This window comes from Streptomyces sp. NRRL S-455 (assembly GCF_000717875.1).
In the GTDB taxonomy this organism is placed as follows: Bacteria; Actinomycetota; Actinomycetes; order Streptomycetales; family Streptomycetaceae; genus Streptomyces.
This window is the reverse complement of sequence record NZ_JOCT01000034.1, coordinates 1-56,917: the sequence shown is the minus strand read 5'-3', so window position 1 is coordinate 56,917 and position 56,917 is coordinate 1. Positions and strand designations below refer to the sequence as shown.

General features: G+C 72.1%; 53 protein-coding genes and 1 riboswitch (1 of these 54 cut by a window edge). Of the genes, 33 read left to right on the top strand and 20 right to left on the bottom strand.

From position 1 onward, the window contains the following. From IE97_RS0133910 to IE97_RS0133885, 5 genes are all read left to right on the top strand, one after another. Window positions 1–2,575, top strand: the 3' portion of a protein-coding gene (locus tag IE97_RS0133910) for a polymorphic toxin-type HINT domain-containing protein (protein ID WP_234331886.1). The gene continues 1,325 nt to the left of window position 1, outside the view; the window shows 2,575 of its 3,900 coding nt (coding positions 1,326–3,900); its start codon lies beyond the left edge, outside the window; it ends in the stop codon at window positions 2,573–2,575. Between the two features lie 12 nt (window positions 2,576–2,587). Next, window positions 2,588–3,331 (top strand): barstar family protein, encoded by a 744-nt coding sequence (locus IE97_RS39520; protein ID WP_234331885.1) that lies wholly within the window; start codon window positions 2,588–2,590, stop codon window positions 3,329–3,331. Window positions 3,332–3,410: 79 nt separating this feature from the next. Further along, window positions 3,411–3,884 carry a hypothetical protein gene (locus IE97_RS38880; protein WP_234310730.1) on the top strand — a complete coding sequence of 158 codons (474 nt, stop codon included), beginning with the start codon at window positions 3,411–3,413 and terminating at the stop codon, window positions 3,882–3,884. Between the two features lie 98 nt (window positions 3,885–3,982). After that, complete coding sequence (locus IE97_RS0133895) at window positions 3,983–6,106, top strand: S1 family peptidase (RefSeq protein ID WP_051705226.1); 2,124 nt, start codon at window positions 3,983–3,985, stop codon at window positions 6,104–6,106. A gap of 103 nt (window positions 6,107–6,209) precedes the next feature. Next, entirely contained in the window at window positions 6,210–7,130 is a 921-nt protein-coding gene (locus tag IE97_RS0133885; protein ID WP_037845218.1) for an alpha/beta hydrolase, read from the top strand. A 47-nt stretch (window positions 7,131–7,177) separates the two neighbouring features. Here IE97_RS0133885 and IE97_RS0133880 read toward each other — a convergent pair whose 3' ends face one another. Then, window positions 7,178–8,974, bottom strand: coding sequence for an AMP-dependent synthetase/ligase (locus IE97_RS0133880; RefSeq protein ID WP_030249403.1), 1,797 nt, complete (start codon window positions 8,972–8,974; stop codon window positions 7,178–7,180). Between the two features lie 338 nt (window positions 8,975–9,312). On the opposite strand from IE97_RS0133880, the gene IE97_RS0133875 reads away from it, so the two are divergent. The 6 genes from IE97_RS0133875 to IE97_RS0133850 all read left to right on the top strand — a co-directional run bounded on the left by IE97_RS0133875 (window position 9,313) and on the right by IE97_RS0133850 (window position 14,536). Continuing rightward, window positions 9,313–10,068 carry a metallophosphoesterase family protein gene (locus IE97_RS0133875; RefSeq protein WP_030249399.1) on the top strand — a complete coding sequence of 252 codons (756 nt, stop codon included), beginning with the start codon at window positions 9,313–9,315 and terminating at the stop codon, window positions 10,066–10,068. Window positions 10,069–10,189: 121 nt separating this feature from the next. Next, a complete protein-coding gene (locus IE97_RS0133870; protein ID WP_030249394.1) occupies window positions 10,190–10,630 on the top strand; it encodes an SRPBCC family protein in 441 nt (146 codons plus the stop codon). Window positions 10,631–10,885: 255 nt separating this feature from the next. After that, entirely contained in the window at window positions 10,886–12,061 is a 1,176-nt protein-coding gene (locus IE97_RS0133865) for an ArsA family ATPase (RefSeq protein ID WP_030249391.1), read from the top strand. Window positions 12,062–12,113: 52 nt separating this feature from the next. Further along, window positions 12,114–12,614 carry a DUF5304 domain-containing protein gene (locus tag IE97_RS0133860; RefSeq protein ID WP_030249386.1) on the top strand — a complete coding sequence of 167 codons (501 nt, stop codon included), beginning with the start codon at window positions 12,114–12,116 and terminating at the stop codon, window positions 12,612–12,614. Between the two features lie 116 nt (window positions 12,615–12,730). Next, a complete protein-coding gene (locus IE97_RS0133855; RefSeq protein WP_030249383.1) occupies window positions 12,731–13,684 on the top strand; it encodes an ROK family glucokinase in 954 nt (317 codons plus the stop codon). 105 nt (window positions 13,685–13,789) lie between these two features. After that, window positions 13,790–14,536, top strand: a complete 747-nt coding sequence (locus IE97_RS0133850) for an endonuclease/exonuclease/phosphatase family protein (RefSeq protein ID WP_030249381.1) — start codon at window positions 13,790–13,792, stop codon at window positions 14,534–14,536. Between the two features lie 31 nt (window positions 14,537–14,567). Here the strand turns inward: IE97_RS0133850 and IE97_RS43520 are convergent, their stop codons facing one another. From IE97_RS43520 to IE97_RS0133835, 3 genes are all read right to left on the bottom strand, one after another. Beyond that, complete coding sequence (locus tag IE97_RS43520) at window positions 14,568–14,702, bottom strand: hypothetical protein (RefSeq protein WP_267881818.1); 135 nt, start codon at window positions 14,700–14,702, stop codon at window positions 14,568–14,570. A gap of 86 nt (window positions 14,703–14,788) precedes the next feature. Beyond that, on the bottom strand, window positions 14,789–15,412 hold the full coding sequence (locus tag IE97_RS0133840) for a hypothetical protein (protein ID WP_030249379.1): 624 nt from the start codon (window positions 15,410–15,412) through the stop codon (window positions 14,789–14,791). Next, window positions 15,405–16,202 (bottom strand): alpha/beta hydrolase, encoded by a 798-nt coding sequence (locus IE97_RS0133835; protein ID WP_030249375.1) that lies wholly within the window; start codon window positions 16,200–16,202, stop codon window positions 15,405–15,407. The genes IE97_RS0133840 and IE97_RS0133835 overlap by 8 nt, the downstream gene beginning before the upstream one ends. A 202-nt stretch (window positions 16,203–16,404) precedes the next feature. Here IE97_RS0133835 and IE97_RS0133830 point away from each other — a divergent pair, with 202 nt between their 5' ends. Genes IE97_RS0133830 through IE97_RS0133820 form a run of 3 tightly spaced genes read left to right on the top strand, consistent with a single transcriptional unit; the run spans window position 16,405 to window position 19,148 of the window. After that, window positions 16,405–17,184: a lysophospholipid acyltransferase family protein gene (locus IE97_RS0133830; RefSeq protein WP_030249370.1), complete on the top strand. Its 780-nt coding sequence runs from the start codon at window positions 16,405–16,407 to the stop codon at window positions 17,182–17,184. Window positions 17,185–17,211: 27 nt separating this feature from the next. Further along, window positions 17,212–18,438, top strand: coding sequence for a MacS family sensor histidine kinase (gene macS, locus IE97_RS0133825; RefSeq protein ID WP_030249365.1), 1,227 nt, complete (start codon window positions 17,212–17,214; stop codon window positions 18,436–18,438). Next, on the top strand, window positions 18,435–19,148 hold the full coding sequence (locus tag IE97_RS0133820) for a response regulator (RefSeq protein WP_030249361.1): 714 nt from the start codon (window positions 18,435–18,437) through the stop codon (window positions 19,146–19,148). Before macS ends, IE97_RS0133820 begins: the two co-directional genes overlap by 4 nt. 18 nt (window positions 19,149–19,166) lie before the next feature. Here IE97_RS0133820 and IE97_RS0133815 read toward each other — a convergent pair whose 3' ends face one another. Next, window positions 19,167–21,038 carry an anthranilate synthase family protein gene (locus IE97_RS0133815; RefSeq protein ID WP_030249358.1) on the bottom strand — a complete coding sequence of 624 codons (1,872 nt, stop codon included), beginning with the start codon at window positions 21,036–21,038 and terminating at the stop codon, window positions 19,167–19,169. A gap of 96 nt (window positions 21,039–21,134) precedes the next feature. Beyond that, entirely contained in the window at window positions 21,135–21,191 is a 57-nt protein-coding gene (locus tag IE97_RS43865; protein ID WP_076973970.1) for a trp operon leader peptide, read from the bottom strand. A 96-nt stretch (window positions 21,192–21,287) separates the two neighbouring features. Between IE97_RS43865 and IE97_RS0133810 the strand changes: the two genes are divergently transcribed. Together IE97_RS0133810 and IE97_RS0133805 are read left to right on the top strand one after the other, a co-directional pair. Beyond that, complete coding sequence (locus IE97_RS0133810; protein ID WP_030249354.1) at window positions 21,288–22,640, top strand: class II 3-deoxy-7-phosphoheptulonate synthase; 1,353 nt, start codon at window positions 21,288–21,290, stop codon at window positions 22,638–22,640. A gap of 165 nt (window positions 22,641–22,805) precedes the next feature. Next, complete coding sequence (locus tag IE97_RS0133805; RefSeq protein WP_078603478.1) at window positions 22,806–23,039, top strand: (2Fe-2S)-binding protein; 234 nt, start codon at window positions 22,806–22,808, stop codon at window positions 23,037–23,039. Between the two features lie 20 nt (window positions 23,040–23,059). Here IE97_RS0133805 and bfr read toward each other — a convergent pair whose 3' ends face one another. Continuing rightward, entirely contained in the window at window positions 23,060–23,536 is a 477-nt protein-coding gene (gene bfr, locus IE97_RS0133800) for a bacterioferritin (protein ID WP_030249348.1), read from the bottom strand. A gap of 175 nt (window positions 23,537–23,711) precedes the next feature. Here bfr and IE97_RS0133795 point away from each other — a divergent pair, with 175 nt between their 5' ends. The 6 genes from IE97_RS0133795 to IE97_RS0133770 all read left to right on the top strand — a co-directional run bounded on the left by IE97_RS0133795 (window position 23,712) and on the right by IE97_RS0133770 (window position 30,056). Next, entirely contained in the window at window positions 23,712–24,362 is a 651-nt protein-coding gene (locus IE97_RS0133795; RefSeq protein WP_030249345.1) for a sulfite oxidase-like oxidoreductase, read from the top strand. 224 nt (window positions 24,363–24,586) lie between these two features. Further along, complete coding sequence (locus IE97_RS0133790; protein ID WP_030249341.1) at window positions 24,587–25,285, top strand: Crp/Fnr family transcriptional regulator; 699 nt, start codon at window positions 24,587–24,589, stop codon at window positions 25,283–25,285. Window positions 25,286–25,394: 109 nt separating this feature from the next. Next, complete coding sequence (locus tag IE97_RS38875) at window positions 25,395–26,252, top strand: hypothetical protein (protein ID WP_051705222.1); 858 nt, start codon at window positions 25,395–25,397, stop codon at window positions 26,250–26,252. Then, window positions 26,249–28,459 (top strand): hypothetical protein, encoded by a 2,211-nt coding sequence (locus IE97_RS0133780; protein WP_051705221.1) that lies wholly within the window; start codon window positions 26,249–26,251, stop codon window positions 28,457–28,459. The genes IE97_RS38875 and IE97_RS0133780 overlap by 4 nt, the downstream gene beginning before the upstream one ends. After that, window positions 28,456–29,556, top strand: coding sequence for a hypothetical protein (locus IE97_RS0133775; protein ID WP_030249323.1), 1,101 nt, complete (start codon window positions 28,456–28,458; stop codon window positions 29,554–29,556). Before IE97_RS0133780 ends, IE97_RS0133775 begins: the two co-directional genes overlap by 4 nt. Next, window positions 29,553–30,056 carry a Pycsar system effector family protein gene (locus IE97_RS0133770; RefSeq protein WP_234310729.1) on the top strand — a complete coding sequence of 168 codons (504 nt, stop codon included), beginning with the start codon at window positions 29,553–29,555 and terminating at the stop codon, window positions 30,054–30,056. Before IE97_RS0133775 ends, IE97_RS0133770 begins: the two co-directional genes overlap by 4 nt. Window positions 30,057–30,093: 37 nt before the next feature. On the opposite strand, the gene IE97_RS0133765 is transcribed toward IE97_RS0133770, so the two are convergent. The 5 genes from IE97_RS0133765 to thiO form a co-directional block, all read right to left on the bottom strand. Beyond that, window positions 30,094–30,972, bottom strand: a complete 879-nt coding sequence (locus IE97_RS0133765) for a deoxyribonuclease IV (protein ID WP_030249315.1) — start codon at window positions 30,970–30,972, stop codon at window positions 30,094–30,096. A gap of 58 nt (window positions 30,973–31,030) precedes the next feature. Next, complete coding sequence (gene pknB, locus IE97_RS0133760; RefSeq protein WP_030249312.1) at window positions 31,031–32,974, bottom strand: Stk1 family PASTA domain-containing Ser/Thr kinase; 1,944 nt, start codon at window positions 32,972–32,974, stop codon at window positions 31,031–31,033. Between the two features lie 192 nt (window positions 32,975–33,166). After that, window positions 33,167–33,964: a thiazole synthase gene (locus tag IE97_RS0133755; protein WP_030249308.1), complete on the bottom strand. Its 798-nt coding sequence runs from the start codon at window positions 33,962–33,964 to the stop codon at window positions 33,167–33,169. A 2-nt stretch (window positions 33,965–33,966) separates the two neighbouring features. After that, entirely contained in the window at window positions 33,967–34,167 is a 201-nt protein-coding gene (thiS, locus tag IE97_RS0133750; RefSeq protein ID WP_030249305.1) for a sulfur carrier protein ThiS, read from the bottom strand. Beyond that, window positions 34,164–35,327: a glycine oxidase ThiO gene (thiO, locus tag IE97_RS0133745; protein WP_030249300.1), complete on the bottom strand. Its 1,164-nt coding sequence runs from the start codon at window positions 35,325–35,327 to the stop codon at window positions 34,164–34,166. Before thiO ends, thiS begins: the two co-directional genes overlap by 4 nt. Next, a riboswitch (TPP riboswitch) is annotated at window positions 35,325–35,436 on the bottom strand. Its footprint overlaps the gene before it by 3 nt. A gap of 55 nt (window positions 35,437–35,491) precedes the next feature. Here thiO and IE97_RS0133740 point away from each other — a divergent pair. From IE97_RS0133740 to IE97_RS0133715, 6 genes are all read left to right on the top strand, one after another. Then, window positions 35,492–35,842, top strand: a complete 351-nt coding sequence (locus IE97_RS0133740; RefSeq protein ID WP_030249296.1) for a hypothetical protein — start codon at window positions 35,492–35,494, stop codon at window positions 35,840–35,842. Between the two features lie 32 nt (window positions 35,843–35,874). Then, the gene (locus tag IE97_RS0133735) at window positions 35,875–37,116 is read left to right on the top strand and encodes an NAD(P)/FAD-dependent oxidoreductase (protein ID WP_030249293.1); all 1,242 of its coding nucleotides are present in this window, start codon (window positions 35,875–35,877) and stop codon (window positions 37,114–37,116) included. A gap of 102 nt (window positions 37,117–37,218) precedes the next feature. Further along, window positions 37,219–37,584, top strand: a complete 366-nt coding sequence (locus IE97_RS0133730; RefSeq protein ID WP_020274483.1) for an Rv2175c family DNA-binding protein — start codon at window positions 37,219–37,221, stop codon at window positions 37,582–37,584. 504 nt (window positions 37,585–38,088) lie between these two features. Continuing rightward, window positions 38,089–38,745 carry a thiamine phosphate synthase gene (gene thiE / locus IE97_RS0133725; protein WP_030249284.1) on the top strand — a complete coding sequence of 219 codons (657 nt, stop codon included), beginning with the start codon at window positions 38,089–38,091 and terminating at the stop codon, window positions 38,743–38,745. A 99-nt stretch (window positions 38,746–38,844) separates the two neighbouring features. Further along, a complete protein-coding gene (gene metF, locus IE97_RS0133720; RefSeq protein ID WP_030249279.1) occupies window positions 38,845–39,768 on the top strand; it encodes a methylenetetrahydrofolate reductase [NAD(P)H] in 924 nt (307 codons plus the stop codon). 56 nt (window positions 39,769–39,824) lie between these two features. Beyond that, on the top strand, window positions 39,825–40,754 hold the full coding sequence (locus IE97_RS0133715) for a membrane protein (protein WP_030249275.1): 930 nt from the start codon (window positions 39,825–39,827) through the stop codon (window positions 40,752–40,754). A gap of 27 nt (window positions 40,755–40,781) precedes the next feature. On the opposite strand, the gene IE97_RS0133710 is transcribed toward IE97_RS0133715, so the two are convergent. From IE97_RS0133710 to IE97_RS0133695, 4 genes are all read right to left on the bottom strand, one after another. Next, complete coding sequence (locus IE97_RS0133710) at window positions 40,782–42,275, bottom strand: phytoene desaturase family protein (protein ID WP_030249271.1); 1,494 nt, start codon at window positions 42,273–42,275, stop codon at window positions 40,782–40,784. A gap of 415 nt (window positions 42,276–42,690) precedes the next feature. After that, window positions 42,691–43,320: a TetR/AcrR family transcriptional regulator gene (locus IE97_RS0133705; RefSeq protein WP_030249266.1), complete on the bottom strand. Its 630-nt coding sequence runs from the start codon at window positions 43,318–43,320 to the stop codon at window positions 42,691–42,693. 56 nt (window positions 43,321–43,376) lie between these two features. Then, window positions 43,377–45,461: a YhgE/Pip domain-containing protein gene (locus IE97_RS0133700; RefSeq protein WP_030249263.1), complete on the bottom strand. Its 2,085-nt coding sequence runs from the start codon at window positions 45,459–45,461 to the stop codon at window positions 43,377–43,379. Beyond that, on the bottom strand, window positions 45,433–46,224 hold the full coding sequence (locus IE97_RS0133695) for an ATP-binding cassette domain-containing protein (RefSeq protein ID WP_234331884.1): 792 nt from the start codon (window positions 46,222–46,224) through the stop codon (window positions 45,433–45,435). Before IE97_RS0133695 ends, IE97_RS0133700 begins: the two co-directional genes overlap by 29 nt. Before the next feature lie 176 nt (window positions 46,225–46,400). Between IE97_RS0133695 and IE97_RS0133690 the strand changes: the two genes are divergently transcribed. The 3 genes from IE97_RS0133690 to IE97_RS0133680 all read left to right on the top strand — a co-directional run bounded on the left by IE97_RS0133690 (window position 46,401) and on the right by IE97_RS0133680 (window position 48,707). Further along, complete coding sequence (locus IE97_RS0133690; RefSeq protein ID WP_030249254.1) at window positions 46,401–46,964, top strand: SAV_6107 family HEPN domain-containing protein; 564 nt, start codon at window positions 46,401–46,403, stop codon at window positions 46,962–46,964. A gap of 260 nt (window positions 46,965–47,224) precedes the next feature. After that, entirely contained in the window at window positions 47,225–48,031 is an 807-nt protein-coding gene (locus tag IE97_RS0133685) for a methyltransferase (RefSeq protein ID WP_030249251.1), read from the top strand. 277 nt (window positions 48,032–48,308) lie between these two features. Continuing rightward, the gene (locus IE97_RS0133680; RefSeq protein WP_030249247.1) at window positions 48,309–48,707 is read left to right on the top strand and encodes a DUF3040 domain-containing protein; all 399 of its coding nucleotides are present in this window, start codon (window positions 48,309–48,311) and stop codon (window positions 48,705–48,707) included. Window positions 48,708–49,164: 457 nt separating this feature from the next. On the opposite strand, the gene IE97_RS0133675 is transcribed toward IE97_RS0133680, so the two are convergent. The 4 genes from IE97_RS0133675 to IE97_RS0133660 form a co-directional block, all read right to left on the bottom strand. Next, on the bottom strand, window positions 49,165–51,558 hold the full coding sequence (locus IE97_RS0133675) for a transglutaminase TgpA family protein (RefSeq protein WP_030249243.1): 2,394 nt from the start codon (window positions 51,556–51,558) through the stop codon (window positions 49,165–49,167). Further along, a complete protein-coding gene (locus tag IE97_RS0133670; protein ID WP_030249239.1) occupies window positions 51,555–52,919 on the bottom strand; it encodes a DUF58 domain-containing protein in 1,365 nt (454 codons plus the stop codon). Before IE97_RS0133670 ends, IE97_RS0133675 begins: the two co-directional genes overlap by 4 nt. Then, window positions 52,919–53,959, bottom strand: coding sequence for an AAA family ATPase (locus tag IE97_RS0133665; RefSeq protein ID WP_030249235.1), 1,041 nt, complete (start codon window positions 53,957–53,959; stop codon window positions 52,919–52,921). The genes IE97_RS0133670 and IE97_RS0133665 overlap by 1 nt, the downstream gene beginning before the upstream one ends. 291 nt (window positions 53,960–54,250) lie before the next feature. Further along, entirely contained in the window at window positions 54,251–54,862 is a 612-nt protein-coding gene (locus tag IE97_RS0133660; RefSeq protein ID WP_078603477.1) for a beta-class carbonic anhydrase, read from the bottom strand. A gap of 309 nt (window positions 54,863–55,171) precedes the next feature. On the opposite strand from IE97_RS0133660, the gene rsmH reads away from it, so the two are divergent. Together rsmH and IE97_RS0133650 are read left to right on the top strand one after the other, a co-directional pair. After that, window positions 55,172–56,128 (top strand): 16S rRNA (cytosine(1402)-N(4))-methyltransferase RsmH, encoded by a 957-nt coding sequence (rsmH, locus tag IE97_RS0133655; protein WP_078603476.1) that lies wholly within the window; start codon window positions 55,172–55,174, stop codon window positions 56,126–56,128. Window positions 56,129–56,159: 31 nt separating this feature from the next. Beyond that, entirely contained in the window at window positions 56,160–56,609 is a 450-nt protein-coding gene (locus IE97_RS0133650) for a septum formation initiator family protein (RefSeq protein ID WP_030249223.1), read from the top strand. The last annotated feature ends 308 nt before the right edge of the window (window positions 56,610–56,917 follow it).

The window sequence follows — 56,917 nt, the reverse complement described above, 5'->3', positions numbered from 1 at the left end:
GGCCACTCGAGCCGCCAACGCCGCCCAGGTCAACGCCAATCAGGCCGCCAAGGCCGCCCGGCAGTCGCGGGACGCGGCCAATGACGCCGCCGCGCACGCGACGGCCGCGGCGACGGCGGCCAACCTGGCCGCCGACAATGCGAGCGAGGCGGTGGACGCCGCCAAGGAGGCCACCGCTGCCGCGAACGGGGCCACCGGGGCCGCCGACAACGCGCTGAAGGCGGCCGAGCAGGCTTCGGCCGTGGTGGAGCTGGCCCGCAAGGCCGACGCCGAGAGACTGGCCCAGCAGCGGGACGAGGAGGTCCTGGCGGCCGAGGAGGCCCGACGGGCCCATGAGGCCCGGAAGGCCACCGCCGCCTACGAGATCGGACACCGCCAGCAGCTCACCGCCGCCACTCAGAAGCTGATCACCGAGGCCGCGGCGGCCTCGGACCCGGCGGTCACGGCCGCCAAGGGGCGACAGGCCGCGGTCAACTTGCTGAGCAGTGGCGGAAACTGGGTACGGGACGCCGCCGAGACCGCCCTGTCGGGCACCGACGAGGACGTCGCCGAGTTCGTCCGCGCCAGGCTGACCGTGGCCCTGGAGCAGGACGACCGCGCCAGCGTGGCGCACATCGCCGCGACCACCACGGTCCCCGCCCAGCAGCAGGCCGCTCTGGAAGCGCTCGACCAACCGATCGACCGGGTGAGGGAGTTCCTGCGCACCCGCGCCTACCCGGGCAAGGAGGACGACGACCGGGTCGCCGTCGCCAGGATCGCCGCCCAGGGCGGCCCCGGTGTCAAGGCCGCCGCGAGCAAGGCCCTGGACGGTACCGCGGCGGACGTGGCGCACTTCCTGGAGACCGGGCAGCACCAGGCCCGTGAGGACGACGACCGCGTGGCGGTGACCCAAGCCCTCGCCGCCGGCGGCCCCGAGGTCCAGGCCGCGGCACAAGCCGCGCTGTCCGGACCGCCGTCCGGGCTGCGCAGCTTCCTGGACGTCGGAGTGCACAAGGCACGGCAGCGCGACGCCAACGCCGCCGCCCACATCGCCGAGGTCAGCGTCCTGCTGAAGGCCGCCTACAAGTCGGCGCACCTCGCCCACAAGGACGCCGCCGAGGCCCAGAAGGTGGCCGCGGAAGCCCGCAAGGACGCCGCCAAGGCCGTCGAGTGGGCCGACAGGGCCAAGAAGTCCGCCGCGCAGGCGGACACCTACGCCAAGGAGGCCGACAAGTCCGCCGACCAGGCTCAGAAGTCCGCCGACCAGGCCGCCGAATCCGCCAGGACGGCCAGGAACGCGGCGGCGGCCGCCCGGCAGGACGCCAGGTCGGCGGCCCGTTCGGCGGAACGCGCCCAGCACTCCGCCGCTGTCGCCGGGGACTACGCCTATCAGGCCGGACTCGCCTCCTACCAGGCCGGCCTCGCCGAGGAGGCAGCGGGCAAGGACGCCGCGGCGGCCGCCAAGGCCGAGACGGAGGCCATGAAGACCGCCGCCGACAAACTCGTGGCGGAACTGAAGGCCCAGATCAAGCAGGAGGCCCAGGAGGCCAGCAAGCCCCTGTCAGACGACGAGCTCCGCAGGACTCTGGAAAAGCGGCTGGTGAGCGTCCGGCACAGTCTCATGTCGGAGGGGGACCTGAAGCCGGGTGAAACCCTCCTGGTCTGCGGTGCCGACGGCGGCGGGGGGATGGGCTGCATCACCAGCACGTACCTCGACCGCCTGATCGCCTGGTTCGTGGGCGCCGAGGAGATCGAGAAGTGCCTCACCACCAAGTCGGTCAGGTGTCTGGACGACCTGGCCCTCGGCGCACTCAAGCTCAAGCTGCTCAAGAAGCTGCCCTGCCAGAAGAGCAGCTTCGTCCCGGGCACCCGGGTACTGCTGGGGGACGGCCGGACCAAGGCGATCGAGGACGTCCGCGTCGGCGACCGGGTGCTGGCCACCGACCCCGACTCGGGCCGCACACGGGTCGAGCCGGTCGAGGCGACGATCACCAGCCGGGGCGAGAAGAAGCTCGTGCGGGTCACCGTACCGGCGCACGGCCCCGGACCGTCGGCGACGGTGACCGCCACGGACAAGCACCGTTTCTGGACAGAAGGCGCCACCGGCGCCTGGCGTGAGGCGGCGCGACTCGACGCCGGTACAGCGCTGAGGACGTCGGCAGGTGCGCGGGTACCGGTCACCTCGGTGAATTCCTGGGCCGTGAAGGACCAGCGCGTCCACAATCTGACGATCGCCGACATCCCCACGTACTACGTGGTGGCCGGTTCCACCCCGGTCCTCGTGCACAACGACCGGTGCCCCAACGGGCGCTTGTCGGATGCCTTGCCCGACGGGATGAGCAACAACATCGCTGCGGCCTACGACTTGTACAAGCAGGGCATGCTCGTGTCGCACGACGTCTACAAGGGAATCGAGCATCCGAAATGGAAGGGCGCCCTCGAGTACCGGGTTCCGGGCGGAAAAGAAACTGACAGGATTCTGGTCATGAAGAAGAACGGAATTGAGATCATCGGATGGACGTCGACCCATTATCGGAAGATTCAGCGATTCACTGCCCCGCATTTCCCTGACTGGGGCTGGCGGAAGAAGCGTTAGGGAATGGGTGGCATGATTTCGTACCGACTGGTCGACGAGGAGTCCGGCGATGTCCTGCTGACAGCGGAGGACATTCGAGACTTCTTCGTGGATCAGGACCTGGGGACAGCGCAGAGGTTCACCTTCGTCAGGGTCCACCGAATGGAGATCACCCGGAGGAAGTCCGAGGGAACGGAGCTCCAGGTCGTCGACCGGAACGAGGAGCCAATCGGGAAGTACTACCTGGGGAGGGTGGAGAGAGCCTCCCGTGAAGTGCCGGAGGTGGGCCCCGGAAATTACCCCGATGTGGACTTCTTCGGATACACGTGCGAGTACCCGAAGGCCGGGGAGATCTGGAAGAAGTGGGCGGAGGGCGTCGAGCGCGGTGATTGGGCCCGGCAGCCATCCGAATGGCACGGGAGCTGGCTGCACGTCGCGCAGACCGCCTGGTTCACCTCGGGCAAACGGGCGACTCGCTACGAAACCCGGGAAACGGTCTTCCTGGACGGCACCTGGATCACTACCAGGGACGCCTTCTTCTGCGCATTGGGAGAAGCAGTCAATGGAGTCGGCGGATATTTCGGATCGAGTCACGGTGGGCTTATCGACTGCCTGCGGACCGCACAGCGGGAACACGCTCCCCCATTTCGCCTGGTGTGGCGTGATTTCGCCTCTTCGCGTCATGCCTTGGGAAACGAGTTCACCGATGCCGTGGTGTCCGCGTTCCAGGAGCACGGCGTGGCAGTGACACCAGAGGAAAACCGAGCAAGCGAGTGAGCGGATATCGATGAGGAAGCATGCCGTGATATCGGCGGGATCACACCGTAAGAGACACATCGGCACTGCCCTCGCGGCGGTGGCCGCAGGCACACTGGCGTGGTGCGCGGTGGCGGGCGGGGCACCCGCCGGGCAGGACACCAGGTCCGGGGCGGTCACCCCGGTGGTCGACGAAGCCCCCGGCTACGCCGTGGAGGACTTCAACCACCCGCAGGCCGACAAGATCCTCCAGGAGCAGGGCATCGTCCTCAAGCGCGGCGACGGCCACATCACGCTCGCCGACTGCGCGAGCGGGCCCGGCCTGCTGGAGGTGACGGCACGCGAGAAGGCCAGGATCTGCTTCAAGGTCGTGGGCACCTCCGGCTGGCTGACCATGGAGATCCCCGCCGTCTACGCGATCAGGGGCAACGACTACACGACCGAGGTCGACATGACCGTCGGCAACGAGAAGAAGTCGTTCGACATCGAGAAGAACACCTGGACCCCGGTCGGCGAGGGCAACGACGAGCAGGGCCGCCGGCACGTGCTCGTGGAGATCAGGACGTCCAAGTAGCGATCAGCCGACCGCCCCTGCCGGATCTTTCATCAAGGAACCACGTGACACACCACTCCAGACCCGTGCGCCTGGCCGCACTGGGCGCCTCCCTGCTGATGTGCGGCGCCGTCCCGGCCGCCGCCGTCACCGGACCCTCGACACCTGCCTCCGAGACCACCTACGCCTACGCGGCACAGGTCATCGTCGGTGACCATCACCGCGGCTGCTCCGGAGCCCTGGTCGGCGCCGAGTGGCTGATGACCGCAGCCAGTTGCTTCGTCGACAACCCCGCCGCCGGCCTCGCGGTGCCGGCCGGCAAGCCGCAGCGGAAGACCACCGCCACCATCGGCCGCTCCGATCTCACCAGCTCCACCGGCGCGGTCCGCGAGGTCGTCGAGCTGGTGCCCCGCACGGACCGGGACGTGGTGCTGGCCCGACTCGACCGCCCGGTCACCGGTGTCGCTCCGATCGCCCTGGCCACCACGGCGCCCGCGGCCGGCGAGGACCTGAAGCTCGCCGCGTACGGCCGCAGCAAGACCGAGTGGGCGCCCCTGAACCTGCACACCGGTACGTTCTCCGTGAACGCCGCCACCGCCACCACGGCCACGGTCACCGGCAAGGACGGCGTGTCCGCCTGCATGGGCGACACCGGCGGTCCCCTGGTCCGGGCGGCGGGCGGCACGCATCAGCTGGTCGCCCTCAGCAGCCGCTCCTATCAGGGTGGTTGCTTCGGTATCGCCGATACCGAGACCCGCACCGGTGGCATCGCCGCCCGGGTCGACGACCTGGCCGCCTGGGTGCAGACCAGGACGGCCGCGGCCCGCATCACCGACTTCAACTGCGACGGCGTCCGCGACACCGCCGTCGCCGACCCCGACGCGGCCGTCGGCGGCGACGCGGGCGCGGGGCTGGTCCGGGTCGTGTACGGCGGCGGCAAGGGCACCGCCGAGATCACCCAGGACCTCGAGGCGGTGCCGGGCGGCTCGGAGGCGAAGGACCGGTTCGGCTCCTCGCTCGCCACGTTCGACCACAACCTCGACGGCTGCACCGACCTCGTCGTCGGCGCCCCGTCCGAGGACCTGGGAACGGCCTCTGACGCCGGCATGGTCAACGTCCTCTACGGCGCCCCGGCGGGGCTGACCACCGGCAAGGCGGCCGTCAGCCTGGAACAGGGCTCCGGCAGCGGTGCTCTCGCCTCCATGGGGTCCGAGTCCGGCGACCAGTTCGGCGCCGCCCTCGTCGCCGGCACCACGCTCTCCGGTGAGCCGTACCTGGCCGTCGGAGCGCCCGGCGAGGACGCCGCCGGGGGCGCGACCGACGCGGGCGGGGTCATCTACGTGCGAGGCACCGGCACCACCAACGTCCTGATCCACCAGGACAAGTCGGGCGTGCCGGGTGCGATGGAGGCGGGCGACAAGTTCGGCTCCTCCCTCGCCGGTTCGCCGCAGCACCTCGTGGTGGGCGCCCCGGGCGAGGCCATCGGCACGCTGGCCGCCGCCGGTGGTGTCTCCCTGTTCAGCCACACCCTCAACGCCGACAAGCTGCCGACCGGCGTGACCGGTCTCGACCAGGACCTCGACACCGTCGAGGGTGGCGCGGAGGCCGACGACCGGTTCGGCGCGTCGCTGGCCCTGGCGCAGTACCGGGCAGGCGCCTCCGCGAACGGCACCGAGTCGATCCTGGCCGTCGGCTCGCCGGGCGAGGACGGCTCCCAGACGGCCAACGCGGGCCGCGTCGACACCTTCCGTCTCACCGCCTCCGGGTTCACCCAGATCTCCGGCATCTACCAGGGCGCCACCGGCGTCCCGGGCGCCACCGAGGCCAATGACAACTTCGCCCAGTCCCTGTCGGCCGTGAACACCGCCCCGGGCGCGGTCAGCACCGCGCAGAACACGCTGCTCGCGGTGGGCGTGCCCGGCGAGGACAGCACCGGCGCGACCGACGGCGGCACGGTCTACACCTTCAGCCTGACCAACGGCGCCTTCATCAACACGGTGTACCCGGGCAAGTTCGGCATCCCCGGTGCCCTGGCCAACGGGCAGAAGGTGGGCACGGCCCTGCACGCCACCGGTTCCGAGCTCTACCTCGGTCTGCCCAACGGGCCCGTCTCTCACGGCTCCGCGCACGCCGTGCCGTGGGGCAACGTCCTCAGCGGCGGCACCCAGCCGGTCACCACGTTCCAGCCGGGCACGGGCGGCCTGCCCGCGGCCGGTGAGACGTTCGGCTCCGTGATCCGCTGACGCGCCGAGGTCCCGGCCGCATCACGGCCGGTCCGGCGGCAGCTCCCAGCCGTCGCCGGACCGGCCGTCCACCCCCCTCTTCTTCGTCTGGAAGCACACACCCATGCGCCGCTTACTGCTGCCCGCGCTCGCCGCCCTCACCGTGGCCGGCGCCGCCGCCCTCTCCACCACCGCGACGACGGCTCCGGCCGCTCAGGGTGCCCGCACGACGCAGGAAGTGCAGGCCGGAGCCACGAAGGCCACCCACAAGTACGGCACCCACGCCCGGCAGACCCTCGACGCCCATTGGAACGCGAGCAGCTCCGGGCCAAAGCCCGCGCTGGTTCTGATCCACGGCGGCTACTGGTACCACCAGACCGACTGGTCCTCCTCGGCGGAGCGCTTCGCGGCCGAGGGCTTCCAGGTGTTCGCCATCAGGTACCGGCTCAACTTCGAGGCCGCCTGGCCGGCCCAGCGCGACGACGTCGCGGACGCCGTCGCCTGGATCCGTTCGCACGCCGCCGATTTCGACGTCGACCCGGACCGTGTGCTGCTCCTCGGCTCCTCGGCCGGCGGCCAGCTCGCCACCGACGCGGCGACGCACGGCGCGGGCGCCCTGCGGCTCAAGGGCGTGGTCGCCCTCTCGCCCGTCGCCTCGCCCTACCGGGCGTGGAACGACGGCAACACCTCCACCGACGCCAAGAAGCGCAAACTCCGCGACAACTCGGCCATCCTCGCCCGCTGCTACCCCGACTCCGGCGACACCTCGACCACGCTCCACCCCTCCTGCTGGGACACCTGGCGCAGCATGGTCTCCAAGAACTGGGTCGACCCGGCCGACGCCCCGATGTACCTGATCCACTCCGAGGACGACTTCGTGCCGCCCGTGCACTCCACCGACCTGAAGGCCACGGCCGAGGACAAGGGGGTGCCCAGCGGCCGGATCCAGACGCAGGTCGTCGCCGGGTCCGCGCACGGCGGCTCCCTGCTGAGCGAGCCGGGCGTGTACGACCGCGTCGTCGCCTGGCTGAAGAGCAAGGCATAGGTGCCGTGCCGTCCTCGCGCCGATCACGACGCGAGGACGGCATCCGGTCACTTCGCGTAGATCGCCTCGATCTCGTGCGCGTAGTCCTTCGCCACCACGTTCCGCTTCAGCTTCAGTGACGGGGTCAGGTGGCCCGAGTCCTCCGTGAACTGGGAGGACAGGATGCGGAACTTCCGCACCGACTCGGCCTTCGACACCGCGGCGTTGCCGTCGTCGATCGCGGCCTGGACCGCGGCCAGCAGGTCCGGGTCCTCGCACAGCGACGCCGCGGTGGAACCGGCCGGCTTGCCGCGGTCCGCGCACCAGCGGGCCAGGAACTCCTCGTCGATGGTGATCAGCGCGCCCACGAACGGCCGCCCGTCGCCCACCACCATGCACTCCGCGACCAGTGCGTGCGCCCGGATGCGGTCCTCGATCACGGCCGGGGCGACGTTCTTGCCGCCCGCGGTGACGATGATCTCCTTCTTGCGGCCGGTGATCCGGAGGTAGCCGTCCTCGTCGAGGGTGCCGATGTCACCGGTGTGGAACCAGCCGTCGGCCAGCGCCTCCGCGGTCGCGCCGGGGTTGTTCCAGTACTCCTTGAACAGGTGGTCGCCGTGCAGCAGCACCTCGCCGTCGTCGGCGATCCGGACCACCGAGCCGGGCAGCGGCTGGCCGACCGTGCCGATCTTCTGCCGGTCCCAGGGGTTGAACGCGGTGGCGGCGCAGGACTCGGTCAGGCCGTAGCCCTCCAGGACCGTGAAGCCGATGCCGCGGAAGAAGTGACCGAGGCGCTCGCCCAGCGGCGCGCCGCCGGAGATGGCGTACTCGCCCCGGCCACCGAGGACCGCGCGGAGCTTGCTGTAGACGAGCTTGTCGAAGGCCTTGTGCTTGATCTTCAGGCCGAAGGACGGGCCCGACGGGGTGTCCAGCGCCTTGCTGTAGGCGATCGCGGTGTCGGCGGCCTTGTCGAAGATCTTGCCCTTGCCGTCCGCCTGTGCCTTGGCCCGCGCCGAGTTGTAGACCTTCTCGAAGACGCGCGGCACGCCGAGGATCAGCGTCGGCCGGAAGGAGGCAAGCTCGTCGGTGAGGTTCTTGATGTCCGGGACGCAGCCGAGCTTGATCGGCGCCATCATGGGCGCGATCTGCACCAGCCGCCCGAAGACGTGGGCCAGCGGCAGGAAGAGCAGTACCGAGCACTCGCCCGTGCGGAACAGCGGACGCAGCCGTTCCACGATGTTGCCGCACTCGGCGAAGAAGCTGCGGTGGGTGAGCACGCACCCCTTGGGGCGGCCGGTCGTGCCCGAGGTGTAGACGATGGTGGCCGGGTCGTCGGCCTTGGCGATCGAGCTGCGCTCCTCGATCGTCTCGTCGGTGACGTCCTGGCCGAGCCGGCTCAGCTCGTCGAGGCCGCCGCCGTCGATCTGCCAGACGTGCTTGAGCGCGGGAAGCCCGTCGCGCACCGACTCGACACCGGCGGCGTGTGCCTCCGACTCCACGATGCACGCGGTCGCGCCCGAGTCGCCGAGGATCCACTGCACCTGCTCCGGCGAACTGGTCTCGTACACCGGCACGGTCACGGCACCCGCGCTCCAGATCGCGAAGTCCAGCAGCGTCCACTCGTAGCGGGTGCGGGACATCAGCCCCACCCGGTCGCCCGGCTGGACCCCGGCGGCGATCAGCCCCTTCGCGGCCGCGTGCACCTCGGCGAGGAAGGTGGTGGACGTGACGTCCTGCCAGCTGCCGCCGACCTTGCGGGCGATGACGGCGACGTCCGGGTGCTGCGCGGCGTTTCTGCGGACGATGTCGGTCAGATTCCCGTCCGCGGGGACCTCGTACAAAGCCGGAAGGCTGAACTCGCGCAAGACTGCTGCTCCTCATAGGGCGCCGGCGCCACGACGGTGTGTGCTGCGACGGTGCGGTCCAAGGCTCGGGCAGGTGCTCGCACGTTCACTTGTTGAAATGCAGAGCACGACTGGACTGCCCGGACGTTACCCGCCGGTATGGCTTCTACGACAGGGGGCCCGTCGAGATGTTCGCTGCGTCACACAGTGGGTATTTCCTTTGCGCACAGTAGTCCACGTGCTAACTGACTGGCCAGTAACCGCAGGTAGCTCCGCCACTGTTCACAGGGGCCGCGCTCGACCTACGCTTGATCGTCATGGCACCCACACCAGCCGGAAACCGCAGGACGCGCGTGCACGTGGTCAGTGACGTGCACGGCAACGCCCGGGACCTGGCCAGGGCCGGAGAAGGCGCCGACGCCCTGATCTGCCTGGGCGACCTCGTCCTCTTCCTCGACTACGCCGACCACTCGCGCGGCATCTTCCCCGACCTGTTCGGCGTCGAGAACGCCGACCGCATCGTCGCCCTGCGCACCGCCCGCCGCTTCGAGGAGGCCCGGGAGTTCGGAAGGCGGCTGTGGGCGGGCATCGGAGAGGACCGGGCCTCGGTGATCGAGAAGGCGGTGCGCAGGCAGTACGCGGAGCTGTTCGCCGCGTTCCCCACTCCGACGTACGCCACCTACGGCAACGTCGACATGCCTCCCCTGTGGCAGGAGTACGCCGGCCCCGGCACCACCGTCCTCGACGGCGAGCGCGTCGAGATAGGCGGCCGGGTCTTCGGCTTCGTGGGAGGCGGCCTGCGCACGCCGATGCGGACGCCCTACGAGATCAGCGACGAGGAGTACGCGGCGAAGATCGAGGCCCTGGGCGAGGTCGACGTGCTGTGCACGCACATTCCGCCCGAAGTCCCGGAACTGGTCTACGACACCGTCGCACGCCGCTTCGAGCGCGGCAGCCGGGCCCTGCTGGACGCCATCCACCGCACCCGGCCCCGCTACTCCCTCTTCGGGCACGTGCACCAGCCGCTGGTGCGACGGATGCGGATCGGGGCCACCGAGTGCGTGAACGTGGGGCACTTCGCCGGGAGCGGGACACCATGGGCGCTGGAATGGTGAGGACGCCCCAGGTCGGGTGAGATCGGCGGGTCCCGTGCGCGGTAGCCTTCACGCTGCACACACGTGCGCACACGTGCGCACGGCGACCTCATACCGGCCCGCATCTGGAGGAGCCACGGCGATGGCGGAACACACCAGCTCGAGTATCACCATCGAGGCGGCCCCGGCCGACGTCATGGCGGTCATCGCCGACTTCGCCCGCTACCCGGACTGGACCGGCGAGGTGAAGGAGGCGGAGGTCCTCAAGACAGACGAACAGGGCCGCGCCGAGCAGGTCCGCCTCGTCATGGACGCCGGCGCGATCAAGGACGACCAGGTGCTCGGGTACACCTGGACCGGCGAGAACGAGGTGTCCTGGACGCTGGTGAAGTCCCAGATGCTCCGTTCCCTGGACGGCTCGTACATCCTCAAGCCGGCGGGCGCGGGCGGCACGGAGGTCACGTACGCGCTGACCGTCGACGTCAAGATCCCCATGCTCGGCATGATCAAGCGCAAGGCGGAGAAGGTCATCATCGACCGGGCCCTGGCGGGACTGAAGAAGCGGGTCGAATCGGGCAAGTAGGAGCCGCGCCGCGGGGGTGCCCCTGCTGTGCCGGGTGCGGCTCCGTCATGGCCGGTCGCGCAGTTCCCCGCGCCCCTGGGTCGGCTGAGCTGCGGGCAGTCGTGCCGCTGGGGCGGCACGGGTGGGCGATGGGGGTACCCCCTGCTCGAGCGAAGCCGAGAGCTTGGGGGAGGCACCCCGCACCGCCGGGTTGCGCAACGGCCCCGCCCAGCGGCATCACCAGGTACCTGGTCAACGCCGGTAGCGTTCAGGCCCATGCGCACCATCCTGATCACCGGCCCCGGCGGCAGCGGCCGTACCACCCTCGCGGCCGCGACCGCCCTGGCCGCGGCGGCGAAGGGCACCGACACCCTCGTCGTCGGATCCGACCGCACGGACACCCTCGGAGCCGCCCTGGGCGTGCGGACCGGCCCGGCCCCCGTCGAAGCCGCCCCGCACCTCACCGCATGGCGCCCCGACCCCGCCCAGGACTTCCGCAAGGACCTCACCGCCCTCCAGGAGCGAGCCTCCTCCGCACTCGACCTCCTCGGCGCCTCCCGCCTGGACCCGGAGGAACTGACGCCCCTGCCCGGCGCGGAGGAACTCGCCCTGCTGCGCGCCCTGCGCGACGCCGCGCTCTCGGAGAGGCACGACCTCCTCGTCGTCGACCTGCCCCCGGCCCCGCAGGCCCTCACCCTCCTCGCGCTCCCCGAGGAACTGCGCCGCTACCTGCGCCGCCTGCTCCCGCGAGAACGCCAGGCGGCCCGCGCCCTGCGCCCCGTCCTGGGCCGGCTCGCCGGCGTGCCCCTGCCCGCCGAGTGGCTGTACGAGACGGCCGCCCGCTGGGACCTGGAGCTGGCCGCCGTCGAGGCGGTCGTCGCCGACCGCGACACCGTCGTGCGCCTGGTCGCCGAGCCCGGCCCGGCCGGTGCCGACGCCCTCCGCTCGGCCGGCCTCGGCCTGGCCCTGCGCGGCCTGCGCACCGACCTCGTCGTCGCCAACCGCGTCCTGCCCGAGGCATCCCCGGACGCCTGGCTGGCCGGCCCGGTCGCCCAGCAGCGCAAGGCACTGGAGGAGTGGCGCGAGGCGTACGACGTCCGGACCGTCGCCCACCTCGGCCGCGACCCGCGCGGCGCCGACGACCTCACCGCCCTGGACGTGCCCCGCGCCGACGGGGACACCCCCGTCGCCCCGCTCGAGTGGCCCGTCACCGACCGGCTCGGCGAGGACGGGGTGCTCGTCTGGCACATCCCGCTGCCCGGCGCCATACGCGACGAACTGGACCTGGTCCGGCGCGGCGACGAACTCGTCGTCACGGCGGGACGGTTCCGCCGCGTCCTCCCACTGCCCTCCGCGCTGCGCCGCTGCACCGTCGACGGCGCCGCCCTGCGCGAGGGCGAACTGCGCATCCGCTTCGCCCCCGACCCGAAGCTGTGGCCGCAGTCACGCTGAGTACGCCCGTTCGGGTAACGTCGTAGGGACGAACCGTAGTCAGGAGTCCGTCATGAGCGAAGAGCTCCCCCCGTCCCACGCCGCCCGCGAAGAGGCCGCGGACGAGGTGCGGGCGACCGACGCCGACGCCTGGGCGACCGCGTGCGCCGAGGACCTCGAAGCGGAGAAGACCCGCCGCCGCACCCAGTACGGCACCCCCCAGGGCTCCGCGGCCGAGGAACTGAAGAAGCTCGTCGACGCCGTCGCGGACAAGCTGTCCGGGATCCAGTCGCCGCTGTTCGGCGCGGTCGCGGGCCCCGCCGCCCAGCAGGTCGTACGGCAGGTCGTCCAGCAGGCCAAGGACGCCGTGGAACCGGTCATCGAACGCAACCCGGACGTCTTCGACCACCTGGCCGCCGCCGGGAACGAACTGCTCGCCGCCTACCGCTCCGCCGTCCAGTCCCAGGAGCGCCGCTGGACCGGCCGCGACGACCAGGACGACCCGCGCGACCAGGACGAGCGCCATGACCGGGGCGACGACGGCGGTCCCGGGGAACGCATCGACCTGGACTGAACCTCAGGCCGGGCCCGGATCCCGCCGGGCGTGCCCACCGGTCGGACGAGCCGAACCCGAGGGCAGTGCCTCGGGTACCGTTGGCGTAGCGGGGCTCGACCGAAACTGAGGGATTCATGGGACTCACCATCGGCGTCGACATCGGCGGCACGAAGATCGCGGCCGGCGTGGTCGATGAGGAAGGCAACATCCTCTCGACCCACAAGGTGCCGACCCCGGGCACGCCCGAGGCCATCGTGGACGCCATCGCCTCGGCGGTGGACGGCGCGCGTGTCGGTCACGACATCGTCGGCGTGGGCATCGGCGCCGCCGGCTACGTGAACCGGCAGCGCTCCGAGGTCTACTTCGCGCCGAACATCCACTGGCGCAACGAGCCGCTCAAGGAGAAGGTCGAGGCCCGGGTGGGCCTCCCGGTGGTCGTGGAGAACGACGCGAACGCCGCGGCGTGGGGCGAGTACAAGTTCGGCGCGGGCAAGGGCCACCGCAACGTCATCTGCATCACGCTCGGCACCGGCCTCGGCGGCGGCATCATCATCGGCAACAAGCTGCGCCGCGGGCACTTCGGCGTGGCCGCCGAGTTCGGCCACATCCGCATGGTGCCGGACGGCCTGCTGTGCGGCTGCGGCTCGCAGGGCTGCTGGGAGCAGTACGCCTCCGGCCGTGCCCTCGTCCGGTACGCCAAGCAGCGCGCCAACGCCACCCCGGAGAACGCCGAGATCCTCCTCGGCCTCGGCGACGGCACGCCCGAGGGCATCGAGGGCAAGCACATCTCCATGGCCGCCCGTCAAGGTGACCGCGTGGCCGTCGACTCCTACCGCGAACTGGCCCGCTGGGTCGGCGCGGGCCTCGCCGACCTCGCCTCCCTCTTCGACCCCTCCGCCTTCATCGTCGGCGGCGGTCTCTCCGACGAGGGTGAACTGGTCCTGGGCCCGATCCGCAAGTCCTACAAGCGCTGGCTGGTGGGCGGCAACTGGCGCCCGGTGGCCGAGGTCCGCGCCGCGGAACTGGGCAACAAGGCGGGCCTGGTGGGCGCGGCCGACCTGGCCCGCGAACCCGACCCGATCATGTAACGCCCTTCTGTTCTCAGGGCGCGGGGAACTGCGCGACCAGCCACAGGCATCCGGCACTCGCGCACGTACCCCGCGCCCCGACCCCCTGGGCGTACATTGACCGACATGGAGCCGCTCCCCAACTCCGGCACTGACGCCGACGGTTCAGCCACCCTCCGTGTCCTCTCCTACAACATCCGCTCGATGCGCGACGACACACACGCCCTGGCCCGTGTCATCAGAGCCTGCGAACCCGACCTGGTCCTCGTCCAAGAAGCCCCCCGCTTCTTCCGCTGGCGCAAGAAACTCGCCCGCCTGGCCCGCGCGGCAGACCTCCTCGTCCTCACCGGCGGAGCCACCGCCGCGGGCCCGGCGATCCTCTGCTCGCTCCGCGCGAGCGTCGAGCACACGGAGGACGTCCTCCTGCCCCTCACCCCCGGCCTGCACCGCCGCGGCTTCGCCACGGCGGTCGTCCGCGTCGCCGGCACCCGCCTAGGCGTTCTCAGCTGTCACCTGTCGCTGCGGAAGGACGAGCGCTACGAGCAGGGCGGCATGCTCCTGGACCGGCTCGCCGGGATGGGCGTGGAGCACGCGATCGCCGGCGGCGACCTGAACGAACGCCCCGACGGCCCCACTTTCCGCCGGCTGGCCGGCGCTCTGACCGACTGCCGGGCCGCCGCGCCCTGGGGCGGCGAGCACACCTGGACCCCCGCCGACCCCTACCAGCGCATCGACGCGATCTTCGCGACCCAGGGCATCGAGGTCCTGGGCTGCGGCGTGCCCGTCGGTCACCCCGGCGTGACCGAGGCAGACCTGAGGGCGGCCACCGACCACTTCCCGGTCCTGGCCGCTCTCAAGGTTCCGGCCGTCTAGACCGGAAGGCCGCTGTCGGCTGCTGTCCTCGTCACTTGTGCCGTTTGCCCAGCAGGCCCCTGACCACGAACACTCCGATCAGTATGGCGACCACGACGAAGAGGACCTGGCCCCACACCGGGAGGTCTGGACCGCCTCCGGGGGCCGCCATGAGGGCGTGGCGCATGCTGGTCCCATCCTTTCCGCAGGCAAGAAGGGCCGCCCGGCCTACGGCCGGACAGCCCACGACAAGGTCTTCGACAGCCCCCTGGTCTAGACGACCGCACCCCGCCCCGGGTCGTCGTCGTCCTCGTCATCCGTCCGCATCCGCATCACCAGCGTCGCGAAGCCACCGAGGAACCCGCCGATCCCCAGCGTGGCCAGCCACCACGTCATCTCCCAGCCGAGCAGCACCGCGAGCAGAAGCAGCACCGGCCCGCCGAGCACGCCGAGCCAGGCGAACTTCGCGGTGACATCGGCGGCCGGCAGCGGGGGCGGCTCCGGCGGCACGAAGTGGCCCTCGTCGCCCTCGTCGAAGTCGTCCTCGGAGGGCTCGGGCGTGGAGTAGTCACGCGGGCCGACGCCCGGCGCGAAGGAGACGGAACCCCCCAGCGGCTTGACGGGCCGGTCCCCGGGCCCTTCGGTCTCCTCCGGCTTGGCGGCTTCCTGCGGCTTGGCGGCCTCTCCGGCCGCCCCGGCCGTGTCCACCTTGTCGTCGTTGGTCTCGGACTCCAGCAGCGCCAAGTCCTCGACGGACTTGAACGGCTTCGCCCCCGGCGGGTCCGGCGGCTCCTCGCCGTACCCGGCGACGATGGCCGCCCAGGCGGCCTCCTCGTCGAACGGGACGCCCTTCTCGTCCGGCTCGCGGCCCTCGCGGTCGGAGTCGTGCTCAGCCACCTGCGGTCGTCCCTTCCTTGCCGAGACCGGGCTCCTTGGCGAGGCCGGACGCGATCCGGCCGATGAACGCGAGGCTCTCCTCGTGGATCCGGTCCGCGTCATGGTCCAACGTGGCGACGTGGTAGCTCTGTTCCAGCAGAACCTCCCTCACGTCCGTCGACGAGACGCGGCTGAGGATCCGGGCCGAGTCGGCGGGCGGCACCACATGGTCCTGCGGGCTGTGCAGCAGCAGCACCGGCTGGGTGACCTGCGGCAGCTCGCCGTCGACGATCCGGAAGAACTGACGCAGCGAGTGCGCCGCGTGCAACGGCACCCGGTCGTAGCCGAGCTCCCTGCTGTCCGGCTTGGCGATGTCGCTGGCGATGCCCTTCGTCGCGGGGACGAGGTGGCGGACCACCGGCAGGGCGTGCGCGGCCAGGCCGTGCACCTTGTTCGCCGGGTTGACGACGACCACGCCGCTGACGGCGTCCCCGTGCTTCGCGGCGAGTCGCAGGGCCAGGGCACCGCCCATGGACAGACCGGCCACGAAGACCTTCTCGCGGCGCTCGCACAGCAGGCGCAGCTCGCGGTCCACCTCCGCGTACCAGTCCTGCCAGCCGGTGATCCGCAGGTCCTCCCAGCGCGTGCCGTGCCCGGGCAGCAGCGGCAGCGAGACGGTCAGGCCCTGTGCGGCGAGATGCTCCGCCCAGGGGCGCAGCGACTGCGGTGAACCGGTGAAGCCGTGGCAGAGGAGGACGGCCACCTCCCCGCCCTCATGGTGAAACGGCTCTGCTCCGGCAAGGACCGGCACCTTCGGCCTCCTGGTCGTGAGAAGGGACGAACACGATCACGGATTGTCACAGAACGTCATGGAAGGGGTCGCACGGCGTTCGCGGGACCTTCACCGTACGCGACCGCACTGACACCGACCAGGGCCGTCGGCGCCTTTGACGGCGGTCCGGGTTATGGTCTGATCGACACATACAGGAGGCACTCGGTTGTTGTACGGCGCGATGAAGGTCGCTGTTGGGGGACCGCTGAAGGTCGCCTTCAGGCCGTGGGTGGAAGGCCTGGAGAACGTTCCCGCCGAGGGTCCCGCGATCCTGGCGAGCAATCACCTGTCCTTCTCGGACTCGTTCTTCCTGCCCGCCGTCCTCGACCGCAAGGTCACGTTCATCGCGAAGGCCGAGTACTTCACCACGCCCGGGGTGAAGGGCCGGATGACGGCCGCCTTCTTCAAGGGGGTCGGTCAGCTGCCCGTGGACCGGTCCGGTGCCCGCGGGGCGGGTGAGGCCGCCATCAAGAGCGGCATCGAGGTGCTGGAGCGTGGCGAGCTGTTCGGCATCTACCCGGAGGGGACGCGCTCGCCCGACGGGCGGCTCTACCGCGGAAAGCCGGGCGGCCTCGCGCGCGTGGCGCTCGCGACCGGCGCGCCCGTCATCCCGGTCGCGATGATCGACACGGAGAAGATCCAGCCGCCCGGCAAGGTCGTGCCGAAGCTGATGCGGCCCGGTATCCGCATCGGCAAGCCCCTGGACTTCAGGCGCTACCAGGGCATGGAGCACGACCGGTTCGTGCTGCGCGCGGTGACCGACGAGGTCATGTACGAGATCATGAAGCTCTCCGGCCAGGAATACGTCGACATGTACGCGACGGCCATGAAGCGGCAGCTCGCGGAGGCGGCGAAGGCGGAGAAGGAAGCCGGGAAGGCCGCCAAGGCCGCGCTCGCGCGGGCCGAGAAGGAACAGGCCGAGAAGGACGAGCAGACGGAACAGCGGCGGACCGAGCCTTAGCCGGGGCGTCGGCCGGGGGTGGGGGACATGGCCAAGCGCGAGCGTGTCATGAGAATGTCGGTCGAGCAGCCGCTGTGGCGTGCGCTGACCGCGTACCGGGTGCTGACGATGCTGTACGCGGTCGGCCTGTTCGCCACCGCCTACGGCGAGTTCCCCCGCCCCTGGGTCGCCGTCGCCTACTACACCGTGCTGGGCGGGTGGACCCTCGCCACCCTGCCCCGGGTCGCGAACGCCGCCCGCTGCACCAAGCGGTTCCTCGCCGCCGACCTCACCGTCGCCGTCGTCGGCATCCTGCTCACACCCGTCGCCGACGCACACGAGCGGGTCCAGGCGGGCGGCCCCACCCTGCCGTCGATCTGGACCGCCGGTTCCGTCCTGGCCTTCGCCCTCAAGGGCGGCTGGCGCTGGGCGGCCCTCGCTTCCACCCTGGTGGCCGCCGCCAATCTGGTGGAACGCGGCTCCCCGGCCCGCGACACCGTCCACAACGTCATCCTGGTCTGCATCGCCTCCATCGCCATCGGCTACGTCGTCGAGGTCGCCCGCGCCTCCGAGCGCACCCTCGCCCGCGCCCTGGAGATCGAGGCCGCCACCAGAGAGCGGGAACGCCTCGCCCGGGACATCCACGACAGCGTGCTCCAGGTACTGGCGATGGTGCAGCGGCGCGGGGCGGTGATCGGCGGCGAGGCGGCCGAGCTGGGCCGGATGGCCGGTGAGCAGGAGGTCGCGCTGCGCACCCTGGTCTCCGGCGGGCTGGTGCCGGTCTCCCGGGTCTCGGAGGACGCCGCCGAGGGAGCGGTCGTCCGGGCCGTGGACGAGGAGCCGGAGGAGAGCGGCCCCGTCGACCTGCGCGCCCTGCTCGCGCCGTACGCCGGGGCCAGGGTCAGCCTCGCCGAGCCCGGGGCGGCCGTGCCACTGACGCCGGTCGCCGCCCGCGAGGTGGCCGCCGCCGTCGGGGCCGCCCTGGACAACGTCCGCAGGCACGCCGGGGAACAGGCGCGCGCGTGGATCCTGGTCGAGGACGAGCCGGACGAGGTGATCGTCACCGTACGGGACGACGGGCCCGGCATCCCGGAGGGGCGGCTCGCCCAGGCGGAGGGCGAGGGGCGGCTCGGCGTCGCCCTGTCGATCCGCGGCCGGCTGCGCGACCTCGGCGGCAGCGCGGAGCTGATCTCGGTGCCCGGGCAGGGCACGGAGGTCGAGTTGAAGGTACCTAAGGACGTGACAGAGGCACGGGGGAAGGCGGAGCGGCGATGACGCGGACCACGGAGGACGGGCGGGACCCGGTCGAGGACCCGGTCAAGGACCCGATCAAGGTGATGGTGGTCGACGACCACCCCATGTGGCGCGACGCCGTCGCCCGCGACCTGGCCGAGTCGGGCTTCGACGTGGTCGCCACCGCGGGCGACGGCGACCAGGCGGTGCGCCGGGCCAAGGCCGCCGCGCCCGACGTCCTCGTGCTCGACCTGAACCTGCCCGTCAAGCCCGGCGTCCAGGTCTGCAAGGAGGTCGTCGCCGCCAACCCCGCGCTGCGCGTCCTCGTGCTCTCCGCGAGCGGCGAGCACGCCGACGTCCTGGAGGCCGTGAAGTCCGGCGCGACCGGCTACCTGCTCAAGTCGGCCTCCACCGAGGAGCTCCAGGACGCCGTCCGCCGCACGGCCGTCGGGGATCCGGTCTTCACCCCCGGCCTCGCCGGCCTGGTCCTCGGCGAGTACCGCCGCCTGGCCTCCGAACCCGCCCCCGCCCCCGACACCGGTGAACCGAACGCTCCCCGGCTCACCGACCGCGAGACCGAGGTGCTGCGCCTGGTCGCCAAGGGCCTGAGCTACAAGCAGATCGCCGAACGCCTGGTCATCTCCCACCGCACGGTGCAGAACCACGTCCAGAACACCCTCGGCAAGCTCCAGTTGCACAACCGCGTGGAGCTGGTGAGATACGCGATCGAGCGCGGTCTCGACGACGAGTGAGGGGCGGCGGCCCGGGCGTTACACCGAGGGCCTGCTCGGGTCCCGGAGCCGCCCCATCAGCTCCCGCACGAGCGTCGCCCCGTTCAGCGTCAGGATCGACTCGGGGTGGAACTGGACCCCCGCGAACCCGGGCCCGCGCAGGGCGTGCACCTCCCCGTTCGCGGCGCGGCTCACCTCCACGCCGTGCGCGGCCAGCTCCTGGTGGGCCCCCTCGTCGCAGTGCGCCACGAAGCTGTTGTAGAAGCCGACGGTCTCCCGCCGCCCGAACAACTCGATCTCCGTCTGCGCCCCCTGGTACGGCACTTCCTTCCGTACGATCTCCAGCCCCAGCTCGGCCGCGATCAGCTCGTGCCCGAGGCAGACGCCGAGCACGCCGTGCGGATGGCCGCGGAGGATGACCTCGGCGGTGAGATCCCGCAGGATCCGCATCTTGGGGTCGGTGAGATCGGAGGGATCGCCGGGGCCCGGGCCGAGCACGACGGGCCCCTCGTGCGTGAGCACCGTCTCCCGGAGCCCGTCCTCGTCGTACCGCCGGACGGACACCTCCAGGCCGCTCGACCGCAGCACATGCGCCAGCATCGCGGTGAAGGTGTCCTCCCCGTCGACGACCAGCGCATGCCCGCTCAGCGCCTTGGCCGACGGCTCCTGCATCCGCAGCCAGAACGGCGCGAGCGAGGCCCGGCGCGCGTCGAGCGCGGCCCGCACTCTCGGGTCGTGGGCCAGCCGCGGCCGCACGGACTCCTCCCGCGGCCTTCCCGGCCGTACTCCCAGGGCCGTCAGCACACCCGCCGCCTTCGCATGCGTCTCCGCGACCTCGCCGGCCGGGTCCGATCCACGCACGAGCGTGGCGCCGACCGGCACGCGCAGGTGTCCGTCGCAGGAGATGTCGGCGGTGCGGATGAGGATGGGGGAGTCGACCGTCTGGGCTCCGCCGGAATCCCGGCCGAGCAGGGCCAGAGCTCCCGCGTAGTACCCGCGCCCGCCGACCTCGTGCCGCTCGATCACCCGGCAGGCGTTCTGCACCGGCGAGCCGGTGACGGTGGCCGCGAACATGGTCTCCCTCAGGACGTCCCGCACGTCCAGCGAGGACTTCCCGCGCAGCTCGTACTCGGTGTGCGCGAGGTGCGCCATCTCCTTCAGCCGGGGCCCGATGACGACTCCGCCCATGTCACCGACGGTGCACATCATCTTGAGCTCCTCGTCGACGACCATCGACAGTTCCTCGATCTCCTTGCCGTCGGCGAGGAAGTCGAGCAGGTGTTCGGCTGTGGGCCCCTCGACGGGATACCGGTACGTCCCGCTGATCGGGTTCATGACGACGGTCCCGCCGGACATCCGTACGTGCACCTCGGGGCTCGCCCCGACCAAGGTCCGGGCCCCGGTGTGCACGACGAACGTCCAGTACGCGCCCCGCTCGCCCTCCAGCAGCCGCCGGAACAGCGCCAGGGCGTCCCCGCGGGAGAACCCCGGGATCTCACCCTCGTACGTCCGCCGGATCACGAAGTTCGCGCCCTCACCGCCGCCGATCTCCTCCTCCAGCACGCGTCCGACGATCCGCGCGTACTCCTCGTCGGTGACATCGAAGCCACCTCCCTCGACGCGCACCTCGTGCGCCGGGAGCTGCTCCAGGGCGTCGGCCAGCGGCACCTCGTAGGACTCCTCGGGCGTCAGCACCGTCAGCGGGGTGCCGTCGTCGCGGACGTCGAAGCCGCGCTCGCGGATCTGCCGGAAGGGGACGAGCGCGAGGCCCTCGTCGGGGAGATCGGCGAGGCGGTCGTAGGTGGCGACCGGGCCGAGCAGCACCTCGACCGTGTCGTGGTCGCGGCCCGGGGTGCGGCGGCGCAGCAGGGCGAACGGGCGGGAGTCGTCCAGCAAGCCGAGCAGGTTCATGGGTCCGTACTCCTTGTCGATGGGAGAGGAACGGACCCCGGGAAACACCGAAGGCCGCCCCTCGGGCGGCCTTCGCGAAGTCTTGCGTACGCGCAGTCAGTGGGCCGCCGGGTGAGCGGTCCACCACCAGTTCTGGATCGAGTGCGCGAACATGCGACGCACCCTACCCGATGTCCGCAGGGCGTACGCGGTGTCTCAATTGCTGGGCATGGGTCTGGACGCCCGACACGACCCCGTAGTGTTGAACGCGTGACCGTGAACGCTAAGACCAGCGCGAGTGCTGGCAACACCTGGCGAGACCTGCCCGCGGCGCAGCAGCCCGAGTACCCCGACCTTGAGGCTCTGCGCGCAGTCGTTGCGGACCTCGAGTCGTATCCGCCGCTCGTCTTCGCGGGCGAGTGCGACCAGCTGCGCGCCCGGATGGCGGCCGTCGCCAAGGGAGAGGCGTTCCTTCTCCAGGGCGGCGACTGCGCCGAGGCGTTCGACGCGGTGTCCGCCGACCACATCCGCAACAAGCTCAAGACCCTGCTCCAGATGGGCGCCGTGCTGACGTACGCCGCCTCCGTGCCGGTCGTGAAGGTCGGCCGGATCGCCGGCCAGTACTCCAAGCCGCGCTCCAAGCCGACCGAGACCCGTGACGGCGTGACGCTGCCGACGTACCGGGGCGACTCCGTCAACGGCTTCGACTTCACCGAAGAGGCCCGCGTCCCGGACCCCGAGCGGCTGAAGCGGATGTACCACGCCTCCGCCTCCACGCTGAACCTGGTGCGCGCCTTCACCACCGGCGGTTACGCCGACCTGCGCCAGGTGCACGCCTGGAACCAGGACTTCGTGAAGTCGTCCCCCTCGGGGCAGCGCTACGAGCAGCTGGCGCGCGAGATCGACAACGCGCTGAACTTCATGCACGCCTGCGGGGCGGACCCGGAGGAGTTCAAGACGGTCGAGTTCTACGCCTCGCACGAGGCGCTGCTGCTCGACTACGAGTCCGCCCTGACCCGGGTCGACTCGCGCACCGGGCAGCTGTACGACGTCTCCGCGCACATGGTGTGGATCGGTGAGCGCACCCGGCAGCTGGACCACGCGCACATCGAGTTCGCCTCGAAGATCCGCAACCCCATCGGCATCAAGCTGGGTCCGACGACCACCGCCGAGGACGCGCTGCAGTACATCGAGCGCCTCGACCCGGAGCGGGAGCCGGGCCGGCTGACCTTCATCGTCCGTATGGGCGCCGACAAGGTCCGCGACAAGCTCCCCGAGCTGGTCGAGAAGGTCACCGCGTCCGGCGCGACCGTGGCCTGGGTGACCGACCCGATGCACGGCAACACCTTCGAGGCGGCCTCCGGGCACAAGACCCGCCGCTTCGACGACGTGCTCGACGAGGTCAAGGGCTTCTTCGAGGTCCACAAGGCGCTGGGCACGCACCCGGGCGGCATCCACGTGGAACTCACCGGCGACGACGTCACCGAGTGCGTGGGCGGCGGCGACGAGATCTTCGTCGACGACCTGCACCAGCGCTACGAGACGGCCTGCGACCCGCGGCTCAACCGCAGCCAGTCGCTCGACCTGGCGTTCCTCGTGGCCGAGATGTACCGGGACCAGTAAGGGATGTACCGGGACCAGTAAGGGCCCGCCTGTCACGACATCGACTGGGGCGCGGATCACACGATCCGCGCCCCTCTCGGCTTTTCCCCCTCCCAGCCGGCGGGTAAGGTTAGGTTAGCCTCACCGATCAACGGGGACGGCGCCAGAGAACGAACCCGTCGGGAGGTGGACCGCGTGTACATCTGCAGTTGCTTCGGAATCACCGAACAGCAGGTCAGGCAGCACGCGGACAACGGCGCCTGCACCCCACGCCAGATAGCCTCCGCCTGCAAGGCGGGCACGGACTGCGGGTCGTGCGTACGCCGTATCCAGGCGATCCTCGGCAGGGGCGCGTGCCCGCGCCGCGAGCTGGCCGACCAGGGCGAGCCGGTGCTCGCGGAGCTCGAGGACGCCGCCTGACGGCAGGCCCCTGGGGGCTGCTAGCTCGGCTGCTCGATCTGCTGCGAGATGTACAGCGCCTCACCGAGCTTGTCGATGAGTTCCAGCTGCGTGTCCAGGTAGTCGATGTGGTGCTCCTCGTCCGCGAGGATCTCCTCGAAGATGTTCGCCGACGTGACGTCGCCCTTGCTGCGCATCACCTCGATGCCGCGCTTGAGCCGGTCGATCGCCTCGACCTCGATCTGCCGGTCGGCCTGGAACATCTCGGTGACGGTCTGGCCGACCCGGACGTGGAAGAGCCGCTGGTAGTTGGGCAAGCCGTCCAGCATCAGGATGCGCTCGGTGAGCTTGTCCGCGTGCTTCATCTCGTCCATGGACTCTTCACGCGTGTACTTGGCGAGCTTCGTCCAGCCCTTGTTGTCCTGGATGCGGTAGTGCAGCCAGTACTGGTTGATCGCGGTGAGCTCGCCGGTCAGCTGCTCGTTCAGGAATTCGAGGACCTCGGGGTCGCCCTGCATCGCAGAGGCTCCTTCCAACGCGGGGAACTGGCAGGTTGCGCCGCATGATTCCACCGACGACAAAGATCGTCCAGTAAGTCTTCACTTAGTAAGTAAGTGCATGCTTAGTTCTAGTTGTCCCGTTTTGGGGTCACCTCTGTCAGGGGCACCACCCGGGGTCTGTCAGGATGGAGTCATGGGTCAGCCGCTGGGAAGTGAATCGGGAGAAGGGCGCGATCCAGCAGGAGCGACGCAGCCCGGGCTCCCGCCAGGACAGCGTCTGCAACGCGGCTGGCCGGTCACGCACTACGGGCCCGTCCCCAAGTTCCGGCCCGAGCGCTGGGAGTTCCGGGTCTTCGGCGCCACCTCCGGCGGCGGCAAGCACTGCTGGACCCATGAGGAGTTCACGGCCCTGCCGTACACCACCGTCGTGGCCGATCTGCACTGCGTCACGAAGTTCAGCATGCTGGGCGCCGAGTGGGGCGGCGTCCCGGCACGCACGATCCTCGACCTCGCCCCGCCCGCGGACGACGTCACCCATGTGATGGTGTGGGCCGAGTACGGCTTCAGCTCCAACCTCCGGCTGTCCGACTTCGCCTCCGAGCAGGTCCTGTTCGCCACCCACAAGGACGGCGAGCTGCTCACCGCCGAGCACGGCTTCCCGCTGCGCCTGATCGTGCCCCACCTGTACGCCTGGAAGGGCCCCAAGTGGGTGCGCGGCGTGGAGTACATGACCGCCGACCGGCGCGGCTTCTGGGAGGAGCGCGGGTACCACAACATCGGCGACCCGTGGCAGGAGCAGCGCTACTCGTACCAGGAGGGCCCCGGGGACGGCCCCGGCCTCTGAGGATTCCTCGCGCCATGAGCCCCGCGGGGCGCCTGCCGGGGCGGGATGGCACGGCGGTCACCGGCCCTGGTGGGGCGCCGGGTGTGCCCCGGGGGGCGCACGTTCCGTACATGGGGCGCTACTCTTTCAGTCTTGCCTGGTGAGCGCCGTCCCGTGTGGACAGGACCGCCGGGTTCGCGGTGTTCCGCTTGAGGTCGGTCGGGCTAACGCTGTCGGGGGACGATGTGGGGCTGTTCGGAGAGCGCCGTACCTTCATGCAAGGACTGGGGTCGGCCGACCGTGAAGCCCTGGCCGGCTTGGGAAGCCGGCACGAGTATCCGGCTCACGAGACCCTCCTGTCGGAGGGGGAGCGCACCACGTTCGCCGTGGTCATCCTGGAGGGCTGGTCCGCCGTGTGGACGGCGACCGAACGCGGCGGACGGCTCATTCTGGGCCTGCGGCAGGCCGGAGAGGTCGTGGGGGACATGGCGGCCCTCGACGGGCGACCGCGCAGCGCCTCGGTCAGCGCCCTCGGACCCCTGACCGGGCTGGTCGTCCCGGGGGAGCGGTTCCGTCGCTTCCTGGCCGCCCGCCCCCACGCCAACGCGCTGATCATGACCCAGCTCACGGAGCGGCTGCGCAGCGCCGACCACGAGCGCCGTGCCCTGGCCTCCATGACCGTGCTCCAGCGGCTGTCCGAGCGGCTCGTCGAACTCGCCGACCGCACCGGCCGGGTGGAGCGCGAAGGCGTCACCATCCGGCTGCCCCTCGCCCAGCACGAGCTGGCCGCCTCGGTCGGATCCACCCGCGAGGCCGTGGCGAAGGCGCTGCGCCTGCTCCGCGAGCAGGGCCTGGTGCGGACCGGCCCGGGCACGCTCGCCGTCGCCGACCTGGAACCCCTGCGCCTGCTCGCGGGCGGGGCGCGGCACGGCAGAGACACGTAGCGCGTACCGGCATTCCCCTGCTGTGTAAACGGCTACAGCGCGGTCCCGCCGGCACCGCCAGCATCGGGGGCACGGCCGTCGGGACGTCAGGGAGCACGAGGAGAGACCGATGGAAGCGGAAGACGAGTACAGCGTCATCATCAGCGTGGACGCCGAAGGCTCGGGAAGACTGACCGATCCCGAGAAGGACCGGATGCGCGCCAGACTCTACGAGGTCACGGGCCAGGCCTTCGACAAGGCCGGCATCCACCCGCCCCGCCTGTACCAGGAGGACCGCGGGGACGGCGTCCTCAGCTTCCTTCCCCTCAGCGTCCCGCGCCGCAGGGTGGTGGGGGAGTGGCTGGAGTACCTCCACCAGAACCTGCGGGAGGTCAACGGCGACCTGCGGACCCCGCTGCGGTTGCGGGTGGGCATGCACATCGGCCCGGTCAGGGCCGACGCCCACGGCCGCTCCGGCCGCGCGGTCGACCTGGCCTGCCGGCTCTGCGACTGCGCCACGGCGAAGGCGCTCCTCGCAGCCGCTCCGGAGAAGTCCCCGCTGGTGGCCGTGGTCTCCGACCGGCTGTACGAGGAGGCCGTCCTGCCCGGCGGCCGCTGGGTGGAACCGGACCACTACCGCGGCCATGAGGTGGAGCTGAAGGAGGGCGCCCGAACGGCCTGGTTCATGGTGCCCGGACTGCCCCAGCCGCCGGAACCGGAGCCCGCCGACGAGGCCGACGGTCCGGGTGCCGGCCCGCCCGGGCCCGAGGACGACCCGGATGGCCCCGCGCCCGGGCCCGAGGACACTCAGCCAGGGCCGGGTGGCACGCCCGCGCCCCGCGGACCAGCCGGGACACCCGAGGGGCAGTCGGCGCGGCACGCGAAGGTCGTCCAGGACGTCCACCACCACGGCAGCGGCCAGCTGCTGGCCGGCAACTTCGAGAACATCAACATCGGCCACCCCGGAACCGGCGGGAGTGACCGGTGAGCGCGGACAACGCCGCACCCGCGGGCCCCGCACCGGGCGGGGCACAGCCCGGACAGCCCGGCAACGCCAAGCCGGCGGCGGCCCAGCGCGCCGACCAGGCGCCCCAGCCCGACCACGCGGCCGGGCCCGACCCGTCCCAGAACGACGTCATCGGGGGCGCCGCCGACGCACTCGCCGAGGAAGGGCTCCCGGGCACCTCCGCGGCCGCGTCCCGCGTCTACCGGTCGTCCTCCCACGGATCCGGCAACCTCTTCAGCGGCCACTTCGAGTCCATCAACCTGTTCGGCAGGCCGGAGGCCGCCGTCCAACTGCTCGCCGGCCCGCTTCCCGCCGACGAACTGCGCACCCTGCGCCGGGTGTTCCAGGAGCCCGAGGAGTACGGCCGGTGGAAGGCACGGCTGCGGTCCGACCGGCTCCTCGTCCTCTGCGGGCAGCCCGGCACCGGCCGGACCTGCACCGCCCTGTCCCTGCTGGACGACGTGACCCGGGGCCACGTCTCCCGCCTCGACCCCCGCTCCGACCTCGCCGCGCTGGAAGAGAGCCAGATCGAACCGGGCCACGGGTACGCCCTGGAGCCCACCGCCTCGGGCCTGCCGGACGAGACCGGCCTCGACCGGCTGTGCGAACTCCTCGGCAAGCAGGAGGCGTACGCCGTACTGCTGGCCACCCCCGAACCGGGCGACGTCCTCTCCCGGCGCGGCCGCTACTACTGCCAGCACACCCCGGCGTCCGCCTCCGACGTCGTCGACGGACACCTCGCCACGGAACTCGAGGAGGATCCCGGCGACCTGTACGCACAGGCCCGCGCACTGGCGACCGACCCGGCGGTGCTGAAGGCCACGGGCCTCGACGAACTGCTGCCCGCGGAGGCGAAGCGGTTCGCCGCACTCCTCGCCCGGCGGGTGCGCGGGGACCTGACCCACGACGAACTGCTCGCCAGGTGCCGCCGGTTCGCCGAGGAACAGGCTGCCGACTGGTTCGCCGGCGGTGCGCTCGCCGAGAGCCCGCAGCGCCTGCGGGACGCGGCCTACCGCATCGCCGTGGCCGTGCTGGGCCATGCCTCCCTCAGCGCAGTCGCCGAGGCCGCCGAGGTCCTCGCCTGGGAACTCACCGTCACCGCCGACCCGACGGCCACCCCCGGCCGCCCGCTCTTCAGCGACGGTGTCGACGCCCGGCTGGCCTCGGCCCGCGCGGTGGCGGACACCGGCGTGGAACAGGTCGGGGACGAGGACGTGCCGGTGCGCACCGTGCGCTTCCGGGGCGAGGCGCTCGGCCCCGCAGTCCTCGGGCACCTGTGGCAGCACCGGCACAACGTGCGCGGACCCGTCCTGCGCTGGCTGGCCGGACTGTGCGAGGACTCCCGCCCGCAGGTGTGGGTCCGCGCCGCCATGGCCGCCGGCCTGCTCTGCGGGCTCGACTGCTCGCACACCGTCCAGGAACTCGTGCAGCCCATGGCCCAGGCCCCGCAGGCCCGCCGCCGTCTGTTCGCCGCGACCGTCCTCGACGTGGCCGTCACCACCCCGGAGGTCGGCACGGCCGTACGCGCCCTGGTCCGGCACTGGGCGCGCCAGGGCGACGAGCACCTGCGCTGGACGGCGGGTGCCGTGCTCGGCCGGGGACGGGCGACGGCCACGGTCGCCGACACCCTGGACCTCCTCGGCCAGATCGGCGTCTGGGAGGACGGCACACTGCGCGGACCCGCGGGAGTCCAGGTCGCCCACCTCGCCGGAGCCCACTGCGATCCGCTCGTCCTCCGGCGGATCCGGGCCTGGCTGTCCGACGCACGACGGCCCCAGCAGGACCTCGGCCTGCAGAGCGCCGTCTTCCTCGCCTCCGTCTCCGCGACCGACCTGTGGAACCAGCACCCGGACCTGGCCGACCGCGGCGACTGGCCCCTCATGCTGGCCCTCGCCGACGCCCGTCCCGGCCTGGCCCGGGAGCTCGCCGGGCTGCTGTGGACGGCGCTGCAGACCGGCCGGTCCTACGAAGCGGCCGTGGACACGGTGTCCGACTGGCTGCGCCGGAGCGCCGACCAGCCCTGGGCGTCGTGCCTGGAGTCGTTCCTGCCGCTGCTGGTGCACAGCCAGGACGACCGGGACCGGCTGCTCGCACTGCTCAAGGAACTGTCCGAAGACCCCGACCAACCACTGAACGACCAGCAGGTCCGCCGCTTTCACGGGGCGGTCCAGGGAGCGGGTACACGATGACGCACAACGGGTGGGGCCAGCAGTGGCAGCCCCAGCAACCGCAGAACTGGCAGGCGGAGTTCGCCCTGCCGCACGATCTGAGAGGGCCCTTCGTCAGGGAGTTCACCCCGCAGGGCGGCTACCGGCACCAGCACAGCCAGGTGGCGTCGGTGCTCTACTACCGCAACGGCGGGCACAGTGTGGTCACGGTTCGCGGCGCCGAGCACCACAACAAGCCGCTGATGGGCAAGCCCACCTCCGTGTGCTGGGTCGCCCGCGGCCAGCACCAGGTGTCCTTCCAGCTGGAACTGCCCACCTCCGGCGACCGGTCGCGGTTCAAGGCGGGCGCCGACGTCAACTGGGAGGTGCGGGACTTCCACCTGGCGGCCGAGAAGCGGGTGGTGGACGTGGAGCGCATGCTGCGCCCGCCGCTGGAGAGCCGGCTGCGCGGGATCAGCCGGCGCTACGGCCTGGACTCGGCGCAGCAGGTCGACGAGGCCATCCAGGACGAGCTGGCCAGCGGCCGGTGGAGCGACTTCGGCGCCGAACTCGGCCTGGCCACCCAGGTGTTCATCCGGATCGACCTCGGCCAGGCCGCCGCCGACCACCACGCCCAGATGGTGGCGGTGGAGAAGAGCAGCGAGGTCCAGCAGGCCATGGACACCGCCCAGAAGGCGCGGGTCATGGCGAACATGGAGGACGCGCAGAAGCTCATCAGCGCGGGCGAGGCGACCCAGTACGCGCACCTGCTCGCGCAGGACCCCAGCCGCGCCCAGGACATCCTGGCCGAGCTTCAGCGGCAGGCCCGCGACCAGCGCCAGGGCGCGCTCGACTACCTGACCAACCTGATCAACCAGGGCGTGGTCCAGCGCCACCAGATCGACGACCAGGTACGGGCGCTCATCGACTTCAGCCGCACGGCCTCCTCGACCGTGTTCCAGAACGGGGTGCCGCCGGCGCCGACCGCGCTGCCGGCCCCGCCTGTGCCGCCGCACCCGCCGCTGCCCCCGGCGGCCGTCTCCGACGCCCCGCCGATCCCGCCGCCCGCCGCTCCGGCGGACCCTCCCGCCGACACGGAATCCCTCCAGGACGACACCGGTGCCGGAGAGCGCGCGTGACCGCGGCCCAGCCCGTGCCGCAGCTCGACACGGCCGACCAGTACGTCGCCGAACGGCTGCTGGTGACCGTACGTGAGGACTTGGGCAGGGCGGACGTGAAGGCGTCGATCCTGCTCTCGGGCGCCGTGGCGGCACCGGCGCTGGTCCTCAGCCGGGGCGGGACGCTCCCCGCCGGCACGACCGCCCTGGTGTTCCTGATAGCCGGCGGGGTGCTGTGGGCGGCCGGGACGCTGTTGCTGCTCGCGGTGATCGCACCGCGCAGCGGTACCGTCCGGACGACCCCGGGCCTGACGTTCTACGCCGACGCGCTGGGCGCCAGGGACCCCGAGGTGCTGCGTGACGCGGTCGCGCGGGCCGGACAGGACCGGGTGGGCTGGCTGCTGGTGCAGTTCCAGGACGTCAGCGCGATCTTGGCGGCGAAGTACCGCTGGCTGCGCTGCTCGATGGCCCTGCTCGGCGCCGGGCTGCTCCTGGCGGCGGTCTCGGTCGCTGTGCGCTGACCGGAAAGGCCGGCGGGCCGCCCGGCCCGCCGCCGCGTCAGCCGTCCCGCAGCTTCTTCAGCCGCTCCACGTCCGCCGCGTGCCCCTCCTTGCCGCCCGGCGTCTCGATGATCAGGGGCACGCCCTCGGTGGCGGGGTGCGTCATCAGCTCCCGGAACGGATCCTCGCCGATGTGGCCCGCGCCGATGTTCTCGTGCCGGTCCTTGTGGGCGCCCACCACGTCCTTGGAGTCGTTGGCGTGGATCAGCTTCAGCCGGCCCTCGCCGACGGTGTCCACCAGCAGGTCCAGCGTCCGGTGCATGCCGCCGGGGCCGGTCAGGTCGTGCCCGGCGGCGAAGATGTGGCAGGTGTCCAGGCACACGCCCAGCATCGGGTGGGCGTCCAGGGCCTCGAAGTACGGGCCGAAGTCCCACGTCCGTGAGCACAGTGAGGCGCCCTGGCCGGCGGTCGACTCCAGCAGCAGATACGGGTCGTCGTCATGGGTCAGCTCGTCGAGCAGCGGCAGCAGGTGCTCGCGCACCTGCTTCAGCGCCACCGACCGCTCCCGGCCGCCGGTCGCGCTGCCCGTGTGGACGACCACGCCCAGCGCCCCGATCTCCCGCCCCCGCCGCAGCGAGTGCCGCAGCGATTCCACCGACCGCTCCACGGTCGCCTCGGTGTGCGAACCGAAGTTGATCAGGTAGGGGGCGTGCACGTACGCCGGGACCGACTCGGTCGCGCACGCCGCACGGAACGCCTCGTCCTGCTTCGGATTCCCGGCCGGGGTGGCCCAGCCGCGCGGGTTGGCGACGAAGACCTGGACGGTCTCCGCCTTCAGGTCACGGGCGTACGACAGGCCGACGGAGTGGAGCCCGCCGGCCACGGGGACGTGGCCGCCCACGGGGTTGCGGGAGGGGCCGGACAGCTGGTTGTTCACCCGTTCAGGGTGTCATGCGTCCGGCCCTGCCCCGGCCACGGGCCTCCGCCCGCGCCCGTCACCTGATCCTGATGGTGATGGCCGAGCCCTTGGGCGCGGTCTCGCCGCCCTCGACGGACTGGCCCTTGACCTCGTCACCGAACAGGCCGAGCAGGCCGCGGTCCTCGTCGACCTGGAACCCGGCGCCCTCCAGCTTCCGCCTGGCGTCGTCGACGCTGTCGCCGACCACGTCCGGGACCTCGACCATCTCGGGGCCCTTGGACACCGTCAGCGTCACCGTGTCGCCCTCGGCCGCCGTGCCGCCGGGGGCAGGGCTCTGCTCGGCGACCTGGCCCCTGTCGTACTCCGAGGAGTTGACCCGCTCGGCGGCGACCTTCACCTTGAGACCGGCGTCCAGCAGCTCCGACCGGGCGTCGGCGAGGTCGTCACCGGTGACGTCGGGGATGTCGATCGGGCTGCCCTTGCTGACGACGAGCGCGACGGCCGTGCCCGCCCGCACCTTCGTACCGTCGGCCGGACGCGCGGAGATCACCGCCCCCTTCGGCACGTCCTCGCTGAACTCCCGGGTGACCATGCCCGGTTCCAGGCCGTCCTCCTTCAGCGAATCCCGCGCCTTGTCCAGCCGCCGGCCCTCCAGGGCGGGCACGCGCACGTTCCGGGGGCCGTCGGAGATGGTGATGCTCACCGAGTCGTTGCCGCGGATGCGCGTCCCGGCCTTCGGGTCGCTGCTGATGACCTGGCCGCGCTCCACGGTGTCGCTGTAGGCGTGCTCGACCTTCCCGAGGTCGAGGCCCGCGTCCGCCAGCCGGTCCTCGGCCTGGTCCTGGGTCTTGGCGAGCAGTGGGGGCACCTCGGTGAACTGGCCCGAGTTGACGTACCAGACACCGGCACCGAGCCCCAGCACGAGCAGCACGGCGACGACGATCGCCGTCGGGCCGCGCCGGGACCCCGGGCGGCGCCGGGACGGCGAGGGCGGTGGGGGCGGCGGGGACTCGAACCGGCTGGTGCGGTCGATCGCGGCCCCGGAACCCTCCTCGTCCTCGTTGACGGGCAGCGGGCGGGGCGCGGCCAGGCCGCGCGGGATCACGCTCGTCCGGTCGTCGGCGTTGTCGTGGTCCGCCCTGAGCGCCTGCGGCGGCAGGACGTCCAGCTGCTCCGCGGTCAGCCGGGCGCGCCCGTCACGGACCTGGGCGAGCAGCGCCACCGCGTCATGCGGGCGGATGTCCGGGGTGCGGGCGGTCGCGGAGGCCACCATCTCGTCCAGCTCGTACGCCAGACCGGGTACGGCGGCCGAGGGCGGCGGGACGTCCTCGTGCAGGTGCTTGTAGAGGATCACGGCGGGGGAGTCCCCGTCGTGCGGCTTGTCGCCGGTCAGCATCTCGTACAGCATCACGCCGCACGCGTACACGTCGACCCGGGGGTCCGCGGTGCCGTTCTCTATCTGCTCGGGCGCGAGATACGAGACCGTGCCGAGGACGGTGCCGGTGGTGTTCGTCACGGTGTCCACGGCCCGGACGAGCCCGAAGTCGGCGACCTTGACCCGGCCGTCGTCCCCTATCAGCACGTTCTCGGGCTTCATGTCCCGGTGCACGAACCCGGCGCGGTGCGCGGCGCCCAGCGCGGCCAGCACCGGCTCCAGGATGTCCAGGGCGGCACGCGGCTGCAGGGCTCCCCGCTCGCGCAGCACGTCCCGCAGGGTGCAGCCCGCGACGTACTCCATGGCGAGGTAGACGTACGAGCCGTCGGTGCCCTGGTCGAAGACCTGCACCACGTTCGGGTGCGCCAGCCGGGCCACCGACTTCGCCTCACGGATGAACCGCTCGACGAACGAGCCGTCCACCGCGAGCGAGGGGTGCATCACCTTGAGTGCGAGGACCCGGTCGAGCCGGGTGTCCACGGCCCGGTAGACCGTGGCCATCCCACCGACCGCGATCCGCGCGTCGATGCGATACCGGCCGTCGAGCACCTGCCCGACCAAGGGGTCCTGAAGGGTCGTGTCCACGCAGGCGAGTCTACGAGCCACCACCGACAGCCACTCGCCCTGCCCGCTTCCGGAGCAGGACTGCAGCGGACCTGTGACTCAGCCTGCGGCCTAGCTGCGGGCAGTCGTGCCGCTGGGGCGGCACGGGTGGGCGCAGCGGCACCCCGCAACGCCGGGCTGCAGAACCCACCCGACCTCAGCGCCATCGCACAGCTACTGAAATGCGGGCCGCTCCGGATCAAGCACAGCCATGCCCTCCGCCGGAGAAGACGCCTCCGCGAAGTGCCGCCGCGGAATCCGCCCCGCCCGATACGCCAACCGCCCCGCCTCCACCGCATGCCGCATCGCATCGGCCATCAACACCGGCTCCCGCGCCCGCGTCACCGCCGAGGCGAGCATCACACCCGCACACCCCAGTTCCATCGCCAACGCGGCGTCCGACGCCGTCCCGGCCCCCGCGTCCAGAATCACCGGCACCCCCGCCCGCTCCACGATCAGCTCAAAATTATGGGGATTGCGAATTCCCAGCCCCGACCCGATCGGCGACCCCAACGGCATGATCGCCGCACACCCGACGTCCTCCAGCTTCCGCGCCAGCACAGGATCGTCGTTCGTGTACGGCAGCACCGTGAACCCGTCGTCGACCAGCGTCTCCGCCGCGTCCAGCAGCTCGATCGGATCCGGCAGCAGCGTGCGCTCGTCGGCGATGACCTCCAGCTTGACCAGATCCGTGCCGAGGGCCTCGCGCGCGAGACGGGCCGTGAGGACGGCCTCACCGGCGGTGAAGCAGCCCGCCGTGTTCGGCAGTACCCGGATACCGAGCTTGTCCAGCACGGACAGCACGGACCCGTGCACCGAGGCGTTCACCCGCCGCATCGCGACCGTCGTCAGCTCCGTCCCGGACGCGACCAGCGACCGCTCCAGCACGTCGAGGCTGGGCGCGCCGCCCGTGCCCATGATCAGGCGGGACGTGAAGGACGTACCGGCGAGGACAAACGGATCGTCGGCCATGGTCAGCCTCCTTGGACGGCGGTGAGGACTTCCACGCGGTCTCCCTCGGCCAGGGGAGTGGACGGCCATTGCGCGCGTGGCACGACGGTTTCGTTGAGGGCGGCGGCCACCCCGGAGGGCGAGGAGGTGAGCGCGCTCACGACGGTGTCGAGAGCCGTGCCGGGCCGGACGTCCCGGGGCTCTCCGTTGACGGAGATGTTCATGCGGGCTGCTCCGTGAGTGACGTGGTGAAGCGTTTCGGGGTGAAGGGGCGGGCCTCCTCGGGCAGTTCGCCCGTCGCCAGGGCGTGCGCCAGGGCGTCTCCGGTGACCGGTGTGAGCAGCACGCCGTTGCGGTAGTGCCCGGTGGCCAGCAGCAGCCCTTCCAGACCGGTCGGGCCGAGCAGCGGAGCGTTGTCGGGGGAGCCGGGCCGCAGCCCGGCCCGGGTCTCGGTGAGCGGCAGCTCGGTGATGCCGGGGACCAGCTCGTGCGCGTCCCGCAGCAGCTCGTACACGCCGCCCGCGGTCACGGTGGTGTCCCAGCCCATCTCCTCGCTGGTCGCCCCGATGACCAGCTCACCGCTCTCGCGCGGCACCAGGTAGACGTGGCTGCCGCGGACCACCGCGCGCACCGTCCGGCTCAGGAACGGCCCGTGCCGCTCCGGCATGGTCAGCCGCACGACTTGCCCTTTCACCGGCCGCACCGGCGGCAGCACGTCCTCCGGGACGCCCGCGAGCCGCCCGCTGAGGCTGCCCCCGGACAGCACGACCTGCCCGGCGCCCAGCTCGGTGCCGTCGGCCGTGATCACACCCGTGGCGCGGTCCCGCGCGACGGTGAGCCGCTCGGCCCAGACCCGGTGGAAGACCACACCGGCCCGCTCGCACGCGGCCACCAGAGCCACGGCAAGCCGCCGCGGGTCGATCTGGTGGTCGCCGTCGACCCGCAGCCCGCCGCGCACCCCCGGCGCGAGCATCGGCTCCAGACGACGGCACTCCCGCCCCGACAGCCACTGCGACTCCAGGCCCGACCGCTGTTGCAGGGCGTGCAGTTCGCGCAGGTGGGCCCGGTCGTCGGCGTCCAGGGCGACGGCGAGCGTGCCGCACCGGCGGTAGCCGAGGTCGTGACCGGTCAGCTCGGTCAGCTCGGCCACGAAGTCCGGGTAGCGCCGGGCCGAGGCCAGGTTCAGACCGAGCAGGGTCTGCTCGCCGTGGTGCAGTTCCGTGACGGCCGCCAGCATGCCGGCCGCGACCTGTGCGGCCCCGCCACCCGGCTCGGGGTCCACCACGGCGGGAGCGAGCCCGCGCTGCGCGGCCCGCCAGGCCGTGACCAGGCCGATGATCCCGCCCCCGATGACGAGGACGTCTGAGGTTCGCGTACGCGACATGGGCGTCCAGCCCCTCCCTTCGCCGGCATGACCCGGATCAGGTTCGTACGGTCGGAGGCCGCCAGCCTCCCTCTCAGCCCGGTGCGTCCGGGCTCCCGCGAGTGCCTTACGTTGGCCACCAACCCTAGCCCGATGCCCACTGCAGCAGTAAGGGAGCCTCAGCGATGGCCCGGTCCCTCGACGGTCTCGTCCTCGCCCCGGTAGCCGACCAGGCACCTGGTCAGGTGGGGACCCGCACCCGGTTCACGTACCACGAGAAGGACGGCGAGATCTGGGCCGAGTACGCGGGCGGCGACGTGGTGCGCGGACATCTCGTGGGTACCCGCGAGGGCGACACGCTGGACTTCCGGTACGTACAGCTCAAGGAGGACGGGACCACGTCCTCGGGGCACTGTGTCTCGACGGTCGTGGACCTGCCCGACGGGCGGGTGCGGCTGGAGGAGACCTGGGAGTGGGAGTCCCAGCCGGGCAGCGGGACGAGTGTTGTGGAGCAGGTCACTGCACATGAGCACTGACTGACAGACTGTCAGTTGTCTATGGTGATCAGGTGAGCGAGCAGAGGCAGGAAGCAGGGCCGTCCGCGCCGCGGCGGGTGGTCGTGGCGGGCGCGGGCATGGCCGGTGTGCAGACCGCGGTCGCCCTGCGGGAGCGGGGCTTCACCGGCGACGTGGTCCTGATCGGAGCCGAGCCCCACCAGCCGTACGACCGGCCCCCGTTGTCCAAGGCCGTCCTGCTCGGCAAGTCCGAGCACTCCGCCTTCGACGTCGACTTCGAGGCCCTCGGGATCGAGCTGCGGCTGGGCTGCGAGGTGACCGGCCTGCGCCCGGGCGGCCACGAGCTGGACACCGGGGAGGGGCCCGTGCCCTACGACGTCCTGGTCGTCGCGACCGGCGCCGAGCCGATCCGGCTGCCCGGGTCCGAGGGCGTGCCCGGCGTGCATCTGCTGCGCACCCTGGACGACGCCGAGCGGCTGCGGCCGGTGCTGGCGCGGCAGCACGACGTCGTGGTCGTGGGGGCGGGCTGGATCGGCGCGGAGTTCACCACCGCCGCGCGTGAGGCGGGCTGCGCGGTGACGGTCGTGGAGGCCGCCGAGCGGCCGCTCGCGGGGGCGCTGCCCGCCGAGGTCGCCGCGCCGATGGCCGGCTGGTACGCCGACGCGGGAGCCGTGCTGCGGACGCGCACGCGCGTGGAGCGCGTCGAGCCCGGCGCGGTGCTCCTCGACGACGGTGCGCGGCTGCCCGCGGGCGCGGTCGTCGTCGGTATCGGCGCCCGTCCGGCCACCGATTGGCTGTCCGGCTCCGGGATCGAGCTGGGCGTTCAGGGCGAGATCGTGGCCGACGAGCACCTGCGGACGTCGGTGCCGGACGTGTACGCGGTCGGAGACTGTGCCTCCTTCCCCTCCGGGCGGTACGGCGAGCGGCTCCTGGTCCACCACTGGGACAACGCTCTCCAGGGCCCGCGCACCGTCGCCGTGAACATCATCGGACGGGCCTCGGGGGAGACGCCGGCGGTGTACGACCCGGTGCCCTACTTCTGGTCCGAGCAGTTCGGGCGGTTCGTGCAGTACGCGGGGCACCACGCGGCCGCCGACACGACCCTGTGGCGTGGCGACCCGGCCGGACCGGCCTGGACGGTCTGCTGGCTCCGCGGCGACCGGCTGGTCGCGCTGCTGGCGGTGGGTCGCCCCCGGGACCTGGCGCAGGGGCGGCGCCTGATCGAGTCGGGCACACCGATGAACCCGACGCTGCTGGCGGACCCGGCGAGGCCGCTCAAGGCGGCGACGGCGTAGGCGGGCCCGAGGCGCTCGGGCGGGTGCGTCCGTCCGGGTGTGTCCGCCCGGGTGGACCCGCCCGGCTTCCGACTGTCAGTGGGGGATGGCAGGCTTGTTTCCGTGACCGAGATTGACGCAAAGATCGATGCTCTCGTCCCTGCCTGGCTCACCCTCCCCGACATCGCCGAACAGCTCGGCGTCGAGGTGACACGGGTGCGGCAGCTGGTCAAGGAGGGCCAGCTCATCGCCGTACGCCGCGGTGAGAACCGCGCGCTGCATGTCCCCGCGGCCTTCATCGACGGGGACAAGGTCGTCAAGGGCCTGTCCGGGACCCTGACGCTCCTGCGGGACGACGGCTTCACGGTCGAAGAGATGCTGGAGTGGCTCTTCACCCCCGACCCCAGCCTGCCCGGCACACCGGCGCAGGCGCTGAGTGAGAATCGCGGCACGGAGGTGAAGCGCCGCGCCCAGGCGCTCGCGGTCTGACCGACCTCGACCGAACAACCGTCCGGCCTTGCGGTACGAGCACATGCCGTACGAGCGGGGCCGGGCGCGCACAACCGCCCGTGAGTGGGCCGGGGCCCGTGGGGTCACGGCCTCGGGCCGGTCCGTGCCGGTTCGCCTCTCCCTTCGGGGTCCGGCCTGAGTGCATCCGGGCCGGGCGCGTAATGTGCCCACGGCGCGTTCGGCGCTTCGCGCGCTGGTGCTGCCGCGCTCCGGCCGCGCCCGGATGAGACGCCCCGGCCGTCACGGCAGGTGGCGCCGCTCCGGCGGCACAACCCGAATCGGCAGCTGTGATCCAGGCCGTGCCGGCTCTTCGACGCCGGGCAGCCACCGGTAGGGGCGTTTCCACGCCTTGGCCCGGCATGGGCCGGGGCGTTCCCGCGCCCCGGCCCGCCACCGGCAGGGGCGTTCCCGCGCGCCCCGGCCCGCCACCGGCAGGGGCGTTCCCGCGCGCCCCGGCCCGACACCGACGAACCAGGGGGACATATGCCCGGCACCGCGACCACCGCCCGCGCCCAGCTCGCTGACGCCCGGGTCTACCTCTGCACCGACGCCCGCAAGCGGCAGGGCGATCTCGCGGAGTTCCTGGACGCCGTGCTGGCGGGCGGCGTGGACATCGTGCAGCTGCGCGACAAGGGCATGGAGGCGGCCGAGGAGCTGGAGCACCTGGCCGTCTTCGCCGACGCCTGCGCCCGGCACGGCAAGCTCCTCGCGGTCAACGACCGCGCGGACGTCGCCCACGCCGCCGGCTCCGACGTCCTGCACCTCGGCCAGGGCGACCTCCCGGTCCCGGCCGCCCGCGCGATCCTCGGCGAGGACGTCCTGATCGGCCGCTCCACCCACGCCGAGTCCGAGGCCGCCGCGGCAGCCGTGCAGGACGGCGTGGACTACTTCTGCACCGGCCCGTGCTGGCCCACCCCGACCAAGCCCGGCCGTCACGCCCCCGGCCTGGACCTCGTCCGGTACACGTCAGCCCTCGGCACCGACCGCCCCTGGTTCGCCATCGGCGGCATCGACCTCGCCAACCTCGACCAGGTCCTGGAAGCAGGGGCCCGGCGCGTCGTCGTCGTGCGGGCGATCACCGAGGCCGACGACCCGGGCGCGGCCTCCGTCGAGCTCGCCAAGCGCCTGCGGGAGGAGTAGCGCGCCGGTTTGTCCAAGGAGTGGACGAACAAGGCGACAATTCGGGCAAATGTCCGGGGTCCGGTTGGGGGACCGACCGCCCCTGGCTAACCTGCCGGTATGGCCCTCGGCACCGCATCCATCAGGTCGGACCACGCGCGCACCGTCCGTGACATGCTCGCGACCGGCAAAACGACGTACTCGTTCGAGTTCTACGCCCCGAAGACCCCGAAGGGCGAGCGGAACCTGTGGAACGCGCTGCGCCGGGTCGAGGCGGTGGCGCCCGACTTCGTCTCCGTGACCTACGGAGCCGGCGGCTCCACCCGCGCGGGCACGGTCAAGGCGACCGAGGCGATCGCCTCGGACACCACCCTCACGCCGATCGCGCACCTCACGGCGGTCGACCACTCGGTGGCCGACCTGCGCAACATCATCGGCCAGTACGCCGACGCCGGGATCCGCAACATGCTCGCCCTGCGCGGCGACCCGCCCGGCGATCCCATGGGCGAGTGGGTGCCGCACCCCCGGGGCCTCGCCTACGCGGCCGAACTGGTCGAGCTGATCAAGGCCTCCGGCGACTTCTGCGTGGGCGTCGCCGCCTTCCCGGCGATGCACCCCCGCTCCACCGACTGGGACACCGACGTCCGTCACTTCGTCGACAAGTGCCGCGCGGGCGCGGACTACGCCATCACCCAGATGTTCTTCCACCCGGAGGACTATCTGCGGCTGCGCGACCGGGTCTCCGCCGCCGGCTGCGAGACCCCGATCATTCCCGAGGTCATGCCGATCGCCAGTGTGAGGTCGCTGGAGCGGATCGGGTCCCTCACCAACGCCGCGTTCCCGGCCGCCCTGAAAGAGCGGATCCTCACAGCAAAAGACGATCCGGCCGCTGTACGCTCCATTGGTATCGAATTCGCCACGGAGTTCTGTGCGCGGCTGCTCGCCGAGGGTGTGCCCGGCTTGCACTTCATCACGCTCAACAACTCCACCGCGACACTGGAAATCTACGAGAACCTGGGCCTGCACCACACGCGGCAGGCCTAGACCGTTCGCACCGGTATACGACACACTGCGTAGCGGCCACTGGGAGAGGGGCGTACATGGGCTGGACGGTCCTCTACATCGCGTTCGGCGTCGTCGCGCTGTGGCTGCTGGGCGAGGTGCTGCTGCAGTACAAGGCGCGGCTGCGCTGGCGACTGCTCGCCTTCGCCGGTTTCCTCGGCGTCGTGATCGGAGTCCTGATCCCGTCGGTCGTCGTGATCGGACTGGGCGCGGCCGCCTTCGCGGTCGGGCAGACCTACGTCACCCTGTCGTTCCGCAGCGGCTTCTCGGCCGGCTGGGCGATGAACGCGCCGGTGCTGGGCGGCAGCAAGCGCCGCCGGGGTGAGCGCGGCCGCCAGGAGCCGACCCTCGAGGTCTCCGGCCTGGAGGCGGCCGACGGCGGCTACGCGGACGAGGCCGCCTACCGCCGCGACACCGCCGCCCACGGCCAGGACGACGACTACGACCGCGACGACGTCTTCAGCCCCGCCCGCTCCAGCCGGGCGACGGACGCCGAGACCACGGCCGTCTACGAACCGCAGCCGGTCCCCGAGGACACCGGCTCCTACGGCGTCTACGGCGACACCGGGTACCACTCCGGCTCGTCCCACGACCAGTACGCGGCCACCGCCCAGGGCAGCGACCAGTCCTACGCCTACGACTACCCGGGCTACGGTCAGCAGGAGAGCTACGACGCCACGGGCCAGCAGCAGTACGCCGCCTACTCCGACCCGTACATCGGCACCGGGACCTACGGCTCGGGCTCGTACGACACCGGCTACGGCGACCAGCAGTACTACGGCCAGCAGGGCTACGGCCAGGACCAGTACGCCGGCACCTACGGCGGTGAGTCCCCGCCCGGCGGTGTGTGGGTGCCGCAGCAGCGCGACACCGACGAGTACGGTCAGGAGCTGCCGCCGGAGCAGTCGTATCCCTACCAGGGGCAGCAGGCGCAGGGGAACGGCTTCGACGAGCAGTACCGTTTCTGAGGCCTGACTCCGTCCGGGGCGGACTGCTCACTGCGAGCCCCGGAACTCCGGTCCCTCCACGATCAGTCCCGCGACCAGCGCGCCCGACATGCCGGCGTGCGGCAGTCCGCCACCGGGATGCGCCCAGCCGCCGACGGCGAACAGGCCGGGCAGGCGCGTGCTGTTGGACGGATGCAGCAGCCGACCGCCGGCCGCGGCCAGTGCCGGGGCCGGCACCGCCCCGCCCTCCGCGCCCGTCGCGTCCTCGATGTCGGCCGGAGTGCGCACCTCGTGCCAGAGGAGGCGGTCGCGCAGGCCGGGTACGGCGCGTCCGGCGGCGGTGATCACGTGCTCGGCGTACTGCTCGAAGGGCTCGTCGGGACGCGCGGGCACCACCGCGCTGAGAACGACCGCCTCGTGGTCCGGGTCCGGAACCAGGGCCGGGTCGTCGGGCCGCAGGACCGTGACCGTGGGCCGTGAGTCCCGCGCCGCCGCGCCGAACAGGGCATCCAACTCGGCCTCGCGGTCCGGTGCGTGCACCACCGTGCGGTGTGCCGTGCCCTCGGGGCGGCCGCCGCGCAGGGCCAGCAGCACCGTGAGCCGGCCGGCCGTCGGGAGTTGCGGCGGCACCTCGCCGTCACCCCGCACCACGGTCCCCTCGGTCAGCCGGTCCAGCGTGCCGGGCGCGACACCGGCGACCACGACGTCCGCCTCCGCCACCGTCCCGTCGGTGAGTTCCAGCCCCGACACCCGGCCGTCCTTCTCCAGCACCCTGGTCACCTCGGCCCCGAAACGGAACTCGACCCTGCGGGCCACGCACCGCTCGTACACCGCGCGGGCCAGCTCGCGCAGGCCGCCGCGCACGTACCAGGTGCCGAAGGCGTGCTCCAGGTACGGCAGTACGGCCGCGCTCGCCGGGGTGGTCCGCGGGTCGAGGCCGTGCCGGACGGCGTGACTCTCCAGGAGGGCGGCGAGCCGGGCGTCCCCGAGCTCCCAGTCGGCGACTTCGGCGAGTGTGCCGGCCCGGCGGGTGCGCAGCAGCCGCTTGCGGGGCGCCGCCGGGTACGGCTCGCGCTCGGCCAGCACCTGCCAGTTCGGCCACAACGGCTCTTCCAGCAGCGGCCGGCGGGTCCGGTCCCAGGCCTCCCGGGCCCGGACCAGGAAGTCACCCCACCGCTCACCCGTCCCGGAGCCGAGCGCCTCGTCCAGCGCCGCCACGACGCCCGCCCGTGAGGCGTTCGGCAGCGACACCTCCGTGCCGTCGGCGAACACGTGCCGGGACGACGGGTCGACCTGGACCAGCTCGACGCACGCCTCCAGCGGCTCCTTGCCGGTCTTGACGAACAGGTCGCGGTAGACGGCGGGCAGCGGGAGCAGGCCGGGACCGGTGTCGAAGGAGAACCCGTCGCGCTCGAAACGGCGCAGCGCTCCGCCGTACGTGTCCGTCCGCTCGTACACCACCACCCGGTGGCCCGCGACGGCCAGCCGGGCGGCGGCCGCCAGCGCGCCCATCCCGGCGCCGATCACCGCAATCCGTGCCATGCCAGCGACTTTATCGGCCCGCACGGACAGCCCTCGCCGGCGGAGCGTTCTGGGGTTGGGCGCGCACCCCTGAGTATGCGTACCTAGCCAGGGAGTTGAGTACGCGCGCGGATGGGGGAGGACCTGCCGGGACGAGAGAGTGGAGACACGGAGAGGGGCACGGCTCCGGCACCGGCGACACGGGGCGCCGGAACGGAGCCGGGCCCGCGATCCGCTCCTTCCGCCGACGGCGTCGGCGGAAGCGAGGCACGGGGGAATACCGGGGGACGACCGAACGGGGGTCCTGCGGGTCCTGCGGGGGAACGCACGGGGGAGCAGGACGGACGGGGGAGCAGGGAAGGCGCCGGTTCGAGGTGGCCCGCGGGGGACGCGGCCACACCGGACCGGCGCTTTCACATGTGCGCCACCAGACGGGTCAGCGGCAGCCGCTCACCCGTCCCTGGAGCAGCCTGGACAGCGCCGCGTGGACGTCGTCCAGGGAGCGCTCCGGCTGGAAGGACTTCCAGTCGAGGGCGGCCACCAGGACCATGCCGACCAGCGCGGACGCCGTCAGCGGGACGTCGATCTCGTCGCTGAACTCGCCGCCCGCCACGCCGTCGCTCAGCACGCCCTCCACGACCGCGACGGCCTGCTGCCGGACCACCATCAGCGTGGACTGCCAGGTCCGGTTGGTGCGCCACAGCTCGGCCACGTACAGCTGGGTGAAGGCCGGGTAGCGGTCGATGAAGACCAGCCCCGCGCGGATCATCGCGTCGAGCGCGTCGACCTTGGTGCCGCCCTCCCGCTCGGTCCGCTCGGCCGCCTCCCGCAGTGAGGCGGTGAGGAGACCGACCCCGTGCCGCAGCAGCTCCTCGAAGAGGACGGACTTGCTCGCGAAGTTGTAGTAGACCGTGCCCTTCGCCACCCCGGCACGTTCGGCGATCTCGTCCACGGTCGTGGCGGAGAAGCCCTGCTCGGCGATGAGTGTGACGGCCGCCTCGTAGAGCTTCTGCCGGGTGGCCTCGCGGCGCGTGCTGCCGCCCGACGCGGCACTGCTGCTTTCCATGGCCCTGATTGTCACAGGAACCTTTCCGGGAGATCCGGGAGAGGCGACGGAAGGACTCACAGGCTCAGCTCCGGGTGCAGCCGGTCCAGCGTCCACACCTGGCGGCGACGGGCCGCCACGGCGGTCAGCGCGAGGGCGCCCGCCGTGAACGCCGTCAGCACCACGCAGGCCTGCCACACCGGGTCCATGCCGCCGCCCGTGATGAGCCGCCTGAGGGCCTCGACGACGTAGCTCATCGGCAGGAAGGGGTGCAGCGCGTTGAAGAAGCCCGGACTGGTCTGCACGGGGTACGTGCCGCCCGCCGAGGTCAGCTGGAGCATCAGCAGGGCGAGGACGAGGATCCGGCCCGCCGCCCCGAAGCGCGCGTTCAGCCACTGCACGATCGCCGCGAAACAGGCCGTCACCAGGAACAGGAAGCACACCGTCCCGGCCGCCCGCGCCATCTGCAGGCCGACCGCCCAGTGCAGCACCGACATCAGGGCCACCGTCTGCAGCACCCCGATCGCCACCACCGGCAGCCAGCCCGCCAGCGCGATCCGCCACGCCGAGGCACCCGCGGCCAGCGCACGCCGGTTCATCGGCGTGATCAGCATGTAGGCGACCATCGCGCCCACCCACAGGGAGAGCGGGATGAAGTACGGGGCGAACCCGGTGCCGTAGTTGGGCGCCTTGTGCAGGTCATGGGAGGCGAGCCGTACGGGGTCGGCCATGACCTCGGTGCGCCGGTCGCGGTCCTGCTTGTCGTAGTCGGGGATCTTCTCCGCCCCGTCGTGCAGGCCGCCGGCGAGCTTCCCGGAGCCGCCGACGAGCTTGAAGATGCCGCCGTTGAGGTCGTCCGCGCCCGTCTTCAGCTCGCCGACGCCCTTGTCCAGATCGACGGAACCGGTCTTGGCCTTGCCGAGCCCCGAGTGCAGCTTCTTCGCGCCCGCGGCGACCTGGGCAGCCCCGTCGTTCAGCTTGTTGATCTTCTTGACGGCGTCATCGAGGTCCTCGGAGAGGCGTGGCGCCCGGTCGGCGAGGGCCTGGGACTGCTTCTGCAGGGTGGCGAGGTTCTTGTCGAGCCGGTCCAGGTCGCCGTCCTGGTCCGCGATCAGCGTGTTGAGGTCGTCCGCGATGGTGGACACGTCGGCCGCCGCGTCCTTGGCCTTCTTCAGGTCGGCGCAGGCGGCGTCGGGCAGCACCGGGTCGTCGCAGCGCCTGGCGTAGACGTCGTCCAGCGTGCCGGACGCCGCGCGGGCGCCCCTGGCGGCGGTCGGGGCCCTCTCCGCCAGGGTGTCCAGGTGCTCGCGGATCGCCCCGGAGGAGTCGGCGACGAGCTGGGCCGTGTCGCCGATGCTCTTCTCGTTGTCCTTGATGAAGGGGCCCACCTTGCCGGCCTTGCCGTTGACCCAGTCGGCCAGTTTCCGCGTGCCGTCGGCGACGCCCTGGGAACCGGTCTCCAGGGCGCCCGCGCCCTGGGTGAGCTTCTTCAGGGCCTGGGACAGCTCGCCACTGCCGTCCTTGGCGTCCCGCAGGCCGTCGGCGAGGTCCTTGGAGCCCTTCTCGGCCTTGCCTATGCCGCCCTTGAGCTGGTCGGCCCCCTTCGCCGCCTGCACGGTCTTGCCGTGGATGTCGGAGAACGAGACGAAGATCTTGTCCAGGAAGGACCGGGAGGTCTTCGTGGACGCGGCCTGCCGCACCTCGCTGAACACGGTCCGGGAGATCTGCCCGACGATGTAGTTGTTCGCGTCGTTGGTGCGCACCTGGAGGGCGCCGGACTCGGGGGAGTCCCCGGAACTGGAGGCGATCCGCTCGCTGAAGTCGGCGGGCATGGTGAGCGACAGGTAGTACGTGCCGTCCTCCACGCCCCTGCGGGCTTCGGCGGCGCTCACCTCCCGCCAGTCGAAGGTCCTGCTGTCGTGCAGCCGCTCCGTGATGTCGTCGCCCGCCGTGATCCTCTTCCCGTCGGCGGTCGCGCCCTTGTCGTCGTTCACGAGCGCCACCGGGATACGGTCCAGACGGCCGTACGGGTCCCAGAACGACCACAGGTACAGCGCGCCGTACAGCAGCGGCAGCACCAGCAGCGCGACCAGCGCGGCACGCGGCAGCTTCCCCCGGCCGAAGCGGCGGAGTTCAAGCGCGGCCAGTTTCGGCGAGCGCATCGGCCTTCTCCTCTTCCTGATCGGCGTCGGTCTCGTCGGTCGCCCGGTCGGGGTCGTCGCTCCCGCTCTCCTGGGTGGTCACCCTGACGGCGTCCTCGGGGGCCTCGGCGCACACCGCGACGATCGTCGTCCCGGCGTCCGCGACGGACCGGAGCAGGCCCCAGACCTCGTCGCGCTCGCCGTCCGAGAGCTTGAGGTCGGTGTCGTCGATCCCGAGCAGCCGCGGCCGGCCGACCAGGGCGAGAGCCACCGACAGCCGAAGCGCCTCCAGGCGCTCCAGATCGCGCACGGCGGTACGGGGGCCCTTGGGCAGCGCCTCCAGGTCGAGACCGGCGGCGGCCAGCGCCTCGTCGACGCGCTGCCCTGCCTGGGCGGCCCGTTCGCTCCGGGGGCGCAGCAGACCCCGCAGGGAGTCGCCGAACCGCCGCTGGAGCAGCGCCCGTTCCCGCAGGTGCTCGCCGACGGTGAAGGCCGGATCGAGGTCGGTGACCCCGGGCACGTGGGCCAGGGCGCTGACGCGGCGCACCGCCGCCATCTCCTTGGGAAGCCCGGCCTCACCGACGGCGGCGGTGCCTTCCGTGAGCCTCATCCGCCCGGTGAGCGCGAGCAGCAGGCACGTACGGCCGGACCCGGACGGGCCTTCGACCGCGACGACCGATCCCGGCTCCGCGTCGACGGACACGCCGCGGAACGCCCATCCGCGCGGCCCCTTGAGCCCCAGGCCCTCGGCGGCGACCCGGGCCCCTCCCACTCGTTCCCCCACGAGTCTCCTTCGATCGTAAACTTTTTGAACTGACTGGTCAGTGCAAAAACTACTCCGAACCTACGAGCGAGGCAAAACAGCAGGTCAGAACGGATTGTCAGTGCCATACCTCACGATGGGTCACATACGGCACTCCGTGGCAGGAGGTGCCGTCACCAGACGACAGGAGGTTCGTCATGGCCAGCTACCACGCAGCAGCCGCTCGCCGGCGCCGCGCCACCGGCCCTGCCCCCTCACTGACCGGCCCGGCGAGCGACGTGCACCCCGTGCTGCGCCGGGCCACGGCCCCGCCCGCGGCCCTCGACCTGCTCGCCCAGGCCCGCGCGGGCCTCGACGAGGCGACCGGCCTGGAGACACCGAACGAGCGCTACGCGACGGCGCACCTCGCCGCCCTGCGCACCGCCGCGGCCGTGCTCGCCGCCCGTGGGCGTCCCGAGCTCTCGCCCCGGGCCCGGGCCAAGATCAGGAGCGCGTGGGAAGTGCTCCCCGAGATCGCACCCGAACTGACCGAGTGGAGCGCGCTGTTCGCCGCCGGCGCCCGACGGCGCGCCCGGGCCGAGGCGGGCATCCAGGGCGCGGCCACCAACCGGGACGCCGATGACCTGATACGCGACGTGGCGATGTTCCTCCGCCTCGTCGAGCGCATGCTCGTCCTCCAGCCGGTCCTCCCGCAGCCGCGCCCGGACCAGGACCAGGCGGCGGACCAGGGAGCGGGGAGGGGCATGCCGGACGCGGGCTGACGGGTGCCGGCGGGGTGTCCGTGTGAGTACCGGCGACGCGTGGCCGGGCGGAGCCGGCGGAACGGGGCGATGAAGGGCCGTGGCTCACCGCGCAGTACGGGGGGGCGGTCATGTGAGCTCCGGGCCATGCTTGCCGCGGTGCCGGAGGCAATAGGGTGGGGGAGGCCTGAAGTCTTCCCCTCCCGGACCCCGGACCCGGGGAAGGCACCCCGTTCGCTCCGCCGCGCAAGAGGCGGTGCCGCGCCGAGGAGTCAACTGACGTGTCGGACCCGATGCGCCCCCGCGCCTCACTCCGTACCGCCGTGGTCTGGGAGGTCCTCCAGGACTCACTGGACCGCCGGGTCAAGGCCACGGGCCGGGAGTCGCTGGACGTCCTCGACACCGGGGGCGGCAGCGGCAACTTCGCGGTGCCCGTCGCCCGCCTCGGACACCGGGTCACTGTCGTCGACCCGAGCCCCAACGCGCTGTTCGCCCTGGAGCGCCGCGCCGCCGAGGCCGGGGTCGCCGACCGGGTGCGGGGCGTGCAGGGCGACGCCCACGGCCTCTTCGACGTGGCCGAGCGCGGTGGCTACGACGTGGTGCTGTGCCACGGCGTCCTGGAGTACGTGGACGATCCGGCCGAGGGCGTGCGCAACGCGGTGGCCGCACTGCGCGCGGAGGGCGTGCTCAGCCTGCTCGCCGCCGGTCTCGGCGGTGCGGTGCTCTCCCGTGCCCTCGCCGGGCACTTCAAGGAGGCCAGGCAGGCGCTCGACGACCCGAACGGCCGATGGGGCACGGGTGACCCCGTTCCGCGCCGCTTCACCGTCGAGCAGCTCACCGGCCTGGTCGAGGCCGCGGGTCTGCGGGTCGGAGCCGTGCACGGCGTGCGGGTCTTCGCCGACCTCGTGCCCGGCGTCCTCGTGGACACCGAGCCCGGAGCCCTTGAAGCGCTGCTGAAGCTGGAGGAGGTCGCGGCCGAGCTCCCCGCCTTCCACGCGGTGGCCACGCAGCTCCACGTGCTGGGTGAGACTGGTGAGGCGGTCCAGACCAATGGGGGCAGTGAGACCGGCGGGGCCACCGAGGCCTGAGCCGCTTCCTGAGGCACCGCCGCTGATCAGCGGCTCGGCAGCGCATGGAGTACGCCACAGGCCCCCCGAACGGGGGCTTGGCGCCGTATGATCGAGGGAGACCGTTCCGGCATGACGGGTCGGCCGCCGGGGAATGGAAGCCTCAGCGAGCCGGGACGTCATGGCGGGTTCCGGTTGGCCAATTGGCGCAGAGGGGCGGGTTTCACGGGGGCGATTCCCTGCCTATCCTGAAGAGACCCCCGGGTCGCCCCGGCGACTGCACGATGAGGAGGACTCCGTGCCGCTCTCGGAGCACGAGCAGCGCATGCTCGAGCAGATGGAGCGAGCGCTGTACGCCGAAGATCCCAAGTTCGCGACGGCGCTCGAGGGAAGCGGGCTGCGTACGTACACCCGGCGACGGGTCTACCAGGCGGTCGCGGGCTTCCTCGTAGGTATTGCGCTCCTCATGGCCGGTATGGTCGCCCAGCAGGTCTGGCTCAGTGTCGTGGGTTTCCTCGTCATGCTGGGCTGTGCGGTGCTCGCCGTGACCGGCTGGCGCAAGGCGCCCAAGCCGGGTGAACAGGCGGCCGGGGGCGGAGGGCACCAGGCCCGCCGTCAGAGCCGGCAGCGGCGCTCGATGATGGACCGCATCGAGCAGCGCTGGCAGAAGCGCCGCGACGAGCAGGGCGGCCATTAGCCCGGAGCGCAGCGCCCAGGACTTCGCGCAGACGTGAGTCAGGGGGTGACCACCGAGTCGGTGGTCACCCCCTGACGTATGCCAGAGCCCTTGCTCCCGCAGCCGGGTCCCTTGCTCCGAAGCTCCAGAACTCGGGGCTGGGGCAGGAGCCTTTCGAAGCCGGAGCTCCAGCCGAGGCGGGCTCCGTCGGCCGGAGCACCTGGAGCCGGGGCTCTTGAGGTGGTGGCTTCGTCGGCCGGAGCGTCTAAAGCCGGGGTTCCTGGGGCGGTGGCTTTGTCGGCCGGAGCATCGGAAGTCGGAGCGTCTAAGCCGGGGTTCCTGGGGCGGTGGCTTCGTCGGCCGGAGCACCGGAAGCCGTGGCTCCCGTAGCCGGGGCTTCTCGGGTCCCGTGCTCCGGGAGCCGGGACCGGGGAGCCGCGGCCCCTGGGCTCCCCGTTCCGTCAGCCCTCTGCCTCCCTCAGCCCTGCTGCCCCGATGCCTTCCGCCACACCGGCCGCAGCGCCAGGGCGCGCCTTCGCACGTCCGACCACCAGGCCGACGCCGCCCACACCACACGCACGGTGGAGCGAGGGACGAGGACCGCGCGGAGCCCGGTCCCGCGGCCGGCAGCCGCGCGCAGGCCCGCTGTCACACGGCGGACGTCCTCCGTGAGACCCGCCGTCGAGCGGGGATGCGGTGCGTACAGGACCTGCTCCACCGCGTTCGCCACCCGGTGCACCGAATCCGCGGCGGCTGCGTCGAGCTCGCCCAGCCGCACGATCCGGGCGGCTGCCTTGCGCGGAGTCAGCGACTCGTCCGGCGGGATGCCGAAGTCCCACGCGGTGTCGGTCAGCTCCTCCCAGACGGCCAGCGTGTGCGGCATCGCGTCCGCCTCGCCACGGCCATGCGCCCCCAGCCGTACCGCGCGGGACCGCAGCCGCCACAGCATCGGTGCCAGCGGTAGCGCCAGGGCGGCGAGGCCGGCGAGGGCCCAGCCCAGGATCGCGTACCACTTCGGACCGCCGCCGTCCGTGGGCAGCACCGCCTGCGGGGAGTCACTCGAGCACCCGCCGTCCAGCTTCTTCTGCTCCGGCGTGCAGCTCTCACTCGCGGAGGGCGCAGCGGAGGGCGCCGCCGACGACGTCTCGGTCGGGCGGGCCGCGTCCGGCACCGAGCTGCCGGAGTCCTCCGGCAGGGTGTACGACGGGATCGAGCCGCGGTTCGGCGTGGGCTCGAAGCGGGTCCAGCCCACACCTTCGAAATAGAGCTCGGGCCAGGCGTGCGCGTCGCGCAGCCCCACCGACACCGAGCCGTCCGCCTGCGGGGAGCCCGGCGCGAAGCCCACCGCGACCCGGGCCGGTATCCCCAGGGAGCGGGCCATCGCCGCCATCGTGAAGGAGAAGTGCACGCAGAAGCCCTGCTTGTCCCTCAGGAAGCGGGCGATCCCCTCCGAGCCGCTGCCGACCTGTACCTGGGTGTCGTACTCGAAGCCGCCGGTGACCGCGAACCAGTCCTGGAGCTTGACCGCCTGGTCGTACGGATTGGCGGCGCCCGTCGTGACCTGGCGGGCCGTGCGGGCCACCACCGCCGGCAGCGAGTCGGGAAGCTTGGTGAAGTCACGCTCGATGTCCGCCGGCGGTGGCGGCGCCGAGGACAGCTGCTCCGCCGTCGGCTGCACGTCCAGGCTTCTGACCTGGTACGTCAGGCCGCGCGTGTTCTGTCCGTGGTCGCCGACCAGGGTCATGCCCACGGGCTCGTAACGCCAGTTGCCCCTGATGTCCACGTCGCTCGGCGGATACGGCATGGGCAGCCAGTCCTGGGCGTACCAGCCGGCCGCCGTGATGGTGCTCTCGACCTCCGTGCGCCTGACGTCGGGGCCGAGGCCGGTCGGGGTCGGGAACGTGCCGCCGGGGACGGCGGTGATGGACCGCCGGGACGGCTTCCAGGTGGTGCCGTCGAAGTCGTCCAGGGACACGATCCGCAGGTACAGGTCCGAGACGTCGGCCATCTTCGTCTTCACGGAGAGGACCTGCCGGTCCTCGTCCACGTTCAGGCTGTCGCGCAGCGACACCAGCGGGTTCACGGCGGAGATCGTGCCGCCGCCGCCCGCGCCGCCGCCCGCGCCCGTGCCCACCGAGTCCAGCAGGCCGCCGTTCATCGCGGGCAGGCCGAGCGGCACCACCAGGGCGATGCCGAGCGCGACCACGCCGATGCGCCGGCCGGTGCGGACCGGGGCGACAGCGCCGCTGAGCTCCCCTCCGGCCGTGCGCGGGGCACCGCCGAAGACGCGGCCCCACTGCGAGAGCCGGTCCCGTCCCTCGGCCAGGAGCAGCATCAGATAGCCGGCCGCCGCAACGAGGAACCACAGCCAGTCCGTGCCCCCGTCGGACAGCCCCGCGGCCACCGAGTACAGCGCGAGCAGCGGCAGCCCGGCCGGGGCGGCGCTGCGGAAGGTCACCGCGAGGGTGTCCACCAGCAGGCCGATGATCAGGACACCACCGATCAGCATCAGCCGGATGCCGTCGGACTCCAGGGGCGCCGGTATCGCGTACCGCGCTATGTCCTCCCCGCCCTGGCGGAGCAGGATCGCGAAGCGGTCGAGGGCCTGCGGCCCGGGCACCAGCCCGGCGAGGGCCTGCTCACGGGCGAACACGAACGTCAGCAGCAGCACCGTGACCACGGCCTGGGCCGCCACCGTCAGCGGTCGCGCCAGCGGCACCCTGCGGGCCGCGGCACCCACGCCCGACTGCACGGCCAGCAGGAAGGCGGCCTGCACGATCCACGTGGCCGGTCTGACGAGGGGCAGCAGGGCGCACGCGGCCATCAGCGTGGCCGCCCACGCGCCCACTGTCAGTCGTACCCGCCCGCTCATCGCGGTCCCTCCCCGCCGCTCGCCGCGGCCACGCCCCTGCGCTCCCGGTCCGCGTGTCGCCACAGCTCGTCCATCGAGGCGCCGCGCGGCACACCGAGGGCCGTCCACCCCGCCTCGCGCAGCAGCCGCAGCCGCTCGCCGCTCCTGTCCAGCGGACCGGGCACGTCGCCCGGTTCCCGGGCCCAGGTGTCGCTGTCCAGCACGAAGGCGACCGCGCCCTGGCTGCGCTGCCGCATCCTGGCCGCGACGGCGGCCTGCTCCTCGTCCAGGTCGCCGAGAAAGGCCACCAGCAGCCCCTCGTTCCCGCCGCGCAGCACGTCGTAGGCCCGGGACAGGCCCGCGCCCTCGGAGTGGTCGATCACCGCGAGGATGTCCATCATCAGCCCGGCCGCGTCGGCCGACCCCTGGCTCGCGCCCGCGAAACCGTCCCCGCTCTCGCCGGGCACCGCGTTGCCGGTGTCCGTCAGCAGCCGGACGGAGAAACCCCGTTCGAGCATGTGCACCAGCACGGACGCGGCGCCCGCCACGGCCCACTCGAAGGCCGAGTCCGGGCCCGCGCCCTGGAAGGCGATGCCGCGGGTGTCGAGCAGCACCGTGCACCGGGCACGCTGCGGCTGCTCCTCACGCCGCACCATCAGCTCGCCGTAGCGGGCGGTGGAACGCCAGTGCACACGGCGCAGGTCGTCGCCGTAGCGGTACCCGCGCGGGATCGCGTCGTCCTCGCCGGCCAGCGCGAGCGACCGCTGCCGCCCGTCGCCGTACCCCTTCGCCTCGCCGCTGAGCCGCACCGGGGCCAGCGGCTCCACGCGCGGGATCACCGTCAAGGTGTCGTACGTCGAGAAGGACCGGGTCAGCTCGCACATGCCGAACGGGTCGGTCAGACGTAGCTGGAGCGGGCCCAGCGGGTAGCGGCCGCGCAGGTCGGAGCGGACCCGGTAGGACACCTCGCGGCGGCCGCCCGCCTCCACCCGGTCGAGCACGAAACGGGGTCGCGGGCCGAGCACGTATGGCACCCGGTCCTGGAGCATCAGCAGCCCCGTGGGCAGGCGCGAGACGTTGTCCATCCGCAGGTGGACCCGGGCCTCGCCGCCGGCCGGCACGCGCGCGGGGGAGAGGCGGCGGCTGCCCGCGACCCGGTAGCGCGTGCGGTACAGCACGGTCGTGCAGACCAGCGGCAGCACCGCCAGCAGCAGACCGACGCGGAGCAGGTCGCTCTGCCCCAGCACGTAACTGCAGACGGCGGCCGCGACGCCGGCCGCCAGGAAGGAGCGTCCGCGGGTGGTCAGACCGGTCAGGGCGGTGCGGATGCCACCTTTCTCCTCCCGGTCGGCCTCCGCGTGCCCCGTCCCCGCGGTCGTCATCACAGCCTCCGCGGCGGCTGCGAGGGATACGCCGGCACGCCTCGGCCCATGGCGCCGAAGCCGCTCTGCTGCTGGGGCGCCGCCGGCACCGGAGTGCGCTGCAGGATCTCCTCGACGACCTGCTCGGCGGTGCGGCGGTTGAGCTGTGCCTGCGCGGTGGGCAGCAGCCGGTGGGCCAGGACGGCGACGGCGAGTGCCTGCACGTCGTCCGGCAGGGCGTACTCCCGGCCGTTCAGGGCCGCGGTCGCCTTCGCCGCGCGCAGCAGGTGCAGCGTCGCACGCGGGGAGGCGCCCAGTCTCAGGTCGGGGTGCGTGCGCGTGGCGGCGACCAGGTCCACCACGTAGCGCCGGACCGGCTCGGCGACGTGGACGCCGCGCACCGCCTCGATCAGCTTGAGGATCTCGTCCGCGTGGGCCACCGGCTGCAGGTCCTCCAGCGGCGAGACACCGCCGTGCACGTCCAGCATCTGCAGCTCGGCCTCCGCGCTGGGGTAGCCGACCGAGACCCGGGCCATGAAGCGGTCCCGCTGCGCCTCGGGCAGCGGGTAGGTGCCCTCCATCTCGACCGGGTTCTGCGTCGCCACCACCATGAACGGGCCGGGCAGCTCGTAGGTCTTGCCGTCGATGGTGACCTGGCGCTCCTCCATCGATTCCAGGAGCGCGGACTGCGTCTTCGGCGAGGCGCGGTTGATCTCGTCGCCGATCACCACCTGCGCGAAGATCGCGCCCGGCTTGAACTCGAAGTCACGGCGCTGCTGGTCCCAGATGGACACACCGGTGATGTCCGACGGCAGCAGGTCCGGCGTGAACTGGATGCGCCGCACCGAGCAGTCGATGGACCGCGCCAGCGCCTTGGCCAGCATCGTCTTGCCGACTCCCGGGACATCCTCGATCAGCAGATGTCCCTCGGCGAGCAGCACGGTCAGCGAGAGCCGTACGACCTCGGGCTTGCCCTCGATCACGCCTTCCACAGAATCCCGCACGCGCTCCACCACGGCGGTCAAGTCAGTGAGGCTCGCTCGATCGTCATAGGTCGTCACCCGGCCCTCCTCGGCCCTTCCCTTGCTCCCAGGGAGCACGGGATACCCCATTTTCCCGGGCCGACGCACCAAGACGCGGGCCGGCCCACCCCGAACCACGGACACCACGCGTGAAACGCTCAGCGTGACGCCGCTCCCCGCATTCTTGCTGCCGTTACCGATTCGTGTCACTCGACTGTGGACAACTGGCTGCGATATGTCGGTCTTGCGACTTATCGAACGTGTGACTGACAGGTTTTCGACAGCTACGGCACGTGGTTCTCCCGGCGTGGGCGGCCCACGGCGACCAGGTCAGGAGGCGGGACGGACCTCGCGCAGGAGGCCCGTCTTCACGTCGAAGACGAATCCCCGCACGTCGTCGGTGTGCTGCAGGAACGGCGAGGTGCGCACCCGCTGCATCGACTGCCGCACGTCCTGGTCGACGTCCTTGAAGGACTCCACGGCCCACGCCGGACGCTGCCCGACCTCGAGCTCCAGCTCGGTGCGGAAGTCCTCGGTGAGCGATTCCAGGCCGCACCCGGTGTGGTGGATGAGCACGACGCTGCGCGTCCCCAGCTTGCGCTGGCTGATGGTCAGCGAGCGGATCACGTCGTCGGTGACGACACCGCCCGCGTTGCGGATGGTGTGGCAGTCACCGAGTTCGAGGCCGAGCGCGGCGTGCAGGTCGAGACGGGCGTCCATGCAGGCCACGACGGCGACGCGCAGAACAGGACGGGCGTCCATGCCGGGGTCGGTGAAGGCTGCCGCGTAACGCTGGTTCGCCTCCACGAGCCGGTCGGTGACGGTGCCGCCGGTGGTCGCGGCGTTGGAGCCAGGGGGAACCGATGCAGAAGTCGTCATATCCATGACGTTACTGGTCACGAGCGTTCTCGGCCCGCTGTGAGAGGGGACAAAGAACGTCATCGGGGCTTGTAGTGAGGTAACCCACAAGGGTGGTGTGCCGGCGGCCGCGACGCGCAGGCCGGTTGATTGACCGGGCGACAGGGTGGACTAAAGTGACGCGAAGCGGGAGGCGAGTCTCTCCCCGCTGGACTGCTTTTCAACGGAGACCCGGCGACGCCCGGAGATCTTCCCACGTGCGCGGCGCGTACGTACGGCTCGGCCTCCTCCCGCTCCCGGTCGGCTGACGCCTCCGGCGCCGGCGGGCCTCCCCTTCACGAGCGGGCGGGGACCCGGCGGTGCGTACGGTCGCGCCGGATCTGAGAGGGCCCCTTGCGCGAGAGTCGACACGTCCCGGTGATGCTCCAGCGGTGCCTGGATCTGCTGGCACCCGCCCTGGAGGGCCCGGACGCCGTGGTCGTCGACTGCACCCTCGGTCTCGGCGGCCACAGCGAGGCGCTCCTCGAGAGGTTCCCCGAAGCCCGTCTCGTCGCCCTCGACCGCGACAAGGAGGCCCTGCGCCTGTCCGGCGAGCGCCTCGCCCCCTACGGCGAGCGCGCCACCCTCGTCCACGCCGTGTACGACGAACTCCCCGAGGTGCTGCACAAGCTCGGCATCGCGCGCGTGCGGGGAGTGCTGTTCGACCTCGGCGTCTCCTCCATGCAGCTCGACGAGGCCGACCGCGGCTTCGCCTACGCCCAGGACGCCCCGCTCGACATGCGCATGGACCAGACGGCCGGCGTCAGCGCCGCCGAGGTCCTCAACACCTACCCGCCGGGCGAACTGGTGCGCATCCTGCGGGCGTACGGCGAGGAGAAGCAGGCCAAGCGGATCGTGAGCGCGATCGTGCGCGAGCGGGAGAAGGAGCCGTTCAGCAACAGTGCGCGGCTGGTCGAGCTGATCCGGGACGCGCTGCCGCAGGCCGCCAAGCGCACCGGCGGCAACCCGGCCAAGCGCACCTTCCAGGCCCTGCGCATCGAGGTCAACGGCGAACTGGCCGTGCTCGAGCGGGCGATCCCGGCCGCCGTGAAGGCGCTCGACGTGGGCGGACGGATCGCGGTGCTGTCGTACCACTCGCTGGAGGACCGGCTGGTCAAGCAGGTGTTCGCGGCGGGTGCCGCCACCACCGCGCCGCCCGGGCTGCCCGTCGTGCCCGAGCGCTACCAGCCGCGGCTCAAGCTGCTCACCCGAGGTGCCGAACTCCCCACCGAGAAGGAGATCGCCGAGAACCGGCGTGCGGCACCGGCGCGGCTGCGCGGCGCCCAGCGCATCAGGGAGGACGTCGAGTGAGGCGTGTGCAGGCCGGACCGAGGGAGCGTGAGTGAGCAGCAAACCCGAACTGAAGGGGAGGGCGGCCCGTCTCGCGCGACTCTTCCCGACCGGCCCCGGGCAGGCGGCCCGCACCCCCTTCGTCCTCCTGGTGGTCCTCCTCCTCGGCGGCGGTCTCATCTGCCTGCTGGTGCTGAACTCGGCCCTCAGCGAAGGCGCCTTCAGGCTCGACGACCTGCAGCGTGAGACCAAGAGCCTCACCGACGAGGAACAGGCCCTCCAGCGGGACATCGACGCCTACTCGGCTCCCGAGGCCCTGCAGCGCCGCGCCCGCGAACTCGGCATGGTCCCCGGCGGCGACCCTGCCTTCCTCGCCCCCGACGGCACCGTCAAGGGCGTCCCCAGCCCCGCCCCCGGCGCCCTGCGGACCTCCGCCCACATCCCCCTGGTCCTGGCACCCGAGGCCATGACCGACGCCCCCGCCCCGATCCCCGGCAGGTGACGGAAGTGGATGACGACCACGGCAGGCGACGACCGCGCCGTCGGGTACCGGTCCCCGGTGCGGCTTCCGCTCCCCGGGGCGCGGTGGCTGGGGTCTTCGGCCGGGTGGCCGGGGTGTCCGGCGGTCCGTCTCCGTTCCGCGCCGCCGGTCCCGAGGTCCGGTGCCGGCCCGGTCGGCGTCCGCCCGAGACCGTGTCCGCCGGCCCCCAGGCCGATCCGACCCCGACCCCCGGCAGGTGACGGAAGTGGATGACGACCACGGCAGGCAACCACCGCGCCGCCGCGTGCCCGGCCCCGCCAGGCCCGCCC

Excerpts from the sequence above, each read along its gene's own strand:
- metF (WP_030249279.1), top strand. The coding sequence starts at position 38,845 with ATGGCCCTCGGCACCGCATCCATCAGGTCGGACCACGCGCGCACCGTC.
- IE97_RS0133660 (WP_078603477.1), bottom strand. The coding sequence starts at position 54,862 with ATGACGTTCTTTGTCCCCTCTCACAGCGGGCCGAGAACGCTCGTGACC.
- IE97_RS0133820 (WP_030249361.1), top strand. The coding sequence starts at position 18,435 with ATGACGCGGACCACGGAGGACGGGCGGGACCCGGTCGAGGACCCGGTC.
- IE97_RS0133670 (WP_030249239.1), bottom strand. The coding sequence starts at position 52,919 with ATGACGACCGCGGGGACGGGGCACGCGGAGGCCGACCGGGAGGAGAAA.
- IE97_RS39520 (WP_234331885.1), top strand. The coding sequence starts at position 2,588 with ATGATTTCGTACCGACTGGTCGACGAGGAGTCCGGCGATGTCCTGCTG.
- IE97_RS38875 (WP_051705222.1), top strand. The coding sequence starts at position 25,395 with ATGGAAGCGGAAGACGAGTACAGCGTCATCATCAGCGTGGACGCCGAA.
- thiE (WP_030249284.1), top strand. The coding sequence starts at position 38,089 with ATGCCCGGCACCGCGACCACCGCCCGCGCCCAGCTCGCTGACGCCCGG.
- IE97_RS0133755 (WP_030249308.1), bottom strand. The coding sequence starts at position 33,964 with ATGGCCGACGATCCGTTTGTCCTCGCCGGTACGTCCTTCACGTCCCGC.
- thiO (WP_030249300.1), bottom strand. The coding sequence starts at position 35,327 with ATGTCGCGTACGCGAACCTCAGACGTCCTCGTCATCGGGGGCGGGATC.
- IE97_RS0133740 (WP_030249296.1), top strand. The coding sequence starts at position 35,492 with ATGGCCCGGTCCCTCGACGGTCTCGTCCTCGCCCCGGTAGCCGACCAG.
- IE97_RS0133690 (WP_030249254.1), top strand. The coding sequence starts at position 46,401 with ATGGCCAGCTACCACGCAGCAGCCGCTCGCCGGCGCCGCGCCACCGGC.
- IE97_RS0133830 (WP_030249370.1), top strand. The coding sequence starts at position 16,405 with ATGAAGGTCGCTGTTGGGGGACCGCTGAAGGTCGCCTTCAGGCCGTGG.
- IE97_RS0133795 (WP_030249345.1), top strand. The coding sequence starts at position 23,712 with ATGGGTCAGCCGCTGGGAAGTGAATCGGGAGAAGGGCGCGATCCAGCA.
- bfr (WP_030249348.1), bottom strand. The coding sequence starts at position 23,536 with ATGCAGGGCGACCCCGAGGTCCTCGAATTCCTGAACGAGCAGCTGACC.
- IE97_RS0133895 (WP_051705226.1), top strand. The coding sequence starts at position 3,983 with ATGTGCGGCGCCGTCCCGGCCGCCGCCGTCACCGGACCCTCGACACCT.
- IE97_RS0133705 (WP_030249266.1), bottom strand. The coding sequence starts at position 43,320 with ATGGAAAGCAGCAGTGCCGCGTCGGGCGGCAGCACGCGCCGCGAGGCC.
- IE97_RS0133855 (WP_030249383.1), top strand. The coding sequence starts at position 12,731 with ATGGGACTCACCATCGGCGTCGACATCGGCGGCACGAAGATCGCGGCC.
- IE97_RS0133860 (WP_030249386.1), top strand. The coding sequence starts at position 12,114 with ATGAGCGAAGAGCTCCCCCCGTCCCACGCCGCCCGCGAAGAGGCCGCG.
- IE97_RS0133715 (WP_030249275.1), top strand. The coding sequence starts at position 39,825 with ATGGGCTGGACGGTCCTCTACATCGCGTTCGGCGTCGTCGCGCTGTGG.
- IE97_RS0133700 (WP_030249263.1), bottom strand. The coding sequence starts at position 45,461 with ATGCGCTCGCCGAAACTGGCCGCGCTTGAACTCCGCCGCTTCGGCCGG.
- thiS (WP_030249305.1), bottom strand. The coding sequence starts at position 34,167 with ATGAACATCTCCGTCAACGGAGAGCCCCGGGACGTCCGGCCCGGCACG.
- IE97_RS0133850 (WP_030249381.1), top strand. The coding sequence starts at position 13,790 with ATGGAGCCGCTCCCCAACTCCGGCACTGACGCCGACGGTTCAGCCACC.
- IE97_RS43520 (WP_267881818.1), bottom strand. The coding sequence starts at position 14,702 with ATGCGCCACGCCCTCATGGCGGCCCCCGGAGGCGGTCCAGACCTCCCG.
- IE97_RS0133775 (WP_030249323.1), top strand. The coding sequence starts at position 28,456 with ATGACGCACAACGGGTGGGGCCAGCAGTGGCAGCCCCAGCAACCGCAG.
- IE97_RS0133710 (WP_030249271.1), bottom strand. The coding sequence starts at position 42,275 with ATGGCACGGATTGCGGTGATCGGCGCCGGGATGGGCGCGCTGGCGGCC.
- IE97_RS0133885 (WP_037845218.1), top strand. The coding sequence starts at position 6,210 with ATGCGCCGCTTACTGCTGCCCGCGCTCGCCGCCCTCACCGTGGCCGGC.
- IE97_RS0133865 (WP_030249391.1), top strand. The coding sequence starts at position 10,886 with ATGCGCACCATCCTGATCACCGGCCCCGGCGGCAGCGGCCGTACCACC.
- IE97_RS0133815 (WP_030249358.1), bottom strand. The coding sequence starts at position 21,038 with ATGAACCTGCTCGGCTTGCTGGACGACTCCCGCCCGTTCGCCCTGCTG.
- IE97_RS0133870 (WP_030249394.1), top strand. The coding sequence starts at position 10,190 with ATGGCGGAACACACCAGCTCGAGTATCACCATCGAGGCGGCCCCGGCC.
- IE97_RS0133675 (WP_030249243.1), bottom strand. The coding sequence starts at position 51,558 with ATGAGCGGGCGGGTACGACTGACAGTGGGCGCGTGGGCGGCCACGCTG.
- macS (WP_030249365.1), top strand. The coding sequence starts at position 17,212 with ATGGCCAAGCGCGAGCGTGTCATGAGAATGTCGGTCGAGCAGCCGCTG.